45 protein-coding genes and 1 pseudogene (1 of these 46 running past the window's edge) are annotated in these 48,861 nt (G+C 71.0%); 17 read left to right on the forward strand and 29 right to left on the reverse strand.

Annotation, left to right across the window (positions count from 1 at the left end):
* Together ACZ4FV_RS18380 and ACZ4FV_RS18385 are read left to right on the forward strand one after the other, a co-directional pair.
* A protein-coding gene (locus ACZ4FV_RS18380; RefSeq protein WP_395862061.1) for an ABC transporter ATP-binding protein crosses the window boundary here: on the forward strand, window positions 1–214 show its end. Its footprint begins 536 nt before the window's first position; the window shows 214 of its 750 coding nt (coding positions 537–750); the start codon falls outside the window, past its left edge; it ends in the stop codon at window positions 212–214.
* Window positions 215–218: 4 nt separating this feature from the next.
* Window positions 219–1,484 carry a hypothetical protein gene (locus ACZ4FV_RS18385; RefSeq protein WP_395862059.1) on the forward strand — a complete coding sequence of 422 codons (1,266 nt, stop codon included), beginning with the start codon at window positions 219–221 and terminating at the stop codon, window positions 1,482–1,484.
* A gap of 584 nt (window positions 1,485–2,068) precedes the next feature.
* On the opposite strand, the gene rlmN is transcribed toward ACZ4FV_RS18385, so the two are convergent.
* The 6 genes from rlmN to rpsB all read right to left on the reverse strand — a co-directional run bounded on the left by rlmN (window position 2,069) and on the right by rpsB (window position 7,972).
* On the reverse strand, window positions 2,069–3,175 hold the full coding sequence (gene rlmN / locus ACZ4FV_RS18390) for a dual-specificity RNA methyltransferase RlmN (protein ID WP_395862057.1): 1,107 nt from the start codon (window positions 3,173–3,175) through the stop codon (window positions 2,069–2,071).
* A 96-nt stretch (window positions 3,176–3,271) separates the two neighbouring features.
* A complete protein-coding gene (locus tag ACZ4FV_RS18395) occupies window positions 3,272–4,537 on the reverse strand; it encodes a phosphatidate cytidylyltransferase (RefSeq protein ID WP_395862055.1) in 1,266 nt (421 codons plus the stop codon).
* Window positions 4,537–5,094, reverse strand: a complete 558-nt coding sequence (frr, locus tag ACZ4FV_RS18400; RefSeq protein WP_360304662.1) for a ribosome recycling factor — start codon at window positions 5,092–5,094, stop codon at window positions 4,537–4,539. Before frr ends, ACZ4FV_RS18395 begins: the two co-directional genes overlap by 1 nt.
* A 32-nt stretch (window positions 5,095–5,126) precedes the next feature.
* Window positions 5,127–5,936 carry a UMP kinase gene (pyrH, locus tag ACZ4FV_RS18405; RefSeq protein WP_395862053.1) on the reverse strand — a complete coding sequence of 270 codons (810 nt, stop codon included), beginning with the start codon at window positions 5,934–5,936 and terminating at the stop codon, window positions 5,127–5,129.
* Window positions 5,937–6,001: 65 nt separating this feature from the next.
* Window positions 6,002–6,835 (reverse strand): translation elongation factor Ts, encoded by an 834-nt coding sequence (gene tsf / locus ACZ4FV_RS18410; RefSeq protein ID WP_395862051.1) that lies wholly within the window; start codon window positions 6,833–6,835, stop codon window positions 6,002–6,004.
* A 207-nt stretch (window positions 6,836–7,042) separates the two neighbouring features.
* Window positions 7,043–7,972, reverse strand: a complete 930-nt coding sequence (gene rpsB, locus ACZ4FV_RS18415) for a 30S ribosomal protein S2 (RefSeq protein WP_402231928.1) — start codon at window positions 7,970–7,972, stop codon at window positions 7,043–7,045.
* Window positions 7,973–8,428: 456 nt separating this feature from the next.
* Here rpsB and ACZ4FV_RS18420 point away from each other — a divergent pair.
* Window positions 8,429–8,866, forward strand: a pseudogene (locus ACZ4FV_RS18420) (peptidoglycan DD-metalloendopeptidase family protein); the annotation flags it as partial.
* 158 nt (window positions 8,867–9,024) lie between these two features.
* On the opposite strand, the gene ACZ4FV_RS18425 reads toward ACZ4FV_RS18420, so the two are convergent.
* A complete protein-coding gene (locus tag ACZ4FV_RS18425) occupies window positions 9,025–9,630 on the reverse strand; it encodes a TetR/AcrR family transcriptional regulator (RefSeq protein ID WP_395862047.1) in 606 nt (201 codons plus the stop codon).
* 113 nt (window positions 9,631–9,743) lie between these two features.
* Complete coding sequence (dusB, locus tag ACZ4FV_RS18430) at window positions 9,744–10,940, reverse strand: tRNA dihydrouridine synthase DusB (protein WP_465322908.1); 1,197 nt, start codon at window positions 10,938–10,940, stop codon at window positions 9,744–9,746.
* A 100-nt stretch (window positions 10,941–11,040) separates the two neighbouring features.
* Here dusB and ACZ4FV_RS18435 point away from each other — a divergent pair, with 100 nt between their 5' ends.
* Together ACZ4FV_RS18435 and ACZ4FV_RS18440 are read left to right on the forward strand one after the other, a co-directional pair.
* Complete coding sequence (locus ACZ4FV_RS18435) at window positions 11,041–11,706, forward strand: NADAR family protein (RefSeq protein WP_395862044.1); 666 nt, start codon at window positions 11,041–11,043, stop codon at window positions 11,704–11,706.
* A 15-nt stretch (window positions 11,707–11,721) separates the two neighbouring features.
* Entirely contained in the window at window positions 11,722–12,708 is a 987-nt protein-coding gene (locus ACZ4FV_RS18440) for a flagellar basal body-associated FliL family protein (protein ID WP_395862042.1), read from the forward strand.
* A gap of 144 nt (window positions 12,709–12,852) precedes the next feature.
* Here the strand turns inward: ACZ4FV_RS18440 and ACZ4FV_RS18445 are convergent, their stop codons facing one another.
* The gene (locus tag ACZ4FV_RS18445) at window positions 12,853–14,235 is read right to left on the reverse strand and encodes a glycine--tRNA ligase (RefSeq protein ID WP_402231933.1); all 1,383 of its coding nucleotides are present in this window, start codon (window positions 14,233–14,235) and stop codon (window positions 12,853–12,855) included.
* Between the two features lie 163 nt (window positions 14,236–14,398).
* On the opposite strand from ACZ4FV_RS18445, the gene ACZ4FV_RS18450 reads away from it, so the two are divergent.
* The 4 genes from ACZ4FV_RS18450 (at window position 14,399) to ACZ4FV_RS18465 (ending at window position 17,529) form a co-directional block, all read left to right on the forward strand.
* On the forward strand, window positions 14,399–15,361 hold the full coding sequence (locus ACZ4FV_RS18450; RefSeq protein ID WP_395862038.1) for a metal ABC transporter substrate-binding protein: 963 nt from the start codon (window positions 14,399–14,401) through the stop codon (window positions 15,359–15,361).
* Window positions 15,358–16,134: a metal ABC transporter ATP-binding protein gene (locus tag ACZ4FV_RS18455; protein ID WP_465322909.1), complete on the forward strand. Its 777-nt coding sequence runs from the start codon at window positions 15,358–15,360 to the stop codon at window positions 16,132–16,134. Before ACZ4FV_RS18450 ends, ACZ4FV_RS18455 begins: the two co-directional genes overlap by 4 nt.
* A complete protein-coding gene (locus tag ACZ4FV_RS18460) occupies window positions 16,131–17,048 on the forward strand; it encodes a metal ABC transporter permease (RefSeq protein WP_395862034.1) in 918 nt (305 codons plus the stop codon). The genes ACZ4FV_RS18455 and ACZ4FV_RS18460 overlap by 4 nt, the downstream gene beginning before the upstream one ends.
* 61 nt (window positions 17,049–17,109) lie before the next feature.
* Complete coding sequence (locus tag ACZ4FV_RS18465; protein ID WP_395862032.1) at window positions 17,110–17,529, forward strand: Fur family transcriptional regulator; 420 nt, start codon at window positions 17,110–17,112, stop codon at window positions 17,527–17,529.
* A gap of 15 nt (window positions 17,530–17,544) precedes the next feature.
* Here ACZ4FV_RS18465 and ACZ4FV_RS18470 read toward each other — a convergent pair whose 3' ends face one another.
* The 7 genes from ACZ4FV_RS18470 to leuA all read right to left on the reverse strand — a co-directional run bounded on the left by ACZ4FV_RS18470 (window position 17,545) and on the right by leuA (window position 24,599).
* On the reverse strand, window positions 17,545–18,081 hold the full coding sequence (locus ACZ4FV_RS18470; RefSeq protein WP_395862030.1) for a hypothetical protein: 537 nt from the start codon (window positions 18,079–18,081) through the stop codon (window positions 17,545–17,547).
* Between the two features lie 158 nt (window positions 18,082–18,239).
* The gene (locus ACZ4FV_RS18475) at window positions 18,240–19,022 is read right to left on the reverse strand and encodes a TIGR03943 family putative permease subunit (protein WP_402231936.1); all 783 of its coding nucleotides are present in this window, start codon (window positions 19,020–19,022) and stop codon (window positions 18,240–18,242) included.
* A complete protein-coding gene (locus ACZ4FV_RS18480; protein WP_402231938.1) occupies window positions 19,019–20,107 on the reverse strand; it encodes a permease in 1,089 nt (362 codons plus the stop codon). Before ACZ4FV_RS18480 ends, ACZ4FV_RS18475 begins: the two co-directional genes overlap by 4 nt.
* A 167-nt stretch (window positions 20,108–20,274) precedes the next feature.
* Window positions 20,275–21,153, reverse strand: a complete 879-nt coding sequence (locus ACZ4FV_RS18485; RefSeq protein WP_402231996.1) for an isoprenyl transferase — start codon at window positions 21,151–21,153, stop codon at window positions 20,275–20,277.
* A 23-nt stretch (window positions 21,154–21,176) separates the two neighbouring features.
* On the reverse strand, window positions 21,177–21,929 hold the full coding sequence (recO, locus tag ACZ4FV_RS18490) for a DNA repair protein RecO (RefSeq protein ID WP_465322910.1): 753 nt from the start codon (window positions 21,927–21,929) through the stop codon (window positions 21,177–21,179).
* Between the two features lie 49 nt (window positions 21,930–21,978).
* Window positions 21,979–22,587: a TerB family tellurite resistance protein gene (locus tag ACZ4FV_RS18495; protein ID WP_402231941.1), complete on the reverse strand. Its 609-nt coding sequence runs from the start codon at window positions 22,585–22,587 to the stop codon at window positions 21,979–21,981.
* A gap of 254 nt (window positions 22,588–22,841) precedes the next feature.
* The gene (gene leuA, locus ACZ4FV_RS18500; protein WP_395862019.1) at window positions 22,842–24,599 is read right to left on the reverse strand and encodes a 2-isopropylmalate synthase; all 1,758 of its coding nucleotides are present in this window, start codon (window positions 24,597–24,599) and stop codon (window positions 22,842–22,844) included.
* A gap of 309 nt (window positions 24,600–24,908) precedes the next feature.
* Here leuA and ACZ4FV_RS18505 point away from each other — a divergent pair, with 309 nt between their 5' ends.
* The gene (locus ACZ4FV_RS18505; RefSeq protein ID WP_395862017.1) at window positions 24,909–25,649 is read left to right on the forward strand and encodes a hypothetical protein; all 741 of its coding nucleotides are present in this window, start codon (window positions 24,909–24,911) and stop codon (window positions 25,647–25,649) included.
* Window positions 25,650–25,664: 15 nt separating this feature from the next.
* On the opposite strand, the gene era is transcribed toward ACZ4FV_RS18505, so the two are convergent.
* The 11 genes from era to hrcA all read right to left on the reverse strand — a co-directional run bounded on the left by era (window position 25,665) and on the right by hrcA (window position 35,692).
* A complete protein-coding gene (gene era / locus ACZ4FV_RS18510; RefSeq protein ID WP_395862015.1) occupies window positions 25,665–26,615 on the reverse strand; it encodes a GTPase Era in 951 nt (316 codons plus the stop codon).
* A gap of 104 nt (window positions 26,616–26,719) precedes the next feature.
* The gene (locus tag ACZ4FV_RS18515) at window positions 26,720–27,079 is read right to left on the reverse strand and encodes a cytidine deaminase (RefSeq protein WP_395862014.1); all 360 of its coding nucleotides are present in this window, start codon (window positions 27,077–27,079) and stop codon (window positions 26,720–26,722) included.
* A gap of 39 nt (window positions 27,080–27,118) precedes the next feature.
* Entirely contained in the window at window positions 27,119–28,384 is a 1,266-nt protein-coding gene (locus ACZ4FV_RS18520; protein ID WP_395862784.1) for a hemolysin family protein, read from the reverse strand.
* A 69-nt stretch (window positions 28,385–28,453) separates the two neighbouring features.
* Window positions 28,454–28,927 (reverse strand): rRNA maturation RNase YbeY, encoded by a 474-nt coding sequence (gene ybeY, locus ACZ4FV_RS18525; protein WP_360304623.1) that lies wholly within the window; start codon window positions 28,925–28,927, stop codon window positions 28,454–28,456.
* A 5-nt stretch (window positions 28,928–28,932) separates the two neighbouring features.
* Window positions 28,933–29,973: a PhoH family protein gene (locus tag ACZ4FV_RS18530; RefSeq protein ID WP_395862782.1), complete on the reverse strand. Its 1,041-nt coding sequence runs from the start codon at window positions 29,971–29,973 to the stop codon at window positions 28,933–28,935.
* Window positions 29,974–30,187: 214 nt separating this feature from the next.
* A complete protein-coding gene (locus ACZ4FV_RS18535; protein ID WP_395862012.1) occupies window positions 30,188–31,099 on the reverse strand; it encodes a ribonuclease Z in 912 nt (303 codons plus the stop codon).
* A 6-nt stretch (window positions 31,100–31,105) separates the two neighbouring features.
* Window positions 31,106–31,468: a histidine triad nucleotide-binding protein gene (locus ACZ4FV_RS18540; protein WP_395862010.1), complete on the reverse strand. Its 363-nt coding sequence runs from the start codon at window positions 31,466–31,468 to the stop codon at window positions 31,106–31,108.
* 73 nt (window positions 31,469–31,541) lie between these two features.
* Entirely contained in the window at window positions 31,542–32,282 is a 741-nt protein-coding gene (locus tag ACZ4FV_RS18545) for a 16S rRNA (uracil(1498)-N(3))-methyltransferase (protein WP_402231950.1), read from the reverse strand.
* On the reverse strand, window positions 32,279–33,346 hold the full coding sequence (locus tag ACZ4FV_RS18550; RefSeq protein WP_402231952.1) for an NAD(P)H-dependent flavin oxidoreductase: 1,068 nt from the start codon (window positions 33,344–33,346) through the stop codon (window positions 32,279–32,281). Before ACZ4FV_RS18550 ends, ACZ4FV_RS18545 begins: the two co-directional genes overlap by 4 nt.
* Window positions 33,347–33,542: 196 nt before the next feature.
* Window positions 33,543–34,673, reverse strand: a complete 1,131-nt coding sequence (gene dnaJ, locus ACZ4FV_RS18555) for a molecular chaperone DnaJ (RefSeq protein WP_395862004.1) — start codon at window positions 34,671–34,673, stop codon at window positions 33,543–33,545.
* Between the two features lie 2 nt (window positions 34,674–34,675).
* Window positions 34,676–35,692: a heat-inducible transcriptional repressor HrcA gene (hrcA, locus tag ACZ4FV_RS18560; RefSeq protein ID WP_026218791.1), complete on the reverse strand. Its 1,017-nt coding sequence runs from the start codon at window positions 35,690–35,692 to the stop codon at window positions 34,676–34,678.
* A 148-nt stretch (window positions 35,693–35,840) separates the two neighbouring features.
* On the opposite strand from hrcA, the gene ACZ4FV_RS18565 reads away from it, so the two are divergent.
* Genes ACZ4FV_RS18565 through ACZ4FV_RS18575 form a run of 3 tightly spaced genes read left to right on the forward strand, consistent with a single transcriptional unit; the run spans window position 35,841 to window position 38,689 of the window.
* On the forward strand, window positions 35,841–36,596 hold the full coding sequence (locus tag ACZ4FV_RS18565; protein ID WP_402231955.1) for an MBL fold metallo-hydrolase: 756 nt from the start codon (window positions 35,841–35,843) through the stop codon (window positions 36,594–36,596).
* A 29-nt stretch (window positions 36,597–36,625) separates the two neighbouring features.
* Window positions 36,626–37,456: a DUF3097 domain-containing protein gene (locus tag ACZ4FV_RS18570; RefSeq protein ID WP_395862001.1), complete on the forward strand. Its 831-nt coding sequence runs from the start codon at window positions 36,626–36,628 to the stop codon at window positions 37,454–37,456.
* 27 nt (window positions 37,457–37,483) lie between these two features.
* Window positions 37,484–38,689: a WD40 repeat domain-containing protein gene (locus ACZ4FV_RS18575; protein ID WP_465322911.1), complete on the forward strand. Its 1,206-nt coding sequence runs from the start codon at window positions 37,484–37,486 to the stop codon at window positions 38,687–38,689.
* A gap of 1 nt (window position 38,690) precedes the next feature.
* Here ACZ4FV_RS18575 and ACZ4FV_RS18580 read toward each other — a convergent pair whose 3' ends face one another.
* Together ACZ4FV_RS18580 and ACZ4FV_RS18585 are read right to left on the reverse strand one after the other, a co-directional pair.
* Window positions 38,691–39,089 carry a Uma2 family endonuclease gene (locus ACZ4FV_RS18580; RefSeq protein ID WP_465322912.1) on the reverse strand — a complete coding sequence of 133 codons (399 nt, stop codon included), beginning with the start codon at window positions 39,087–39,089 and terminating at the stop codon, window positions 38,691–38,693.
* A gap of 279 nt (window positions 39,090–39,368) precedes the next feature.
* Entirely contained in the window at window positions 39,369–40,262 is an 894-nt protein-coding gene (locus ACZ4FV_RS18585; protein WP_395861995.1) for a phenylalanine 4-monooxygenase, read from the reverse strand.
* Window positions 40,263–40,574: 312 nt separating this feature from the next.
* On the opposite strand from ACZ4FV_RS18585, the gene ACZ4FV_RS18590 reads away from it, so the two are divergent.
* The 4 genes from ACZ4FV_RS18590 to ACZ4FV_RS18605 are packed head-to-tail and all read left to right on the forward strand — an operon-like array spanning window position 40,575 to window position 48,522.
* Complete coding sequence (locus ACZ4FV_RS18590; RefSeq protein ID WP_465322913.1) at window positions 40,575–42,602, forward strand: dynamin family protein; 2,028 nt, start codon at window positions 40,575–40,577, stop codon at window positions 42,600–42,602.
* Window positions 42,599–43,726 carry a cysteine peptidase family C39 domain-containing protein gene (locus ACZ4FV_RS18595; RefSeq protein WP_395861991.1) on the forward strand — a complete coding sequence of 376 codons (1,128 nt, stop codon included), beginning with the start codon at window positions 42,599–42,601 and terminating at the stop codon, window positions 43,724–43,726. The genes ACZ4FV_RS18590 and ACZ4FV_RS18595 overlap by 4 nt, the downstream gene beginning before the upstream one ends.
* Before the next feature lie 43 nt (window positions 43,727–43,769).
* The gene (locus ACZ4FV_RS18600; RefSeq protein ID WP_465322914.1) at window positions 43,770–46,520 is read left to right on the forward strand and encodes a dynamin family protein; all 2,751 of its coding nucleotides are present in this window, start codon (window positions 43,770–43,772) and stop codon (window positions 46,518–46,520) included.
* A 28-nt stretch (window positions 46,521–46,548) separates the two neighbouring features.
* Complete coding sequence (locus tag ACZ4FV_RS18605; RefSeq protein ID WP_395861987.1) at window positions 46,549–48,522, forward strand: dynamin family protein; 1,974 nt, start codon at window positions 46,549–46,551, stop codon at window positions 48,520–48,522.
* The last annotated feature ends 339 nt before the right edge of the window (window positions 48,523–48,861 follow it).

Below are 48,861 nucleotides of genomic sequence, written 5' to 3' on the forward strand. Positions count from 1 at the left end.
GGTCACCCGGCCGGCCGTGGTGTTCGCCGACGAACCGGCGCACGGCCTGCTCGGCACCGAGCTCGACCACCTGATGCGCATTTTGGTCTCCGCCGTGCGCTCGCACGGGATCACCCTGGTGCTGGCCACCGCCGACCCGCGGGTCTCGGCGCACGCGGACCACTGTCTGGCCCTGCGCGACGGTCGCCCGGACCCGCGCGCGGACGGGTGGTAGAGCGATGTCCGGGGCCGACCCGAGCCCACTGCGCGAAGCGTTGCGCGACGCGTCCCGGGTCGACGCCGCGCGCGTGCTGGCCGGCGCCGCGGTGGCGGGTACGGCCACCATCGTCCTGCTGAGCCTGCTGGCGTGGGCGCGACCGGCCGGGCGTCCCGGGCCCGCGCTGATCGGTCCGGTGCTCGCCGCGGTGCCGGTGCTGGCCGCGGTGGCGGTGCTGACCGCGGTCGCCAACCGGCTGGCCGAGCTGTACCGGATCGACCGGGCCGGCCGCGCGCTGCCGGTGCGGATGGCGGCCGATCGCGGTCGGGGCCTGGTCGCGACCGAGGCGGCCACCACCGCCCTGGCCGGCGCGATCGCCGGGGTGCAGGCACACCTGGTGTCGCGCTCGGTGTTGGGTTCGGCGCCACCCGGGATCCGCCATCTGCTCGCGATCGGCGCCACCGTGCCCTGGACGGCCTCGGTCACGCTGCTCGTCGCGGTACCCGCGATCGCGGCCCTCGCCGCCGCGTGCGCGACGCGCGGACCCTCGACCCGGTCGTTGCCGCTCGTTCCGCCCTATGTCGGGCCGCTGCTGGTGCTGGCCGGGCTGCTCGGGCAGTACCTGATCGCCGACCCGGGTCGGCCGGAGCGGTTGTCGCACGGCACGTTGCCGGCCGCCGTGCTCGGCTACGGCGCGGTGCTGGTGGGCGCGGCACTCACCATGCCGTGGTTGGTGACCTGGCTCGGAGCGGGCTGGGCCGCCCGGGCCGGACGGGTGTGGACGTTGTGCGCGGCCCGTCGGATCGAGGCGAGCGCGCGCGGCCTGGCACTGCCCCTGGGGCTGACCACGATCGCCTTGGCGGTGGTCACCACCAGCCGACTCGCGGGCGACCACACCCCGGTGCGGATGGCCGACGCCCCGCTGTTCCTGACCGTCGCGGCGGTGTCGCTGTGCGCCGCCGCGATGTTGTTCACCGTGGTCGTGGAATACGGCTCCGCGCGCCGGGAGACCTCGCGCACGCTGCATTCGATCGGCGCCGGCACACCGGTCGATCGCCGTGCGGCACTGGTCGCCCTCACGGTGCCGGTGCTGGTGTGTGTATTGACCTCGGTCGCGGTCGGCGCGCTGACCGCGTGGCCCGCACAGGGTGACGCCAACCCGTTCCCGACGGTGTCCACGCGCACCGCGGCCCTGGGCACCGCGTGGGCGGTCGGCCTGCTGGTGACCGCGCTGATCGCGGCGGCGGTGGTGATCGTGCGGGGCGAACGGCCGAGGCGGCGGGCCTGAGAGCCCGACCCCGACACGCCCGTTCCCGGGCCCGGGCCGAAACACCGGAAAACCGCTCCGGACATGGGAAAACACTTCGAGCCCGGCGCGGCGTCCCCTTCCGCGACGGGCTCGAAGTGCTTATCGTCTCGGGGGCCACGCGACCCCGAGCCGTGCGCCGGATCGTGTCCCTTCGACCGGCGGCTTGGGCGTGCCGCCGTCGGATCATTCGAACGGGGGGATCAAAGGATCCGACGGCTTGGCACTGAGATCAGTCTGCCCTGGAGCGCCTAAGGATCCGATAAGGATTCGTTACCCGTTCTATATCGCCGCGCCGCGCACCCGTGACCTGCCCCGGATGTCCGAATATCGACCGAAGCCGGCCCGGCGACCGCCGGAAGGGGGTGCCTTCGGACCTAGGCCCTGTCCGGCGGATCTTGATGGATCGGGCCGCGTCGTGAGCGCAGCGAGGAGCCCGAAGGGCGGATGCCGTGCATCGGCGTGCCGGAGAAGCAGCCGCATAGTGGTTCCATTCGGCTGCTTCTCCGGTGCGGCGATGCACGGTGCCAGGCGGCGCGGACCCACCAGGATCCGCCGGACAGGGCCTAGACCTCGGCGGCCGCGAGCTGGCCGCAGGCGCCGTCGATGTCGCGACCGCGGGTGTCCCGGACGGTGACCGGCACGCCGTGCTTGGTCAGCAGGCGAACGAACTCCTCCTGGCGTTCGGCCGTCGACGCGGTCCACTTCGACCCCGGCGTGGGGTTGAGCGGGATCAGGTTGACGTGTGCGTTGTGGTTCTTGAGCCGGCGCCCGAGCAGGTCGGCCCGCCAGCCGTGGTCGTTGATGTCCTTGATCAGCGCGTACTCGATGGACACCCGTCGACCGGTGACGCCCTCGTAGTGCCACGCGGCGTCCAGCACCTCGCGCACGTCCCAGCGCGTGTTGACCGGCACGAGGGTGTTGCGCAGGTCGTCGTCCGGCGCGTGCAGGGACAGCGCGAGGGTGACCGGGACGCGCTCGTCGGCGAGCTTGTACATCGCCGGGACCAGGCCGACCGTCGACATGGTCACCGAGCGGGCGGAGACGCCCAGCCCGTCGGGGCTCGGGTCGGTCAGTCGGCGGACCGCGCCGACCACGGCCTTGTAGTTGGCGAGCGGCTCGCCCATGCCCATGAAGACGATGTTGCTGACCCGGCCCGGGCCACCGGGCACCTCGCCGCGGGCGAGCGCCCGCGCGCCCGCGAGCACCTGCTCGACGATCTCGCCGGTGGACAGGTTGCGGGTCAGACCGGCCTGGCCGGTGGCGCAGAACGGGCAGTTCATCCCGCAGCCCGCCTGCGAGGACACGCACATGGTGACCCGGTCGGGGTAGCGCATCAGGACGGCCTCGACGAGCGTGCCGTCGAAGAGCTTCCACAGCGACTTGCGGGTCGCGCCGTCGTCGCACGAGATGTCCCGCACGGAGGTCATCAGCTCGGGCAACAGCGCCTCGGCGAGCTTGGCCCGCGACGCGGCGGGCATGTCGGTCCACTGCTCGGGGTCGTCCGAGAGGTGGCCGAAGTAGTGCTTGGACAATTGAGCCGCGCGAAACGGCTTCTCCCCCAACTCGGCGACGGCCTCGCGGCGCTCGGTGGGGGTGAGGTCGGCAAGGTGGCGCGGCGGCTTCGAACGACGCGGCGGCGCGGTGAAGGTGAGTTCTCCTGGTTTGGGCATGGCTCGTCCAGTGTCGCAGGTGTACGGGCGGGGCCGGTTCGGCCCCGCTCTCGTGCACACGCGGCCTGTCCGGTTTCTTGCCGGATCAGGTCCGGGTCATACGAATACGGCGAGCAGCAGCCACACCACGGGAGCCGCGGCGAGCAGCGAGTCGAGTCGGTCCATCACGCCACCGTGACCGGGCAACAGGTTGCCCATGTCCTTGACCTTCAGGTCCCGCTTGATCATCGATTCGGCCAGGTCCCCGAGCGCGGACACCGCGGCGGCGGCGACGCCCACCACGGCGCCCTGCCACCACGCGCCGTCGAGCATGGTCGTCACGCAGACCGCACCCGCGACGGCGGCCAGGAACACCCCGCCGGCGAAGCCTTCCCAGCTCTTCCCGGGACTGATCCTGGGCGCCATCTTGTGCGGGCCGCCGGAGGTCACGCCGGCCGCGTAGGCGCCGGTGTCCGCGCAGACCACCAGGATGATGAAGGTCAACACCCGCTGCGCGCCGTCGTCGTCGCCGAGCATCAGGACCGCGAACCCGGCCAGGAACGGCAGGTAGAAGACGGTGAACACGCCGGCGGTCATGTCCCGGAGGAAGTCCTCTGGCCCCTCGGTCATCCGCCAGATCATCACCGCCACGGCGGTCAACGCGGTGGCGATCGCGAGCCCCTCCGCACCGCGCGCGTAGCCGGCGACGAGCATCGCCGCCGAGCCGACCGCGAGCGGTACCACCGGGATCCGGATGCCGCGTCCGACGGTGGCGCCCTGCGCGGTCCGACCGGACGCGTCGGCGACCGCCTCGGCACGACCGAACGCGCCCGCCAGTTCCCACAGTCCGACCAGCACCGCAAGCAGCACGACGCCGACGAACAGCACCGGCAGGGTGAGCAGCGAGGCGATGATGATCCCGCCCAGCCCGGCACCGACTCCGATCGCCTGCGGCAGGTTCCGGCCGGCCTTGCCTACGGGTTTCGCGGGTGGCTCCTCGGTCACCGCGAGCCCCTCACGCCCGGGGTCGATCCGAGCCGCGTCCGTCCGGGCGGGCTCGTCCCGAAACGCGGAACCCGAGTGCGGCTCCGGTTCGTCGCCCGGGTCGTGACCCGCGATCGGTGACAGCACCTGCGTGTGGTCATCCTGTGTCTGTACCCCGACGCCGGCGGGAAAGTGCTGCTGCGCCCGAGTGGCGCCATCCCCGTAACCACCGGACCGGGCCGCGTCGTAGTGGGCCGCGTCCTGACCCGTCGGGGCGTCCGGGACCTGCTCCGGCCACGCGCCGTACGACCCGTACGGGTCGTGGCCGGGCGGCAGATCGGGGTGCGCTCCCGCAGGCGGATCGGCCGGCGGCGTACCGCCCCAGGTCGAGTCGTTCATCAGACTTCGAGCAGCTCGGCTTCCTTGTGCTTCAGCAACTCGTCGATCTGCGCGACGTACTTGTGGGTCGTGTCGTCGAGTTCCTTCTCGGCGCGACGCACCTCGTCCTCGCCGCTCTCGCCGTCCTTGACCAGCTTGTCGAGCGTTTCCTTCGCCTTGCGGCGGATCGCCCGCAACGAGATCTTCGCGTCCTCGCCCTTGCCCCGCGCCAGCTTGATGAACTCCTTGCGGCGTTCCTCGGTGAGCTGCGGGAAGACGACGCGGATGAGCTTGCCGTCGTCGGTCGGGTTGACCCCGAGGTCGGAGTCCCGGATCGCCTTGACGATCGCGTTGGTCGAACCGCGGTCGAACGGGGTCACGATGACCATGCGCGGCTCGGGCGTGGTGAACGACGCGAGCTGGTTCACCGGCGTGGGCGAGCCGTAGTAGTCCACGAGGATCTTGTTGAACATCGCCGGAGTGGCCCGGCCCGTGCGGATCGCCGCGAAGTCGTCCTTGGCGACCACGACGGCCTTCTCCATCTTTTCCTCGGCTTCGAGGAGAATCTCGTCGATCATGTCGGCTCCTGTCCCGGTCCTGTCGCCGTCGATCAGCCGTCGGTACGGCTGACCAGGGTGCCGATCTTCTCACCCCGCACGGCGCGGGCGATGTTGCCCTCGACGAGCAGGTTGAAGACGACGATCGGCAGTTCGTTGTCCATGCACAGGCTGATCGCGGTGGCGTCCGCGACCTTGAGCCCGCGGGCGAGCACCTCGGCGTGGTCCAGGTGATCGAACATGACCGCGTCCGGGTTGGCCTTCGGGTCGCAGTCGTACACGCCGTCGACACCCTTGGCCATGAGCAGCGCGACCGCGTCGATCTCCAACGCGCGTTGGGCGGCCGTGGTGTCGGTGGAGAAGTAGGGCATGCCCATGCCCGCGCCGAAGATGACCACGCGACCCTTCTCCAGGTGTCGCACCGCCCGGCGCGGGATGTACGGCTCGGCGACCTGGCCCATCGTGATGGCGGTCTGCACGCGGGTGTCGATGCCCTGCTTCTCCAGGAAGTCCTGCAGCGCCAGGCAGTTCATCACGGTGCCGAGCATGCCCATGTAGTCCGAGCGCGCGCGGTCCATGCCGCGGATCTGCAATTCGGCGCCGCGGAAGAAGTTGCCACCGCCGATGACGATGGCGACCTCGGTGCCCCGGCGGACCACGTCGGCGATCTGGAGCGCGATGGTCTGCACGGTGTCGGGATCGACGCCCAGGGCGCCACCGCCCGCGAACGCCTCGCCGGAGAGCTTGAGCAGCACCCGGCGGGCGTAGGGGTTCGGCTCGTCGCCCTCGGCGGACGACGAGGAGGCCGCCTTCGTTTCGGTTTCCTGCACGGTTCCCTCCACGCCTTGCGGCCTCCTCGCCATACTGCTTCCACTTGCGTTCATGCCTACTGCATGCCCCGAATCGGGGCGGTGGTGCGAGGGGCGGATCAGACGCCGACGCGGAAGCGGGTGAACCGCTTGACCTTGACGCCGGCCTCGTCCAGGACCTTGCCCACGGACTTCTTGCTGTCCTTGGCGAACGCCTGGTCGAGCAGCACGTTCTCCTTGAAGAAGCCGGTCACCCGGCCCTCGACGATCTTGGCGAGGGCGGCCTCGGGCTTGCCCTCCTCGCGCGCGGTGGCCTCGGCCACGCGGCGCTCGTTCTCGACCGTCTCGGCCGGCACGTCCTCGCGGTTCAGCACCGTCGGCGAGAACGCGGCGATGTGCTGCGCGACGTCCTTGGCGACCTCGGCGTTGGCGCCGTCCAGCTCGATCAGCACGCCGATCTGCGCGGGCAGGTCGGGGCTGGTCTTGTGCAGGTAGGCCGCGACGAAGCCGTCGGCGTACTGCGCGAAGCGGTCGAGCACGATCTTCTCGCCGAGCGTGACGTTGGCGTCGTCGACGTACTGCTGGACGGTCTTGCCGGCCTCGATCTCGCTCGCGAGCAGCGCGGCGATGTCGGCGGGCGAGCTCTTGGCGACGTGCGCGGCGATCGCCTCGGCGGCCTCGATGAACTTCGGGCTCTTGGCCACGAAGTCGGTCTCGCACTTGAGCTCGACCAGGACGCCGGACGCGTTGCCGTCGAGCAGCGCGACGACGGCACCGTTGGAGGCCGAGCGGCCCTCGCGCTTGGTGACGCCCTTCTGGCCCTTGACGCGAAGGATCTCGACAGCCTTGTCGACGTCACCTTCGGCCTCTTCGAGGGCCTTCTTGCAGTCCATCATGCCTGCGGCGGTGAGCTCACGGAGCTTCTTCACGTCCGCGGCGGAGAAGTTCGCCATGTCCTGATTCTCTCGTCTCTCGGGTCAGCGGCCCGGTTGCGCCGAGCGACTGCGGGTGAGGTTGTCGCCCCACCCGATGAAGGTCAAGGGGCTGTGCGGGTATTCCGACACATACGGGGACGTACCCAGGTACGCACGCACCGTGATCGGGGCCCGGCACAGGGCGAGGGGTACGCCGGCTGGGCCGTCGTACCCCTCGATCCAGGGTCAGACCTGCGGGTCGGCCTCGGTGGCCGGCGCCTCGGTTGCCGGCGCCTCGGCGGCGGCCTCGGTGGCCTCGGCCTCGACATCGGCCTCGGTGACCGAGCCGGACTCGACGATCTCCTCGGCGGCGGGGGCGGCTTCGGCCGGAGCGGCCTCTTCCTTCTTGCCGGCCTCGAGCAGCTCGCGCTCCCAGTCGGCGAGGGGCTCGCCGGCGGTGGCCTTGGTGTCGGCGGCGGCGCCACCGGCACGCGACATGAGACCGTCGGCGACGGCGTCGGCGATCACGCGGGTGAGCAGCGTGACCGAGCGGATCGCGTCGTCGTTGCCCGGGATCTTGTAGTCGACCTCGTCGGGGTCACAGTTGGTGTCGAGGATCGCGACGACCGGGATGTGCAGCTTCCGGGCCTCGCCGACGCCGATGTGCTCCTTCTTGGTGTCCACGATCCACACGGCCGAAGGCACGCGCTGCATGTCGCGGATACCGCCGAGGGTCTTCGCCAGCTTGTCCTTCTCGCGCTTGAGGACGAGCAGTTCCTTCTTCGTCATGCCCGAGCCGGCCACGTCGTCGAAGTCGAGCTGCTCGAGCTCCTTCAGGCGCTGGAGGCGCTTGTAGACGGTCGAGAAGTTGGTCAGCATGCCGCCGAGCCAGCGCTGGTTGACGTAGGGCATGCCCACGCGCGTTGCCTGCTCGGCGATCGCTTCCTGCGCCTGCTTCTTGGTGCCGACGAAGAGGATCGTGCCACCGTGGGCGACGGTCTCCTTGACGAACTCGTAGGCGCGGTCGATGTACGACAGCGACTGGAGCAGGTCGATGATGTAGATGCCGTTGCGCTCCGTGAAGATGAAGCGCTTCATCTTCGGGTTCCAGCGGCGGGTCTGGTGACCGAAGTGGACGCCGCTTTCCAGCAGCTCCCGCATCGTGACGACGGCCATGGCCGTACGCTCCTTGGGCTCTCGTCCCGGCGATCGTGCCCGGGACTCTCGGTTGTGCCGTGGCGACGGGTCGCCGCCACGCCTGACGCCCGCGACACCACGCCGAGGTCCTTGCGGATTCCCGGACCGAGAGGTGTCCCCATCGAGTCCCGCTCGGTGGCGTCTCGCCATGCGGGACGTCGGCGGCTCGAAGGTGGGCGCGCGAAGTCGACCCGGAAGGCCGGGCCGCTCCGGGAAGTGTACGGGAACCGCGCGCGGCCGAGCGACTCGCCTTCCGGCCACCCTTTTGCGACGCCTCGTCAGTCTGTATGCGGCCTTTTCGAGCCGTATCGGTCTTCGACGATCGCCGTCCGGTTATGCACAGAAGAAGTTGTCTACACGCAGTGAGCCGCTTTTTGTCCACAGTGCGCGTCGCGTCGGCCGGGGTACGGCTCGACGCGGACGAGTCTGGTCCGCATGAACGCGTCGAAACCCGGCCGAGGGCCGATCGTGCTGTGTCTCGTTTTGCTCACGGCCGTGTTGTCCACGGCCGGACCGCCGGCCGCGACCGGCACGGTGCGACCCGCGCCGGCGGTCCGGCGCTGGGTGTGGCCGCTGGATCCCCGGCCCGAGGTGCTGCGCGGGTTCGAGGCGCCCGAGGCGGCGTGGTCGGCGGGGCATCGTGGGGTGGATCTCGCCGCGCGGGTCGGACAACCGGTGCTCGCGGCGGGCGCGGGGGTGGTGGTGTTCGCGGGGTCGGTGGCCGGGCGCGGGGTGGTCAGCGTGCGGCACGGGGACGTGCGCACGACCTACGAGCCGGTGCTCGCGTCGGTGCCGGTCGGGCGCGCGGTCGCCGCGGGCGAGCCGTTGGGGGTGCTCGCGCCGGGACCGTTCCATCTGGCCGAGCCGTGCCTGCACTGGGGACTGCTGGTGCCCGGGTACCGCGATCCGCTGACCCTGCTGCGGCGGGTGCGGGTGCGGTTGTACCCGAACCGTCCGGGTCCGGGCTCCGCTTCCTCCGGCTCTGCCTCTTCGGGTTCCGCTATTTCGGGCTCCGCTGCTTCGGGCTCCGCTTATTCGGACTCTGCCCGATCGGGTTCGGCGACCCGGGCGACGCCACCGAGGACGAGTGCCAGCGTGGCCGCCTCGACCGCGCCGGGGTCGGCGCCGCATTCGATCCGCCGGACCGCGGCGTCGACCATGCCCTGGACCAGCGTCGCGACCAGCATCGGGTCCCGGTGGCCCAGCGCGGCGAGCGCGTCCACCACCAGTTCGACGATCCGCCCGTGGGCGGCCCGGATGCGTTCGCGCGCGTTCGTGTCCAGCTCGCCGGTGGAGATCGCGACGACCACCCGATGACGGCGATCACCGACCAGTTCCAACTGGCGGGCCACGTAGGCCGCGATCTTGTGCGCCGGGTCCTCGGTCGCGCCCATCGCGTCCTCGACCTCGGCCACCCACGCGGGCAGGTCCACCGCGCAGAGCTCCTCGACCACGGCCGCGCGCGAGGCGAAGTACTCGTAGAGCGAGGAGCGGGCCAGACCGGTGCGCTCGGCGAGCGCGGGGAAGGTCAGTGCGGCGAAACCGCCCTCGTCGAGCAGGCTCCGCGCGGCGTCGAGCAGCGCGGCGTGCTGCATCGCGCGGTGTTCGGCGACGGAGGACGCTCGAATCTTGGGCATCCACTCACTGTACGACGTCACTGTGCGTGCCATCGGGGAGCTTGCGCAATTGCCGAATCCCGCCCACGCCGCGACCCGCGACCGCATGCCGGCCGCCGGCGGTCGGCCGGGGGTCAGCCGCCGGAGTGGTCCAACTCGGCGTCGATCGGGGGCAGCGCGCACTCGGGGTCGTCGAGCCAGCCCTCGGGCAGGATCACCCGCTTGCCGCCGGCGGTCCGGCCGCGCGGGCCGTCCGCGCCGATCGGCCAGGGCTGGTCCAGGTCCAGTCGCCCGAACCAGTCGTCGAGTTCGGCCAGGCTGCTCGCGGTGGCCAGACCGCGCCGGATGGTCCCGCCGACCGAGAAGCCCTTCATGTACCACGCGACGTGCTTGCGCAGATCGGTCACGCCGTGCGTCTCGTCGCCGATCCACTCGGCGAGCAGCACCGCGTGCCGGCGCATGATCGCGGTGGCCTCGCCCAAGGTCGGGCGGGATCGTTCGGCACTGCCCTCGAACGCGGACACCAGGTCGCGGAACAACCACGGGCGGCCCAGGCAGCCGCGACCGACCACGACACCGTCGCAGCCGGTCTCACGCATCATCCGCAACGCGTCCTCGGCGTCCCAGATGTCGCCGTTGCCGAGCACCGGGATGTCGGTGACGACCTCCTTCAGCCGCGCGATGGCGGACCAGTCGGCGGTGCCGCCGTAGTGCTGCTCGGCGGTGCGGCCGTGCAGGGCGACCCAGGTGATGCCCTCGTCCACGGCGATCCGGCCCGCGTCCAGGTAGGTCAGGTGGTCGTCGTCGATGCCCTTGCGCATCTTGATGGTGACCGGCACGCCGCGCGCGTTCTTGACCGCCGAGCGCAGGATGTCGCGCAGCAGATTGCGCTTGTAGGGCAGCGCCGAGCCGCCGCCCTTGCGGGTGACTTTGGGCACCGGGCAGCCGAAGTTGAGGTCGATGTGGTCGGCCAGGCCCTCGTCCACGATCATCGCCACCGCGCGGCCGACGATGTGCGGGTCGACGCCGTAGAGCTGGATGCTGCGCGGGCGCTCGGTCTCGGCGAAGCGGATCAGGCGCAGCGTCTTGGCGTCCCGCTCGACCAACGCGCGGGTGGTGATCATCTCGCTGACGTACAGCCCGGCGGGCCGTGCGGTGGTCGCCGCCTCCGCCTGTTCCTGGCACAACGTGCGGAACGGCGCGTTGGTGATGCCGGCCATCGGGGCCAGCACGACCGGCGGCCAGATCCGCGCGCCGCCCTCGGCGCCCAGGCGCAACGGCGCCCACGGGCTGCCGGTCGCGTCGGGGGTGGGTGCGTCGGCGGGTGCCATGGACGATGCTCCAGAAGGGTGCGGGGATGGATCCGATCCATTGTCCCCCACCGGGAAAAGCTGTTTCCGGGTGTCCGTCGGTGCTGACACGATCGTCGCCATGAGCATGGATTCCGGGGATTCCCGCACGGCGACCGACGAGCCCGGTGAGGCGTCCGGTGACCGGCGCGCCGTCGAACCTCGCGATGTCGCGTCCCTCGTCCTGCGGGCGCGGCGTGGTCCTCGGCTGAAGTACGTCTTCTTCTGGGGCCATCGGGAGCCGCGCGAGGGTGTGGACTCGGGTTGTCTGAGCCAGTGGTATCCGTCGCCGTTCACGGTGGACGGGGTGAGCTATCGCACCGCGGAGCACTGGATGATGGCGGGCAAGGCGCGGATGTTCGGCGACGCGGACGCGGAGCGGCGGGTGCTGGCGGCGGGCCACCCGAAAACCGCCAAAACGATCGGTCGGCAGGTGCGCGGCTTCGACGAGCGGCGCTGGGTGGACGAGCGGTTCGAGCTGATCGTGGCGGGCAACGTGGCCAAGTTCGGGCAGCACCCCGCGATGGCCGCGTTCCTGCTGGGCACCGGGCAGCGGGTGCTGGTGGAGGCCAGTCCGCTGGACCGGATCTGGGGCATCGGGCTGGCCGCCGACGACGAGCGGGCCGCCGACCCCGAGCGCTGGCGCGGGCTGAACCTGTTGGGGTTCGCGTTGATGGAGGCCCGGGCCCGGCTGGCCGGCTCGACCGACCACGCTTCGGAATCCGGCCCTGACCCGTCGTCCCGATGAACTAATCTCCGCAACATGAGTGCCTACCCGCCCCCGCAGCCCCCGAACGGGCCCGGCTACGGCCACGGGCAACAGCCGTACGGCCAACCGAACAACGGTCAACAGCCCTACGGCGGCCAACCGTATGGGCAACCCGGCTACGCACAACAGCCGTACGGTCAGCCGTATCCGCAGCAGCAGTACGGCCAGGGGTACGGTCAGCCGCCGCCCCCGCCGCCGAGCCGGCGGAAGTGGCTGATGCCGGTGGCCGCGGTGGTCGCGCTCGGCGTGATCGGCGGCGGGGCCTTCTTCTTCCTGTCCAAGGACGACGGCGAAGACAAGAAGCCGGCCGCGAACTCGTCGCCGAACCCGGCGAGCAACGGCGGCGCGCTGCCCGCGCCGCAGGGTTCGGCCGGTGCGCCCACCGACGAGCCCAAGGGCTTCCAGTCCGCGCCGCCGCCGAACACGTCCAACATCGACGCGGTCTCCACCGACAAGCTGCCCTTCACCACGGACTACTTCTTCAAGGACCCGGCCGAGTTCGACGGTCGCAGCGGCGGCAAGTACCGGCAACTGTCCGCCGACGGCAGCGCTGCCGCGGACTGTTCGAAGGTGGTCACCGCGACCGGCACCGCGATCACGCAGAACGGCTGTGTGGGTGTGCTGCGCGGGTCGTACAAGGACTCCGCAGGCAAGTACGTGGCGACGTTGTCGGTGGTCTCGGTGCCGGACAAGGCCAAGGCGCAGGCGTTGAAGCAGGCGCTGGAGAAGATTCCGTTCGCCACGTCGCCGACGGCCTGGCTCGCACCGCCCGCGTCGAGCGGGGTCGCCTTCAAGGACGGCTCCGAGCACATCGCGGTCGCCACCACGACCGGGCACTACGTGCTGGTGATGGACATCGGCCGGGCCGACGGGGGTCCGCTCAAGGGCCAGGGCGAGGAAGCCTCGAAGGCGGCGAGCGCCGTCTACAGCGATCTGACCTACCGGATGACGGACCGCATCATGGCCGGCATCTTCAAGTGAGCCGGTCGGTCCGCGACTGAGCGGGCTCGTCCGCGACGCGACGTCGGCTCGCCGATCGGTGCGCGACGAACAACGAGGGGCGCCGTCCGCGACGGCGCCCCTCGTGTCGTCCCCCGTGCTCCGCGGCCTACGGCCGGGTTCGGGTCAGCAGCCCGGCAGCCGCGCCGAGAGATAGCCCACGACCTGGTCGAGCGAGACCCGCTCCTGCTGCATCGTGTCGCGCGAGCGCACGGTCACCGCGTTGTCCTCGAGCGTGTCGAAGTCGACGGTGATGCAGAACGGCGTGCCGATCTCGTCCTGGCGGCGGTAACGACGGCCGATCGCACCGGCGTCGTCGAAGTCGCAGTTCCAGTACTGGCGCAGGTCCGCGGCCAGCCCACGGGCCTTGGGCGAGAGGTCGGTGTTGCGCGACAGCGGCAGGATGGCGGCCTTGACCGGCGCCAGGCGCGGGTCCAGACGCAGTACGGTGCGCTTCTCCAGCTTGCCCTTGGCGTTGGGCGCCTCGTCCTCGAAGTACGCGTCGAGCAGGAACGCGAGCATCGCCCGGTTCAGGCCCGCGGCGGGCTCGATGACGTACGGGAACCAGCGCTCGCCGGCGTCCTGGTCGAAGTACGACAGGTCGGTGCCGGACTTCTCCGAGTGGGTGCGCAGGTCGTAGTCCGTGCGGTTGGCGATGCCCTCCAGCTCGGAGAACTCGGTGCCACCGAAGTTGAAGCGGTACTCGATGTCGACCGTGCGCTTGGAGTAGTGCGACAACTTCTCCTTCGGGTGCTCGAAGAAGCGCATGTTGTCGGGGCTGAGGCCGAGACCGACGTACCAGTCCCAGCGCTGCTGCATCCAGTACTCCTGCCAGGTCTCGTCCTCACCCGGCTTGACGAAGAACTCCATCTCCATCTGTTCGAACTCGCGCGTGCGGAAGATGAAGTTTCCGGGCGTGATCTCGTTGCGGAAGCTCTTGCCGGTCTGGGCGATGCCGAACGGCGGCTTCTTGCGCGAGGTCTGCTCGACGGCCTTGTAGTTGACGAAGATGCCCTGGGCGGTCTCCGGGCGCAGGTACGCGCGGCCGGACTCGTCCTGGGTGGGGCCCAGGAAGGTCTGGAGCAGACCGTTGAACATCTTGGGCTCGGTGAAGGTGCCCTTGTTCCCGCAGTTGGGACAGGAGATGTCGGCGAGGCCGTTCTCCGGCAGCCGGCCGCGCTTGGCCTCGTAGGCCTCTTCGAGGTGGTCGGCGCGGTAGCGCTTGTGGCAGGAGGTGCACTCGGTCAGTGGGTCGACGAACGCCTCGACGTGACCGGACGCCTCCCACACCTCGCGGGCGAGGATGACCGAGGAGTCCAGACCGACGATGTCGTCACGCGAGGTGACCATCGTGCGCCACCACTGGCGCTTGATGTTCTCCTTGAGCTCCACGCCGAGGGGACCGTAGTCCCAGGCGGCCCTCTGGCCGCCGTAGATCTCACTACAGGGGTAAACGAAGCCTCGGCGCTTGCTCAGGCTGACGATGGTGTCGATCTTGTCGGCGGCCACAATGCTCTCTTCGGTGCGACGATGCGGGCAGTGACAGTGTCGGCACAGGCTACCGGCGCGCTGGTCGACCCGGTAAATCCTTATGCCCGAGGCCCGCTCCGCCACGGTTGGCCCAATCCGCTATTATTGACAACGATTGTCATTCTAGTTGAGAATCATTGTCATGAAGATACGTCGCACCGCTCCGGCCGCACTGCTCGCGACCGCCGCCGCGTCCGCCCTGTTGCTCTCCGGATGCGCCGGTACCGACGACGCGAAGGCGGACACCGGGGCGGGTGCGAAGCTGCGCGTGATCGCGGCCTTCTATCCGATGAAATTCGTCGCCCAGCAGGTCGGCGGGCCGCACGTGAAGGTGACGAACCTGACCAAGGCCGGGGCCGAGCCGCACGACCTGGAGCTGACCCCCAAGCAGGTCGGCGCAATCTCGCAGGCCGATCTGGTGGTCTACCTCAAGGGTCTGCAACCCGCGGTGGACAAGGCGATCCAGCAGAACAAGCCCAAGCACACCGCGGAGGCGAGCAGATTCGCACCGCTGGAGGAACACGGCACCGAGGTGCACGGCGCCGAGGAGGACGGGCACGAGGGCCACGACCACGCGGACGCCGAACACGGCGACCCGCACGTGTGGCTCGACCCGACCCGCCTCGCCGCGATCGCCGGCGGCGTGGGCGAATCGCTCGCCGCCGCCGACCCGGCCAACGCGCAGGACTACCGCGCCCGCGCCGCCGACCTGACCGCGCGCCTGAACGGGCTCGACGGCGAGTTCACCGCCGGCCTGGCGACCTGCGCGCGCAAGGACGTGGTGACCAGTCACGCCGCCTTCGGCTACCTCGCGGAGCGTTACCACCTGAACCAGATCGCGGTGAACGGCGTCAATCCCGAGTCCGAGCCCTCCCCAGCCCGCCGGGCCGACATCCAGAAGCTGGCCCGGGAGCGCGGCGTGACCACGATCTTCTTCGAGACCCTGGCCGAGCCCAAGACCGCCAGGACGCTCGCCCAGGACCTGAAGGTGCAGACCGGCGTCCTGGATCCGCTCGAGGGCATAGAGAACGAGGCCGAGAACGATTACTTCTCGGTGATGCGCGCCAACCTGGACGCGCTGCGGAAGGGACTCGGCTGCTCATGACGGAACTTCACGAGCCGGTCGCCCGGTTGATCGGCGGCACCGCGTCCCTGGGCGGGCGCCCGGTCCTGCGCGGGGTGGACCTGAACGTGCGCCCCGGCGAGGTGGTCGCGCTGCTGGGCGCCAACGGCTCGGGCAAGTCCACGCTGGTCCGCACACTGGTCGGCCTGGTCCCGTTGACCGGCGGCACGATCGAGCTGTTCGGCACGCCGTTCGCGCGCTTTCGCGACTGGTCCCGGATCGGCTACGTGCCGCAGCGCACCACGGCCGTCGCCGGGGTGCCGGCCAGTGTGCGCGAGGTGGTCACCTCCGGCCTGCTCAACGGCCGCCGCGTGCTGGGACCGGGCCGGGACGGCCGGGCCGCGGTGGACGAGGCGCTCGCGGCGGTCGGCATGCTCGACCGCGCGCGCGACGGCATCGCGCACCTGTCCGGCGGCCAGCAGCAGCGGGTGCTGATCGCCCGCGCCCTGGCCCGCCGCCCCGACCTGCTGATCATGGACGAGCCGATGGCGGGCGTGGACCTGCGCAGCCAGGAGGTGCTCGCGGGCACCCTGCGAGCGCAGCAGGAGCAGGGCCGGGCGGTCCTGCTCGTGCTGCACGAACTCGGCCCGCTGGAGCCGCTGATCGACCGCGCGGTGGTCCTGCGCGAGGGCTGCGTGTGCCACGACGGGCCGCCGCCCCAAGCGGTCGGCCAGCACGCGCTGCCGGGCCACGACCACGTACACCCGCACGACGATCACACCGCGCACCGCGCCGGGATGGGACTTCTCTCGTGACGATCCTGGACTTCCCCTTCATGCAGCGCGCGCTGCTGGCGGCCCTGCTCGTGGGCATGACCGCGCCCGCCGTGGGCGTCTACCTGGTGCAACGCCGCCAGGCGTTCATGGGCGACGGCATCGGACACGTCGCGCTCACCGGCGTGGGCCTGGGCTTTTTGCTCAGCACCTCCCCCGTACTGACCGCGGTGCTCACCGCGTCGGTGGGCGCGGTGCTGATCGAGCTGATCCGCGAGCGCAACAAGGTCAGCGGCGACGTCGCGCTGTCGGTGCTCTTCTACGGCGGCATCGCGGGCGGCGTGATGCTGATCAACCTCGCCCCGGAGGGGTCCAACGCCAATCTCCAGTCGTACCTGTTCGGCTCGCTGACCTCGGTCTCGCCGGAGGACGTCAAGATCATCACGATCCTGGCCGTCGCGGTGCTCGCGGTCACCCTCGGGCTGCGCCGCGCGCTGTTCACGGTCTGCCAGGACGAGGACTTCGCCCGGGTGACCGGGTTGCCCGTACGCACGCTGAACCTGCTGCTCGCGGTCACCGCCGCGGTCACCGTGACGGTCGCGATGCGGGTGGTGGGGCTGCTCCTGGTGAGCGCGCTGATGGTGGTCCCGGTCGCGGTCGCCCAGCAGCTCTCGCGCACCTTCGCGATGACCGCCGCGATCTCGATCGTGGTCGGCGTGCTGGTCTCGGTCTCCGGTACGACGCTGACGTACTACGTGGACGCGCCGCCCGGGGCCACCATCGTGCTGCTCGCGATCGCGCTGTTCGTCGTGGTGGGGGTGCTCGCGACACCGCTGAACCGGCGCCGGGCCCGGCGCGCGGAGGCCGCCGCCGCCGAGGCGGATCAGCCTCGGGTGGACGACGTACATGTGGACGCGGGGGTACCGGACGCCGGCACAATGGCGACTCGGACATAGACACAGGGCGCCGGTACGGAAACGGCGCCGTCCGACCCGCAGCGATCGAGGAGGCACCCAGGTGACCACCGCCCACGGCACGAGCCCGGTTCGGGGTCGGTCCACCCGGCAGCGTGCCGCCGTCTCGGCCCTCCTCGACGAGATCGAGGACTTTCGCAGCGCGCAGGACCTACACGACCTGCTCAAGCAGCGCGGCGAGGCGGTCGGGCTGACCACCGTCTACCGCACGCTCCAAGCCCTCGCCGACGCGGACGAGGTGGACGTGCTGCGCACCCAGGACGGCGAGTCGGTCTACCGCCGGTGCAGCCGCGGGCACCACCACCACCTCGTCTGCCGCTCCTGCGGACGCACCGTCGAGGTCGAGGGCCCGGCGGTGGAGCGCTGGGCGAACCGGATCGCCGCCGAACACGGCTTCGGCGACGTCTCGCACGAACTGGAGATCTTCGGTACGTGTGCGCAGTGCGCGAAGGCGACCGACTGACGCCGGCCCGATCGACTACCAGGTGCCGCCTGCGGTCGTACCGGCCGTGCCACCCCACGTCCCGCCCTCGACGCACGTACCGGTGGGCCGCACCGTGGCCGAGCCGACCCGGTTCGGCTTCAGCACGTTGAGCTGCCCGGCCGCGATCGAACCGCCGGAGAGGAACTCCGAGTAGGCGAACGTCTTGGTGATCGACTTCTTCCCCGCGGGCACGTCGATCTCCTCCTGCTTCATGCTGCCGGAGGATCCGCCGTAGGAGACGGTGATCCGACCGCCCTTGTGCCCGTCGGCGAAGGTGATCGTGCCGATGAAGGTCTCCATGAACGCGGTCCTGCACCGAACGCCGGCCAGCGTGCCGGGCGTGACGGTCAGGAACACGCCCTTGACCTCGAGCTCGCCGTCGCCGGCCGGGCCGTCCCGGTCCGAGCTCTTCGGCGCCTCGGTGCTCGCCTCACCCTTGCGGTCGGCGTCCGCTCCCTTGTCCTTTTGGCACGCGGTCGCGCCCGACCCGAGTACGCCCACGACGACCGCCGCGACGACGGCACGACGCATTCCCCACCCCATGCTGATTCCCCCCGATAGACCGGCGGATCGTCCTCCCCAGGCGATCCGTCCGTGAACCCACGGTAGGAGAAGACACCTCGCGTCACCGCCGCGCTCGCAGGACGCGAACACGGCGGTGACCGGACGGTGACATCGTCACGACGTGCCTATTCGTACGGCTCGCGCGGGGCCGGGATCGAGACGACGGTGGTGGCGGTCAGGGCGGGCATCGCGTCGTCCGCCTGGGTTTGGCCGTTGGGCAACCAGCGGCCGGTGACCGTCACCCACGAGTCGGTCGGGGGCGCCGCGACGCCGTGTACCTCGATCTTGCGAGCGAAGGCGTCGGCGGCACAACAACTGATCACCATCCGGGTGATGTACCACGTGCCCGGGGCCTTGCCGGGCGTGACGAAGCCGGTGAGCTGGACGTTGCGGTCCTTGAGCGGCGCCGTGGTGTCCCAGACCGAGCGGATCAGGAAGTCCGCCAGGCTCATCGGCAGCGGGTCGCCCGCCGGCAGCGGGGGAAAGCCCGCGTCGTTCGAGGCGGCGGCCGGCTTGGCCACCACATTGTCCGATCGCGCGGCGGTGTACGAGCCGAGCGCGGGCGGCGCGATCAGGAACAGCGCGAGCACCGGCAGACACAGCAGCCAGGCCGCCCGCGGGCCGGTGGAGTGGTCGTGGCCGCCCGCCTCCGCCGGCTCGCCGACCGGCTCGTCGGCGCCCTCGGCCGGGTGCGCGTGCGCGGGCTCCGCCGCCGATTCCGGCGCCCGGCGCTGTATCCCGTCCCGCACCGCCGAGATCAGGCCGACCGCGAGCAGGATCGCGCCCGCCGCGAGCAGCGCGGGACGCAGGCCGTCCTTGACGTAGCGCAGGTACATGTCGGTCAGCGAGATCCGCAGCAGCGCGCCGCCGATCAGGATCAACAGCACCGCCTGGACGTCCCGCCTCACAACAACCACCATCCGACGAGGTAACTTGCGACGATCGCGACCACGAACGTCGCCGAGGAGAACCGGGCCGCGAAGCCGCGCCCGAAGGTGCCCGACTGGAGCGCGATCAGCTTCACGTCCACCATCGGGCCGACCACCATGAAGGCCAGTTTCGCGGTCGGCGAGAAACCGATCAGGCTCGCCGCCACGAACGCGTCCGCCTCCGAGCAGACCGCGAGCACCACGGCGAGGAAGGCCAGCGCGAGCACCGCGAACCACGGCGAGTCGGAGACCGCGTCGATCACGTGCTTGGGCACCGTGACGTTCAACGTCGCGGCGGTCAGCGCGCCGATCACCAGGAAGCCGCCCGCGTGCAGGAAGTCGTGCTGGAGCGCGAGCCGGAAGTTCTCCCACTTGCCGCTGCCGCCGTGATCGTGCGGACGGCGCATCACCTTGATCCACTCGGGCCGGCCGAACCGCGCCCACAACCAGCCCATCAGCACCGCCGTGCCGAGCGAGGCGAGGAACCGGGCGAGCACCATCTCGGGCTGCTTGGGGAAGGCGACCGCGGTCGCGGTCAGCACGATCGGGTTGATCGCGGGCGAGGAGAGCAGGAACGCCAGCGCCGCGGCGGGCGCGACCCCGCGCGCCATCAACCCACTGGCCACCGGCACCGACGCGCACTCGCAACCCGGCAGGATCGCCCCGGCCGCGCCCGCGACCGGCACTGCCAGGGACTGCCGCTTGGGCAACACCTTGGTGAACACCGACGGCGGCACGAACGCGGTGATCGCGGCCGACAACAGCGTGCCGAGCACCAGGAACGGCAGCGCTTGGACGGAGATCGCGACGAACACGGTGGCCCAGGTCTGCACCGAGCGCGCGCCGAGCCGATCCACGATCCACGGCTGCGCGAACAGCAGCACGACCAACGCCAGGACGAAGAACTCGAGTTGACCCGGCCGCCAGCGCTCGGCGGGCGGGCCGACGGGCGACCCGGGCCCGGCGGTCGCGGGCGACGACTCGGCGCCACGGGGCGGCGATGGCGCCGGCCGTGTGGCGGTGGCGGGGCGCGACGGCGCGCTCTTTTCGAACATGATGGTCATGTTCGCATTGATCGTGGGGCCGCCGCTCGACGCACACCGCGCTTTGCGAACCTTTCACCCGCCCGTTCGCGTCCGCCGGTTCCCATCCACCGGTTCCGGCCCGAACGCCTCCCGGCACCCAGGCGGTCGAGTCCGCCGGTCGGCGACCGGCGGCCACACGCGGGCGATCAGGCTCCGGAGGCCGCCGTGGAGCCCGAGGAGACCGGCTGCGGCGCGGTGACCGCGTTGGGCAGCGCCCCGCCGTAGCGGCGATCGCGCGACGCGTACGTCTCGCACGCCTGCCACATGTGCCGCCGATCGAAGTCCGGCCACAACACGTCGAGGAAGACCATCTCGGCGTAGGCGGACTGCCACAGCAGGAAGTTGGAGGTGCGCTGTTCACCGGAGGACCTGATGAACAGGTCGACGTCGGGCATGTCCGGCTCGTCGAGGTACTTGGCGAACAACTTCTCGTCGACCTTCTTCGGGTCGAGCCGGCCCGCCTTGACGTCCTCGGCGATCAGCGCCGCCGCGTCCGCGATCTCGGCCCGGCCGCCGTAGTTGATGCACATCGCCAGCGTGAGGTTGGTGTTGTTCTTGGTCCGCTCCTCGGCGATCTCCAACTCCTTGATCACGCTCGCCCACAACCGGGGCCGCCGACCGCACCAGCGGATCCGCACGCCGAGTTCGTCCATCTCGTCGATCCGCCGGTGGATCGTGTCGATGTTGAAGCCCATCAGGAAGCGCACCTCCTCGGGCGAGCGCTTCCAGTTCTCGGTGGAGAACGCGTACGCGGAGACGTACTTGACGCCGATCTGGGCCGCGCCCTCGACCACGTCGAACAGCGACGCCTCGCCCGCGGTGTGTCCGTCGGTACGGGCCAGGCCGCGCTCCTTGGCCCAGCGGCCGTTGCCGTCCATCACCAGCGCCACGTGCCGGGGCACCAGGTCGGCCGGGATCTCCGGCGGCAGCGCGCCCTCGGCGTGCGGCTTGGGGTCGCGGTAGTGCCGCTGCTCCCGAGCGGCCCGGGCGGGCGCCGACTCGGCCCGCCGACGGCGGGGGAACAGGCCGAAGCGGCCACGCGACTGACTCACGATCTCTCCACCAATCTCAACGAGCGGATGCCCCGCTCCAGGTGCCATTGCAGATACGCGGCCACCAGGCCGCTGCCCTCGCGCCGGTGCCGCGGCTCGCTCGCGTCGGCTCGGCCCCAGTCGCCGGTCAACAGCGCACCGAGCAGGGAAAGGGTCTCGGGTGAGGGTACGACGGATCCGGCGGGACGACAGTCCCCGCAGACCGTCCCGCCGCCCTGGACGGAGAAGAACCGGTTCGGTCCGTCCAGGCCGCAACGCGCGCAGTCGGCGAAGCTCGGCGCGTAGCCCGCCACCGCGAGCGAGCGCAACAGGAACGCGTCCAGCACCAGGCCGGGCTCGTGGGCACCTCCCGCGAGCGTGCGCAGGGCACCGATCAACAGCAGGTACTGCTGGAGCGCCGGTTGGCCGCGCTCGTGGTCGGTGAGCCGCTCGGCGGTCTCCAGGATCGCCGTGCCGGACGTGTACGCGGCGTAGTCCGACGCGAGTCGGCCGCCGTACGCGCCCAGGGTCTCGGCCTGCGTGATGATCGGCAGGCCGCGCCCGGGGAACTCGCTGCCCCGGGTGAAGAACTGGACGTCGACGTGCGCGAACGGCTCGACCCGGGCACCGAACTTCGACTTCGTCTTGCGCACCCCGCGCGCGACCGCGCGCACTATCCCGTGGTCGCGGGTCAGGAGGGTGATGATGCGGTCGGCCTCACCCAACTTCTGGGCGCGCAGGACGACACCCTCGTCACGGAGGAGGCTCATGCTCCCATTGTGCCGCGCCCGGCCGACGCGCCGCGTGGCCCGTCGCGGTTCACGGGCCCGCGAGCACGTGGTCGACCCGGGCCCGTCCGAGCCCGAGCCGGTCGCCCGCGTGGTACAGGATCACCCGGTGCGCCGGGTCGTACCCCCCGCAGGCCAGCGCGACCCGGGCCGCGACGCCGACCAGGTGCTCGCGCCCGGCGACCGCGAGGTGCGGGGCGATCTCGGCGAGCGCCCACGCGGTGTCCTGCGCATGGTGCGCCCCCACGTCGACGGCGAGCGCGCACGCGTCGTAGCTCGGCGTGCCCGCGGCCCGGACCGCCTCGACCGCCGCCGCGCGCACCGCGTCCGCCGCGTGCGGCTCGTCGTCCACGGCCGCGACGACGGCCACCACGAGCGCGCGCACCGCCTCGCGCAGCATCAGGGTGAGCGCACGAGCGGTCGGCGTCTCCAGTACCGAGACTTCGTGCCGGGTGCAGCACACCGCGCACTCGATCCCCGATCCGGCCCGCCCGAGCGGGATCAACGCCACCCCGAACAGCACGAGTCGGCGCCGGCCCCCGCCCTTGCGGAAGCGTCGATCGCCTCCGCACGCCGGACAGTGGAACTCGCCGTCCCCGATCGCCGATCGGATGGTCCGGATGCCCACGACGAAAAACATGGTGCAGCCCCCTGCGTCCCGCGCGGCGGAAAGCGATATTTCCGCCTGTTCCGATGCTGCCACGGATTTCACGAAGCGTCATCGAAAGCGGACAGATGGTTACTTTTGTTCGCGCGGGGCAGGTCGATACGGGCCGGCAGGACGGGACGGGACGGGGCGCTCACGCGCCACGTGACGTCGGCGTCGGGAAGTCGGGACAAAAAACGGCGGCTCCCGGTCGAACCGGGGGCCGCCGTTCGGTCACGCCGTCGCGGTCACCCGCGCGCGGCGCGGTTGACCGCGCTCACGATCGCCTTGAGCGACGCGCGCACGATGTTCTCGTCCACGCCCACACCCCACAGCACCCGGCCGTCGACCGCGCACTCGACGTAGGCCGCGGCGCGCGCGTCCTCGCCGCCGCTCATCGCGTGCTCGCTGTAGTCCAGCACCCGGGTGTCGAAGCCCAGACCGCCCAGGGACCGGACGAACGCGTCGATCGGGCCGTTGCCGATCGCCTCCAGCGTCTGCACCTCGCCGTCCACGCTCATCTCGACGGTCAGCACGTCCTTGCCGTCCGTACCGGAGAGCGTGCGGTGGCCGCGCAGTTCCAGCCGACCCCACGGAGCGTCCGGGGTGGGCAGGTACTCGTCCCGGAAGGTGTCCCAGATCTGCGCCGGCGTCACCTCGCCGCCCTCGGCGTCGGTCTTGGTCTGGATGATCCGGGAGAACTCGATCTGCGCGCGCCGCGGCAGGTCCATCTTGTGGTCGGCCTTGAGCACGTACGCGACGCCGCCCTTGCCGGACTGGCTGTTGACCCGGATCACCGCTTCGTAGGTGCGGCCCACGTCCTTGGGGTCGATCGGCAGGTACGGCACCGCCCAGTCCAGTTCCTCGACCGGCTTGCCCACCTGGGCCGCGTCCCGCTCCAGCGCCTCCAGGCCCTTCTTGATCGCGTCCTGGTGCGAGCCGGAGAACGCGGTGTAGACCAGGTCGCCCGCGTACGGGTGGCGCGGGTGCACCGGCAGTTGCGTGCAGTACTCGACGGTGCGCCGGATCTCGTCGATCTCGGAGAAGTCGATCATCGGGTCCACGCCCTGGCTGAACAGGTTCATCCCCAGCGTGACCAGGTCCACGTTGCCGGTCCGCTCGCCGTGCCCGAACAGGCAGCCCTCGACCCGGTCGGCACCGGCCATCACGGCCAGCTCGGTCGCCGCCACCGCCGCGCCCCGGTCGTTGTGCGGGTGCACGGACAGCGCGATGAACTCGCGGCGGGTCAGGTTGCGGCTCATCCACTCGATCTGGTCCGCGTACACGTTCGGCGTCGAGCGCTCGATGGTCGCGGGCAGGTTCAGCACGATCTCGCGGCCGGCCTCGGGCTGCCACACGTCCATCACCGCCTCGCAGACCTCCAGCCCGAAGTCCAGCTCGGTGTCGATGAAGATCTCGGGCGAGTACTCGTAGCCGAACGCGGTCTCGTCGCCCAGGTGCTTGTCCGCGAAGCGCATCACGTGCTCGGTGCCGGACACCGCGATCGCCTTGCACTGCTCGCGGTCGACGTTGAAGACGACCCGGCGGAAGGCGGGCGCGGTCGCGTTGTACAGGTGCACCGTGGCCTTGGGCGCGCCGATCAGCGACTCGACGGTGCGCTCGATCAGTTCCTCGCGGGCCTGGGTCAGCACCGAGATGGTGACGTCCTCCGGTACCGCGCCCTCTTCGATGATCGAGCGGATGAAGTCGAAGTCGGTCTGCGACGCGGCCGGGAAGCCGACCTCGATCTCCTTGTATCCCATCCGTACCAGCAGGTCGAACATGGTCCGCTTGCGGGCCGGGCTCATCGGGTCGATCAGCGCCTGGTTGCCGTCCCGCAGGTCGGTGGACAGCCAGCGGGGCGCGACCGTGATCGTCTTCGACGGCCAGGTGCGGTCCGGCAGGTCGACGCCCTGGAATGGCTTGTACTTGTGGATCGGCATCCCGGACGGCTGCTGCGTCACGGACGAGGCGGTGATCGGCGTGACGCGATTCACGGAAGGCATGCGGCTGGTCTCCTGGTATGCGAGGAACGGGCTGCAACGGCAGGTAGGCCGGCGACGGGAGGAGAAACATCCCGGAGGCTCCGACGTGCGGACATGCCTCTATCCCCGCGACGGGGGAGCCGGTCTGACCTCTGTCAGAGGGATGAGCCCCCGGCGCGGCGGCTAAGGAGAAGCAGCCACTGACGCATGATTTTGCAACCATACCCGACCGATCGCAGCGGTCGGGCCGGCATCCGGCATACGAACACATGCGATCTTTTCGGCCCCGACCCTCCCCCGAAGGCCGGGTTGCTCCTACGCTGCCTGACCATGAGCTACGACAACCAGGGCCCATACGGACCACAGCCGGGTCAGGGCCAGCCCGGCGGATACCCCCAGCAGGGCGGCTCGGGCTACGGACAACAACCTCAGCAGGGCGGCTACGGTCAGCAGCCGCCTCCGCAGTACGGGCAGCAGCCCCCGCAGTACGGCCAGCAGCCGCCGCCCGGGTACGGACAGCAGCCGTACGGCCAGCAGCAGGGCTACGGGCAGCAGCCCGGTGGATATCCGCCGCCCACGCCGAGCGGAGGCGGCATGGGCGGCGGTCTCCCGCCGTTCGCGCCGGCCGCGATCGCCGGCGTGATCGCGTCGGTGATCGTGGCGATCGGCTCGTGCCTGGCCTGGATCGGCGCCGATGGCAAGGGTGACCCGATCAAGGGCCTCGAAGGCGACGGCAAGTGGACGCTGGCCGCGGGCCTGATCGCCGTGGTGCTGTTCGGCGTCGGCGTCGCGATGCGCAAGGCCCAGATCGCCGCGGGCGCGGGGGTCGCGGGCATCGTGGCGCTCGGCTTCGCGATCTGGAACATCGCCGACAAGACCCGGCTGCCGATCCAGGAGGCGGACCTCTCCGGCGCCCGGGCCGATCAGGCCAAGAAGATCCTGGAGAAGGTGGACCTCACAGCCGAATTCGGCCTCTGGATGGTCCTGATCGGCGCCGTCCTCGCGATCGGCGCCGCCGTGTTCATCCTGATGTCCGCGAACCGCACCCAGAGCGGCCCCTACGGCCGCTGACCCACCCGTTCGATCTCAGAATCCGAGTTTGCGGAGCTGCTTGGGGTCGCGCTGCCAGTCCTTGGCCACCTTCACGTGAAGGTCCAGGTAGACGGGCGTCCCAAGCAGCGCCTCGATCTGCTTGCGGGCCCGCGTGCCCACGTCCTTCAGCCGTGAACCCTTGTGCCCGATGACGATCGCCTTCTGGCTCGGTCGTTCGACGTAGAGGTTCGCGTGCACGTCGAGCAGTGGCTTGTCCGCGGGGCGGTCCTCGCGCGGGATCATCTCCTCGATGACCACCGCGAGGGAGTGCGGGAGTTCGTCCCGGACGCCTTCCAGGGCCGCCTCACGGATCAGCTCGGCCGCCATCACCATCTCCGGCTCGTCGGTGAGCTCGCCGTCCGGGTACAGCGGCGGGCCCGCCGGCAGCAGTGGCATCAACAGGTCGGCGACCAGGGTCACCTGACTGTCGCCGACCGCGGAGACCGGGATGATCTCGGCCCACTCGATGCCGACGTCCTCGCCCATCTTCTGCACCGCGAGCAACTGCTGGACCAGCGTCTGCTGGTCCACCAGGTCGGTCTTGGTCACGATCGCGACCTTGGGCGTGCGCTTGGCCTCGGCCAACTCGGCCGCGATGAACTTGTCACCGGGCCCCACCTTCTGGTCGGCCGGGATGCAGAAGCCGATCACGTCGACCTCCGCCCACGTGGCCCGGACCAGGTCGTTCAGCCGCTGGCCGAGCAGCGTGCGCGGCTTGTGCAGGCCGGGGGTGTCCACCAGGACGAGTTGGCCGTCGGGACGGTGCACGATGCCGCGCACCGTGTGGCGGGTGGTCTGGGGGCGGCCCGACGTGATCGCCACCTTCGTGCCCACCAGCGCGTTCGTCAGGGTGGACTTGCCGGCGTTGGGGCGGCCCACGAAACACGCGAAGCCCGAGCGGTGGACGGGCGCGGAGGGGTTAGGGCGATCACTCATGCGTGACATTGTCGCTCAAGATACGAGCGTTCCTTGCGCCGCGGGTGCGCCGGCCGCCCCCGAAGCCGACCTCGGACGGGTGTCGGCCGTCCTCGGACGCTCCGAAGCGAACCTCAGACGGTCACGATCGCGCGCACGACCGCGTCCGGTCCGGCCGACAGGATCGGCGTACCCGCGCCGCCCAGATCGCGCACGGCGTCCCGGTCGGCCTCGGTGACCGTGTCGGTCTCCCCGACGATCGCCGCCGCCTCCAGACCACGCGCGCCGCCCGCGACCGCCATCGCGACGGCCGTGCGCAGTGCGGACAGCTCCAACGACGGCAGCGCGACCGTGGACGCCGTATAGGTGCGTCCGGTCTCGTCGCGCACGGCGGCGCCCTCGCTCGCCCCGTTGCGGGCCCGGGTGGCCCGGGCCAGGGTGACGATCTTGGCGTCCTCGGGTTCGACGGTGAACTCGGGCGTCTCGGCGCTCACGGGGCCTCCTGCTCGGCGCGGTACGGGTGCCGGCACACCCTAGCCTGCGTCCCGGTCGACCCGGCTCACCACGATCGTGCCGACCCGGTTGCGCCGGCCCGACGGGCTCTCCGCAATCAGCCGCAGACCCTCGACCACGGCCGCGGCGCCCGGGATCGGCACCCGGCCGAGCGCCTTGGCGAGCAGTCCGCCGACCGTCTCCACGTCCTCGTCGTCGAGTTCGAGGCCGAAGAGTTCGCCCAACTCGTCCACGGGCAGCCGGGCGGTGACCCGGAAGGCGCCGTCCGGGAGTTGCTCGACCGGCGCGCTCTCGGTGTCGTACTCGTCGGTGATCTCGCCGACGATCTCCTCCAGGATGTCCTCGATGGTGACCAGCCCGGCGGTGCCGCCGTACTCGTCCACCACCACGACCATGTGCGTGCGATCGGCCTGCATCTCGCGCAGCAGGTCGTCGGCCGGCTTGCTGTCCGGCACGAAGGTCGCCGGGCGCATGATCGAGTCGACGTCCTCCTTGGCCCAGCCGGGATCGCCCATCGTGCTGCGCCGGGCCAGGTCCTTGAGGAAGACGATGCCCACCACGTCGTCCTCGTTCTCGCCGATCACCGGGATCCGTGAGTAGCCGCTGCGCAGCGCCAGCGACATCGCCTGGCGCAGCGTCTTGTGCCGCTCGATGAAGACCATGTCCGGGCGGGGCACCATCACCTCGCGCACGATGGTGTCGCCCAGTTGCAGCACCGAGTGCAACATCTCGCGCTCGTCGTCCTCGATCAGCGAGTCCTTCTCGGCCAGGTCCACGAACGCGCGCAGTTCGGCCTCGGACGCGAACGGGCCCTCGCGAAAGCCCTTGCCGGGGGTGAGCGCGTTTCCCAGCAGGATCAGCAGCTTGGGCAGCGGACCGAGCACGCGGGCGAGCCCGAACAGCACGGGCGCGCCCATCGTGGCCACGGTGACCGGGTGCTGGCGGCCCACGGTGCGCGGGGACACGCCGACCGCGACGTAGGACACCACGACCATGATCCCGATCGTGACCAGCACCGCCTGCCAGGTCTCGGCGAAGTCGTCCATGCACACGACGGTGACCAGGACGGCCGCGGACAGCTCGCACGCGACCCGCACCAGCAGGGCCAGGTTGAGATAGCGGGCGGGGTCCTGAACCACCGTCAGGAGGCGTTTGGCGCCCCGGCGTTCCTCGCGGACCAGTTCCTCGGCGCGGACCCGGGAGATACGCGCGAGGGCGGTCTCCAGGCACGCGAAGAGACCGGCCACGACCACCAGGACGACCGCGCCGCCCACGAGTTGCAGCATGCTGTCAGCGGGCACTGCCGCCGCCCCCGGTCCGATGCCGGCCGGGGGCGGATGTATCCGCCGGCGGGGTCATCCGCGGTCTCCCGCGGCGCGACGGGCCTCCCGCCAGGATTCGAGCAGTTCCTTCTGCAGCGCGAACATCTCGCGCTCCTCGTCCGGTTCCGCGTGGTCGTAGCCCAGCAGGTGCAGCACGCCGTGCACGGTGAGCAGGTGCAGCTCGTCGTCCATGGAGTGGCCGGCCGCCGCGCCCTGGCGCTGCGCGACGGTCGGGCACAACACGACGTCGCCGAGGAGCCCCTGCGGGGGGTCCTCGTCGGCCTTGCCGGGACGCAGCTCGTCCATCGGGAAGGACATCACGTCGGTCGGACCGGGCAGGTCCATCCACTGGATGTGCAGTTGTTCCATCGCGGGTTCGTCCACGATGACCACGGACAGTTCCGCCAGTGGATGGATGCGCATACGGTCCAGCGTCCACCGGGCGACGTCCACGATCGCGTGTTCGTCCACCCCCGTGCCGGACTCGTTGGCGATGTCGATGGACATGGCCTTCAGTTCACTTCCCGTTCCACTGTTTGCATGTTCACTGTGTGCTTGCCCCGACCGTTCTTGTCGACCGGCCGCCGGCCGCGCGACCTGGGCAGATCCCCGTTGCCGTTCGCGTGACCGTCGGCCTCGACCTGGATGTCGTAGCGCGCGTACGCGTCCACGATCCGGCCGACCAGCTTGTGTCGGACCACATCCTCGCTGGTGAGGTTGCAGAACGCGATGTCGTCCACGCCACGCAGGATCTCCTGCACCACGCGCAGCCCCGACTGGGTGCCACCGGGCAGGTCGACCTGCGTGGTGTCCCCGGTGACCACGATCCGCGACCCGAACCCGAGCCGGGTCAGGAACATCTTCATCTGCTCGGCCGAGGTGTTCTGCGCCTCGTCCAGGATGATGAACGCGTCGTTGAGCGTGCGACCGCGCATGTACGCGAGGGGGGCGACCTCGATGGTGCCGGCGGCCATCAGCCGCGGGATCGAGTCGGGGTCGATCATGTCGTGCAGCGCGTCGTAGAGCGGGCGCAGGTACGGGTCGATCTTCTCGTAGAGCGTGCCGGGCAGGAAGCCGAGCCGCTCGCCCGCCTCGACCGCCGGGCGGGTCAGGATGATCCGGGTGACCTGCTTGGACTGCAGGGCCTGGACCGCCTTGGCCATCGCCAGGTAGGTCTTGCCGGTGCCCGCCGGGCCGAGACCGAACACGATGGTGTGTTCGTCGATCGCGTCCACATAGCTCTTCTGGTTGAGCGTCTTGGGGCGGATCGTGCGGCCTCGGTTGGACAGGATGTTGAGCGTCATCACCTCGGCGGGACCGTGTCCGTCGTTCGAGCGGACCATCGCCACCGAGCGCTCGACCGCCTCCTCGTTGAGCGGCTGGCCGGTGCGCACGATGACCAGGAGTTCGTCGAAGAGCCGGCGGACCAAGGCCACGTCGGCCTCGGTACCGGAGACGGTGACCTCGTTGCCTCTGACGTGGATGTCGGCCTCGGGGAACCCCTGCTCGACCACTCGCAGGAACGAGTCGCCGGAACCGAGGAGCGCCACCATGGGGTGCTTGGCGGGGATCGTGATCTTCGCCTGGGCCTGCGCGGTCGGAGTTTCGCGCCGGGTGTCTCGCGCGGTGTTCTCGGAGCTCGCGCCTCGCGCGTTCGTCGTGGGAGCCATGGGCGGCCTTGGCGGCCTGATCACGCCTCATTTCCGTGCTCGGGAAGCGGTTCGATGTTGCTCAATGGTAACTCTCCGGGCGTGGCGGACCCGGAGATTATTCCGGTACCGGACGCCGCCTGGGGACTTCGATCCGATCCAGGTCGTGCGCCGCGACGGTGTCCGGGAAAACCTCGCGGGCCTGCTCCAGGAGCGGCCCCACGTCGGTGTAGCGCTGGGAGAAGTGGGTCAGCACCAGCCGGCGGGCGCCCGCCTCGGCGGCGATCCCCGCCGCCTCGCGCGCGGTGAGGTGGCCGACCTCGCGCGCGAGGTCGGCGTCGGCGTCGGCGAAGGTGGACTCGCACACGAGCAGGTCCACGTCGCGCGCGAGCTCGACCGCGGCCGGGCACAGCCGCGTGTCCATCACGAAGGCGAACTTCTGCCCGGGTCGAGGCGCGCTCACCTGCTCCAGGGTCACCGCGCCGACCCGGCCCTCGCGCTGGATCCGGCCCACGTCCGGGCCGGATATGCCCAGTGCGGCGAGCCGCTCGGGCAACATCCGACGGCCGTCCGGCTCGACCACGCGGTAGCCGTACGACTCGACCGGGTGCGACAGCCGGCGGGCGTGCAGGGTGAAGGGCCCGGCGGGGAGTTCGACGTGTTCTCCCGCCAACGGGTGTTCGATCAGCACGGCGGTCTCGTGGAACGCGGTCGCGTGGTGCAGGCGATCGAACCACTGTTGCCCACTGGCCGGGTAGTGCGCGGTCACCGGATGCGGCACACGATCCAGCGACATGCGCTGGATCACGCCGGGGAGGCCGAGACAGTGGTCACCGTGGAAGTGCGTGACGCAGATCCGGGTGATGTCGTGCGCGGCCACCCCGGCGTGCAACATCTGCCGCTGGGTGCCCTCACCGGGGTCGAACAACAACCCCTCGCCGTCCCAACGCAGCAGGTAGCCGTTGTGGTTGCGCTGCCGTGTCGGAGCCTGGCTCGCGGTGCCGAGGACGACGAATTCCCTGGTGGACACGTTCGACTAGCCGGGAGGCCAGCTCAGCCCGCGGCCGCCGAGCAGGTGCGCGTGCACGTGGAACACGGTCTGGCCGGCACCGGCGCCGGTGTTGAAGACGATCCGGTAGCCGGACCCGGCGATGTCCTCGGCGGCGGCGACTACCGCCGCCTCGGCGAGCAGCGTGCCCGCCAGTTCGGGTGCCTCGGCGCCCAGTTCGCCCGCGCTGGCGTAGTGCGCGCGCGGGATGACCAGGACGTGCGTGGGCGCCTGCGGGTTGATGTCCCGGAAGGCCACCACGTCCTTGGTCTCGTGGACGATCGTGGCCGGGACGTCGCCGGCGAGGATCTTGCAGAACAGGCAGTCGGCCTGGGGTTCCCCCGCAGCCATGGGTGCCTCCATCGGGTCCGAGTCGATCACGGGCGGTCGCCCCCGATCGTAGTCACGTCCCGCGCCCGGCGCTTCAGGCCCAGCGGCCGGAGCGGGCCAGCAGGACGGACGCGGCCGAGACGCCGGCCGTGGAGGTGCGCAGCACGGTCGGGCCGAGCCGGTAGGCGGTCGCGCCGGCGGTGGCGAACGCGGCCAGTTCCTCCGGGGACACCCCGCCCTCGGGACCGACCACCAGGACCAGATCGCCCTCGGTCGGCGTCGCGGCGGTCGCCAGCGGTTCGGTCGCCGCCTCGTGCAGGACGCCCGCGAACGCGGCGGCGCCGAGCAGGGCGGTGACCCGGCGCGTGCTCATCTGCTCGGTCACCTCGGGCAGGTGCGGCCGGCGGGCCTGCTTGCCCGCCTCGCGGGCGGTCGAGCGCCACTTGGCCAGGGCCTTCGCCCCACGCTCACCCTTCCACTGGGTGATGCAGCGGGAGGCGGCCCACGGCACGATCACGTCGACGCCGACCTCGGTCATCGTCTCCACCGCGAGTTCGCCGCGGTCGCCCTTGGGCAGCGCCTGGACCACCACGATCCGGGGCGTGGGGGCGGGTTCCTCGGTGCGCGAGTCGACGTCGACGTACAGCCTGTCCTTGCCCTCGGTGCGGTTGACCGTGCCGTACACGGCCAGTCCGGCGCCGTCCGCCAGGACGACCGGCTCACCGGCGACGAGCCGGCGCACCGTGACGGCGTGCCGGCCCTCGGCGCCGTCGAGGACGACCTGCCGGCCGTGCCGGATGGCGTCGCCGGGGGCGAGGAAGACGGGGGCGCTCAAGCGCATGCCTTTCGGGCGGCGGCCATCTCGTCGACGAGCCGGCTGATCACCTCTGCGGCCGGCTCCTCGCGGGCGAGGCGCCAGCCCTGACCGGCCCACAGGGCCAGGCCGTCGGCCTCGCCCCGGGCGGCGGCGGCCTTGCGGATCGGCGAGACCAGGTGGTGGACGAAGGGGTAGACCCCGGGAGCCTCGGCCTCGTGGCGGGCCACGAAGCCGTTGCGCAGTCCCCTGGCCCAGCGGCCGGAGAACGCGCGGGTGAGCACGCTGCGCTCGAACGCCGGGTCGGCGAGCGCGGCTTTGTGCGCGGCGGGCGCGCTGCCCTCCGGGCAGCGCAGGAAGGCGGTACCCAGTTGGGCCGCGCTCGCGCCGGCGAGCCGCACCGCCTCGATCTGTCGGCCGGTCATCAGGCCGCCCGCGGCGATCAGCGGCAGCTCGGTCTCGGCGGCGATCAGCGTGAGCAGGGTGAGCAGGCCGTACGGGGCGGGCGCGTCGGGGTTGGCGAATCCGCCCTGGTGGCCGCCGGCCTCGGCGCCCTGCACGCACAGCGCGTCGACCCCGGCGTCGGCGGCGGCGCGGGCCTCCTCGGGCGTGGTGACGGTGGCCACGGTCAGCGTGCCCGCGGCCCGCAGCGCGGTGATCGCCTCGGTGTCGGGCAGGCCGAAGGTGAAGCTCACGACCGGGACCGGGTGGGCGAGCAGCAGTGCGAGCTTGGCGTCCCAGTCGTCGCGTTCGCAGCCGGGGGCGGGCGTGCCGACGGTGCCGCCGTAGTGGGCGGCGGCCCGGGTGAGCGAGGCCGCGTAGCGCCGGGTCAGCTCGTCCTGGGCGCGGGTGGGCGTGGGGTGCGGCATGAACGCGTTGACCCCGAAGGGGGCGTCGCCGACCAGCGTGCGCAGTTCGTCGATCTCGGCGGCCAGCTCGTCGGCCGAGCGATACCCGGCGGCCAGGAAGCCGAGCCCACCCGCGCGGACCACCGCCGCCGCGAGCGCGGGTCCGGCGGCGCCGGCCATCGGCGCCTGCACGATCGGCAGTGCGGTGAGCCGGGTGGGGTCGGTATTCGTCGGCATCATGCTCCCCGTTCGCTCGGTGGGCTCGGCTCGGCTCGTGTCGCCCGGCCCAGCCTAGGGAGTGTCCGGCCGCGGACGGAGCCGCCGTCCCCTCGCCGACGCGCCGCGGGTGCCGAAGCGGCCGAAAATCGGCCCGTCCGACACCCGCGACCACGAAACCGCGCGCGGCGCGCCCTCGGGCGCGCCGCGCATCGTCTCAGCGTCCGTTGAACGCGTCCTTGAGCCGGGAGAACAGGCCCTGCTGCCCCGGCGTGAACTGACCCGAGGGGCGTTCCTCGCCGCGCAGCTTGGCCAGCCGGCGCAGCAGTTCCTCCTGCTCGGGGTCGAGCTTGCTCGGCGTCTGCACCTCGACGTGCACGATCAGGTCGCCCCGGCCGCCGCCGCGCAGGTGGGTGATGCCGCGCCCGTGCAGCGGGATCGACTGGCCCGACTGGGTGCCGGGGCGAATGTCGATCTCCTCGGTGCCGTCCAGCGTCTGCAACGGCACCTTGGTACCCAGCGACGCCGCCGTCATCGGGATGGTGACCGTGCAGTGCAGGTCGTCGCCGCGCCGCTGGAAGGTGGTGTGCGGGACCTCGACGATCTCCACGTACAGGTCGCCGGCCGGGCCCCCGCCGGGGCCGACCTCGCCCTCGCCCGCGAGCTGGATCCGGGTGCCGCTGTCCACGCCCGCCGGGATCTTGACGGTGAGCGTGCGCCGCGCGCGAATCCGGCCGTCGCCCGCGCACTCGGGGCACGGGTGCGGGACCACGGTGCCGAAGCCCTGACACTGCGGACACGGCCGCGACGTCATGACCTGGCCCAGGAAGGACTTGGTGACCTGGCTGACCTCGCCGCGACCGCGACACATGTCGCAGGTCTGCGCCGTGGTGCCGGGCGCCGCGCCCTCGCCGTTGCACGTGTTGCACGTGACGGCGGTGTCCACCTGGATCTCGCGGGTGGTGCCGAACGCGGCCTCTTCGAGGGTGATCTCGATCCGGATCATCGCGTCCTGGCCGCGGCGCGTGCGCGAGCGCGGACCGCGCTGGCTGGCCTGGCCGAAGAACGCGTCCATGATGTCGCTGAAGCCGAAGCCGGCTTGGCCGAAGCCGCCGCCCGCGCCGCCCCCGGAGGACAGCGGGTCGCCGCCGAGGTCGTACATCTGCCGCTTCTGCGGGTCCGAGAGGACCTCGTAGGCGTTGTTGATCTCCTTGAACCGGTCCTGCGTCTTCGGGTCCGGATTGACGTCCGGGTGCAGCTCCCGAGCCAGCCGGCGGAAGGCCTTCTTGATTTCCTCCGGGGTGGCGTCCCGCCGCACCCCGAGGACCTCGTAGTAATCGGTAGCCAACTCTACGACTCCGCGAGGATCTGTCCGACGTACCGTGCCACGGCGCGCACCGCTCCCATCGTTCCGGGGTAGTCCATTCGGGTCGGCCCGAGCACCCCGAGCTTCGCCAGCGTTTCCTGCCCACTGCCGTATCCGACGGCGACCACCGAGGTCGCGGCCAGTCCTTCGTGCATGTTCTCGTGTCCGATCCGCACGACCATGCCCGGGTCGGTCGCCTCGCCCAACAGGCGCAGCAACACGACGTGTTCCTCCAGTGCCTCCAGGACCGGGCGGATCGTGTTCGGGAAGTCCATACCGAAGCGGGTCAGGTTGGCCGTCCCGGCCAGGACGACCTTCTCTTCCTTGTGTTCGACCAGGGTGTCGAGCAGCGTGGCCAGGATGCCCGCCACGATCGGCCGTTCCTCGGCGGTGAACGGCTCGGCGAGGTCCTGGACCAGCAACGGCACATCGGCGAACCGCTTGCCGGTGATCCGGCTGTTCAGTCGCGCGCGCACGTCGGCGAGCAGGTTCTCGCCGACCGGGCCGGGGGTGTCCATCACCCGTTGCTCGACTCGGCCGGTGCTGGTGATCAGCACGAGCATGACGCGCGTCGGCGCGAGGGTGAGCAGCTCGACGTGCCGGATCGTCGAGCGGGTCAGCGAGGGGTACTGCACGACGGCCACCTGATGGGTGAGCTGCGCGAGCAGCCGCACCGTCCGGCCCACCACGTCGTCCAGGTCCACCGCGCCGGCCAGGAACGTCTGGATCGCCCGGCGCTCGGCGCCCGACAGCGGCTTGACACCCGCGAGCCGGTCGACGAACAGCCGGTAGCCCTTGTCCGTGGGCACGCGGCCGGCGCTGGTGTGGGGCTGCGTGATGTAGCCCTCCTCCTCCAGCGCGGCCATGTCGTTGCGAATGGTGGCCGGGGAGACCCCGAGGTTGTGTCGGTCCGCGAGCGCCTTGGAGCCGACCGGCTCCTGGGTCGCCACATAGTCCTGCACGATGGCGCGCAGCACGTCCTGCTTGCGATCGTCGAGCATGGTGCGCACCTCCTGACCCGTTGTTCCGCCCGTTGCCTGTCCCGTTCGCGGCGGTTCGTCACGCTGGTTGGCACTCCGTCCCGCCGAGTGCCAGTGTACGGGTCACCCGATCCGGACCGTACCCCTGAGTCCGTGCCAAGGTTGACGCATGGTACGCGCCGAACAGCCGAAACACGCCACCTGGGAGCCGATCGGACCGGGCGTCCTGCGCCGTCGGCTGCCCGGCCTGGAGCTGAATGTGGCGGTCGTCACGGGACGCGACGGGATCCTGCTCGTGGACACCGGATCGCACGACCACGAGGCCGCGAATCTGCTGGCCTCGCTGGCTCGTGAGCTGCCCGCGCACGACCTGCCCGACCGGGTGGTCGCGGTGGTGAACACGCACGGTCACTTCGACCACTGCTTCGGCAACGACGAGGTGCTGCGCGCCTTCCCCGACGCCGAGGTCTGGGGCCACGCGGACCTGCCGGACTATCTGGAGCGGTACGCCGAGGCCGGTCGCGCGAGCGGCATCTCGCACGGCTTCGACCCGGATCTGATGAACGCCGCGCGGATCGTGCCGCCGACCCGGCTGGTGGCCCGCGAGCAGCCGGTGACCGTGGACCTCGGTGGGCGCGAGGTGGTGTTGTACGCGCCGGGCCGCGGACACACCGATCACGACCTGGTCGTGCACGTGCCCGACTGCGGTGTGCTGATCGCCGGCGACATCGTCGAGGAGAGCGGACCGCCGCTGTTCGGCTCGGACGCGTTCGCCGCCGAGTGGAGCGATTCGCTGGCCCGGGTGCGCGCGCTGGACGCGAGTGTCTGGCTGCCCGGACACGGCGCGGTGGTCGACACGGAGTTCGTGATCCGGCAGAACCGGTGGCTGGCCGACGTCGCCGCCGGGCGCGTCGTACCGGACTGACGGACCGTCACCCGGCTAGCGTCACCGTCATGCGCAGTTACGGACCCGAGTCGCTGATCCCGGGATGGAAGAAGGACAAGCCCGTCCCGGAGGTCGCGGCCGATCGCGATCTGGTGGTGGAGGAGGCGTCCACCGGCTTCTGTGGCGCGGTGGTCCGGGTGGAGAAGACCCCTGAGGGGTTCACCGTCACGCTGGAGGACCGGCACGGGCGGCTGCGGGTCTTCCCGATGGATCCGCGCGGGTTCCTGATCGACGGCGAGGTGGTCACCCTGGTCCGGCCGCGGGCGCCGGGGCCCGCGCGTGCCCCCGGGCGGACCGCGTCGGGTTCGGTCGCGGTGGCGGGTGTCCGGGCCAAGGTCGCGCGGGCGGGCCGGATCTACGTGGAGGGCCGACACGACGCCGAGTTGGTCGAGCGGGTCTGGGGCGACGACCTGCGGATCGAGGGCGTGGTCGTGGAATACCTCGAAGGCATCGACGATCTCCCGTCGCTGGTACGCGAGTTCGGGCCGGGTCCGGATCGACGGCTGGGCGTCCTGGTGGACCACCTGGTGCCGGGCTCGAAGGAGAGCCGGATCGCCGCGCGAGTGACCGGCGACCATGTGCTCGTGGTGGGACACCCCTATATCGACGTGTGGCAGGCGGTCCGGCCGGCGTCGGTGGGCATCGCGGCTTGGCCGGACGTACCGCGCGGAGTCCCGTGGAAGGAAGGGGTCTGCGCGGCGCTCGGCTGGCCGGTCGACCCGCCGCGGGCGTGGCGTCGGATTCTCGCGGCGGTGGATTCGTACCGCGACCTGGAGCCGGCGCTGCTGGGACGGGTGGAGGAGCTGATCGACTTCGTGACGGCGCCGTCCGAGGTGTGAGTCCCGGGCCGGCGCTAGCGTGCTCGGATGCGACAGGAACAGGTCACGCTCGTGCTGCCGGGCTCGGCCGGCCCCAAGTATCGAATGTTCGCCGTGCACGGCACCGAGTTCGTCCGTTCCGCCTGGTCGGGCAACGGGACGCCCCGGGACACCCGCCGGGATTTCACCGATGCCGGAGCGGCGCTGCTCGCGCTGCGGCGGGAGGCGGATAAGGCGATGCGGGCCGGCTTCGTCCGGCTGGGCGGGGCCGAGGACGAGGTGGTGTTGGAGTTCCTGCCGCCCGGCAAGACCTCGTCGCGGGGGCTGGACCTGCACCCGGACGGGCACACCGTGGTGGTCGGCTACGACGGCGCGATCCGACTGGTGGACGTGGCCACGGGGGAGCGGCGCACGGTGCACGCCGTGCCGGCGGCCGAGCGGCTGACCAATATCGGCGGCGTGTTGTTCGACGCCGGCGGAACGGCCGTGGTCTACACGATCGGCGGCGCGACCCGCCGGTTCGACCTCGACACGGGACGCGAGGAACAACTGGCCTGCTACCGGCAGTTCGAGGACGCGCTGTTCAATCCGTACGTGGTGCAGCCGTCCTGGGACACGGCCCGCGAGCGGCTCGTGGTCTTCGACGCGGGCGACCTGGTGCGGGTGTTGGACGGCGCGGGCAAGCCGGTGTGCGAGGTGTCGACGGCGTCGCCGACCACCGAGTGCCGCGGCGCGGCGCTGTCCGCGTCGGGCCGGCTGTTGGCGGTGTGGCGGGTGAGTCGCGGCGTGGTCTACGGGCATCGGGACGCGACGGAGGATCCGACCAACGAGGTCGAGGTGTGGGACGTGGCGGCCGGCCGGTTGACCGCGCGGGTGCCGCTCGCGTGGGAGATCGGCGAACTGGGCTTCGACCCGAGCGAGACGCTGCTCGTGGTCAACCGGGGCCGGGTGCACGGACCGTTCGCGATCTCGATCGAAACGGGCGAGCCGGCCTGGCAGTTCGACAATCCGCACCACCCGAACGGCTGGGGCACCTGCTACGCGTGGGCCTACTCCCCCGACGGCCGTCGGCTCGCGGTGGGCGGCCATCGCACGAGTGCGCTGCACATCTACGACGCGGACCTGCGCCAGGCCGACGCGCGGGCCCTGCCCGGCTACGACGACCAACGCGTGCGCCGCCTCGTCTTCTCCGCCGACGGCACCCTCCTGGCCACCGGCGGCGACTTCGGCCGAGTCTTCGTACGGCGGGTGTGAGTCAGCCGAACCCGTTGGTGCTCAGCGCCATCGCGAACGGCGCGGGCAGATCGAGCGGGCGACCGAACGGTCTGACCTGGATCCTCGTGTAGTCGCCGTCCTCGGGGTCCGAGAACAGCGAGCTCCGGTGCGCATCGCGATCGACCAGCAGGTAGAAGGGAATGTCACCCCGCGCATAGCAGCGCCGCTTTTGCTCCCGATCCAACTCCGGCCGTCGATCGGTGACCTCGAGAACGAGGAGCACCTTCGAGCACGGCATCCAGGCGGCGGCGCCACGGAATACGTCCAATGCCGCAGGCACGAAAACCCCGTCCGGAATGACGTGGTTGGGGGGGAAATGTACCGATGCTCGGCGCAACCAGGCCCTTGTTGCCGGAGAATTGCAGGTCGATGGCCGCATCTGCGTGAATACGGCGGATCACCGATGAGATCACGTGTTCATGGCTGCCGGGCGGCGTCACCCGCACCACGACTTCCCCGTCGACCAATTCGGGCCGCAGATCGGATGGGGTGTCCAGTTCGTGGAACACTTCCAGGAGGATGGCCGCCTGGGTATCGAGCTCTTGGGTCATCACGCGTCTCCCGGGTGTCGACGCGAGAGTATGAGCAGGTCGTACGGGTGAACGGAGAGTTGGTCTCCGATCACCCGCACGAGTGAACGACTACAACGAGTGGGGTGCTACGGCGTCTTCGCCGAGGCCGTCAGGGCGGCGATCGAGTCGTCGGTGCAGGTCGCCCAGAAGGTGCCGACGACGTCCTCCAGGTGGGTCATCGAGCGGGCCGCGTACAGGATGTCCTGGTAGTGGGTGATGTCGTACTGCATCGTGCCCATCGCGACCAGGTCCAGGTCGCGGATGTCGACGGTGCGGAACTCGCGGATCTCGCCGTAGGAGGACAGGATCCCCGCGCCGTAGGCCTTGAGCGCGCCGGCCTCGTGCATGACGCCGAATTCCAGGGTGAACCAGAAGACCTTCGAGACGAACTCCAGGGCCTCGCGGCTCTCCACCCGGCGGGCGGCCTCGCCGGCAACCCGGTACAGCGCCGCGAAGCGGTCCGAGGCGAGCATGTTGGCGTGGCCGATCACCTCGTGGACGACGTCCGGCTCGGGCGTGTACAGCGGCACGCTGTGGTGCCGGATGTACTGCGTCGAGTGGAAGTACGAGTCGGCCAGCGACCCGTAGAAGTCACGCAGCGGGACCAGGCCGGCCGCGGGCAGGTAGCGGAAGCCGGTGAGCGGCTGAAGCGCACCGCTGACCTCCTCCAACTGGGGGATCCGGTCCGTCGGCAGCTTCAGCCGCGCGGTGCCCTCCAGGTAGTCCGCGACCGCGTACTCCGCGTGCGATACGGACAGCTCGTGCGAGACGAGGCGCCAGACCTCGTGCTCCTCCTCGGTGTACTCCACCTCCGGGATGGGCTCCCCACGCCGGTGGTCCAGGGCCAGTTCCGCGATCCGGTTTCGGCGCTCGCGGTATACCGCGTCCGCGAATCCCGGGTGACTGCGGGACAGCTCGACCTCGACTCCGCCGTCGGCCCTACGGGTGACCGGGGCCAGATACTGGGCCTCCTCGAACATGCCATCTCCTGATCGCATCGGAATCGACTCGCCGGACGAGCCGAGACACCCACGCGACCATTATGCGCCGCTTACATACCATTTCGACCGGTCAGGCCGACTGGGTGACGACGTGGAGCAGGTGCGAGGGATCGCCTCGGCGCCCTCATCGCATCATCCGGACGGCCGTCACACAAGAGGCACAGCCGTTCCGTCGCCCGGCCCGAATCCGCTTTCGATCCATCGAGACGGGATTCGGGCCCGCGTGACAGGATCGCCCGTACATCGGGGAGGGCACCGTCGGGAGGGGGCGCGGTGGTGGATTCTCGCGGCATGGCCGGGGATCGTGCACAACGACGCGATGTGGTCGAGGCGCTCACCGAGACCTCCGATCACCTGGATTTCGCGCTCGCGATGGTCCGTCGCATCGTCGGCGACCAGGAGCGCCTGGCACAACTGACGGCACGGATCCGCGAGATCGAGACCCGGCTGCGGGACGACCGTTACTACCTCGCCGTGATCGGCGAGTTCTCGGCCGGCAAGAGCACCTTCATCAACGCGCTGCTGGGCGAGGACCTGCTGCCCACGTCGGCGCTGCCCACCACCGGCGCCGCGACCAGGATCACGCACGGCGACGAGTTCGCCGTCGAGGTGCGCTTCAGCGGCCACGGGATCCGCTACGTGTATCCCTCCGGGCGATACACCGGCGCGGCCAGCCCGCTCGGCGGCATGCTCGCCGACCTCGCGCCGCATGTGATCGTGCCCGAGGACACGGCCGGCGTCCTGCGCCTGCTCACCGCCGACGAGGCGATCGCGCCGCACGTACAGAGCCTGGAGGTGCGCCACCCCGCCGCCGCGCTGCGCGACGGGCTGGTGATCATCGACACACCCGGCACCAACGCCCGGGCCGGGCACACCGAGATCACCCGCGCCGTGATGCGCGACATCGCCGACGTCGCGGCGGTGCTGACCGCGTCCACATCGCCGTCGCCGGTGTCGTTGGCCGAGTTCCTCACCGACGCGCTCGATCCCGGACAACTGCGCCGCTGCATCATTTTGGTCACCAAGATGGACCACATCGACGAGGACGAGCGGGACGACCTGCTCGCCCACGTCCGCGGGCGGTTCGCCCGGATGTTGGGCGTGGCCGATCCGGTCGTCGAGCCGGTTGCCGCCGAGCCTGTGGTCCGGCTGGCCGGCAACCGACCGCTGCGGGGCCCCGAGCAGGCCTACTGGGCCGAGGAGTTCCCGCGCACACTGGCCCGACTCCGGGACCTGATGCAGCGTCAACGCATCGTCGCGGTGTCCGACCACCTGCTGCGGTTGCTGGAGGACCTGCTCGACGAGTTGCGCCGCGAGGTGACCCTCGCCGAACAGCGGCTCGACGCCGAGGAGAGCGAACTCGCCGGTGCCCGGATCGCCGACATGGCCGCCTTCGTCCGGGCCCAACACGGCGAGACCGCGCGCCTGCTCGGCGCCGGTGCCCAGCGCGCCCAGCAGGCCGTCGGCGGCATGGCGCCGCAGTGGTGGCGCTACACCCGCGCCGAGATCGACCACGCCCTGGACGGCGCGGAGACCCCGGACGAACTGCGCGCGGTGATCGGCGTCCGCGCGCCCGAGCTGATCCGGCAGGGCCTGCCCCGGATCGGCGACATCGTGCAGCAGGCGGTCACCGGCGCGCTGGCGACCGCGGCCGAGAGCGCGCGGGCCGCCGCGGACACCGCGTTCGAGGCGGCCTATCGCAAGCTCGGCGCGATCGCCCGAGCCGACGGCCCGGACCGGGTCACCGTGCTGACCGGGCATCAGCTCGCGGACGCGGCGATGCGCGCCTACCAGGACTCGGTCACCGGCGTGACCCAGCAGATCCGCGCCGTGCGCCTGGATCCGACCGCCCCCAGGACGCCCGGCGCGCGGATCGGCGGCGCCCTGGACCAGTGGTTCGGCGGCGGCCGGAACGGCGATCCGGGAGCCCCGTCGGGCCGAGCCGGATTCGGCGGTTTCATGGCCAAAGTGGCCGATTCACTCGCATCCACCGACATGACGGCCCTGCGGAACCACGCACGCGCCGAAATGCATCAGACACTGCGAACCGTCGCCGACGGTTTGTCCCGACAGATCGACGAGGCCGTCGGGGCGGCGACGACGCACTACTCGCTGGACGTCTCTCGCCACGTGGACCGCTATCGGGCCAGGTACGAGGCGGCGGTCGCCGAGATGGTGGCCGAGCATCACCGCCGTGAGGATATTCTCGCGGCTCGCAGAAGCCTGTTGCAGGACGCGGACAGGCAGACGGAACGGCGCCGCGGCACGGTGAACAGCCAACGCGAGCGCCTCACACGCCGGGGGGAATTCGGCAGATGAGCGACTACACGCACGACGACGACCTGTTCGCGATGGTCTCCGACGACACCATCGACACGCTGGACACCGCCGACGGGGGCACTGTCGGGGCGGCACCACTGTGGGAGACCGACGCGGGCGGCGAGTCCAACGGCGCCTACCCCAACTCCACTCTGCCGTATACCGACCCGAACTTCGATCCGCTGCACGACCCGAACTACGACCCGTTCCACGCGGACAGCGACGGCGACGGCAAGATCGACATGTACGACCCGCAGATGTTCGACCCGAACGACGGCAACGTGCCCCCGGCCACGCCCAGTCAGCAGTGGCGCGACGACCAGCTCGCCAACGACCCTTACGCGAACGACCCGTACGCCGATCCCTACGGCGATCCCTACGCCGACCCGTACGGCGACCCCTACGGCAGCGACCCCTACGGCGGCTCCGACCCGTACGCCGACCCGGCCGGCTACGACCCCGGGCCCGCCGCGGACCACGGCCAGGGCGTCAGCCCGCAGTGGGGCGCCGTCGACGACGGAAGCGGCAACTGGGAGTACCACGCGCCGGACAACTGGACACCGGCCCAGTTCGACGGTTTCGGCGACCCGGTGGGCGACGCGCAGTACTGGCAGCAGCAGACCAGCCCGACGAGCTGCGCGGTGGTCTCCCAAGGGATGATCCTGGAGAAGCTCACCGGCGTGCCGCTGGACGAGAACGCGCTGATGACCGAGGCCCAGCAGGCCGGCATCTACGACCCCGAGACCGGCACCAGGACCGACGACATCGGCAAGCTGCTGGAAATGCACGGTGTGGACACGGACATGGTTCCGGGCGCCGACATGCGCCAGATGCTCGACGCGCTGGAGAAGGGCGACCAGGTCATCGTCGCCCTGGACGCGCAGGAGATCTGGTCCCCCGTGCACGACCCGAACACCGGGGCGCCGCTGGAGCAGGACCCGACGATGGGGCACGCCGTGTGGGTCACCGGCATCGACACCCAGCCCGACGGATCCGTCTACGTCCTGCTCAACGACTCCGGCGCGCCGTTCGGCCAGACCGAGCCGATCCCGCTGGCCGACTTCGTCAACGCGTGGCAGGACCGGGACACCACGATGATCGTGGCCCACCCGACGCACGCCTGATCGTTCGACATCACAACGGATTCGATGGGAGTAGGGACCACACATGTCGTTCGATCGTGAACACGTGCTGCGCCAGGCCGCGCAGGTACAGCCGCGCCGACGCCCCGGCGTCGCGGGCCTGTTGAGCGGGATCCACCGCAGCGACGAGCTGCGCGGCTGGGTCACCATGGAGTCGGTGGCGCTGCCGCCGGTGCCCGAGCGCACCGCGGCCGGCTGGACGTTGTGGAGCCTGATCGGGGTCGGCAAGGCCACCCCCGGGCGCCGCGAACTGCCGATCCACCCGGTGTGGGGTGCGGTCCAGTGGGCCTGGCCGTCCGAGGACGTGCTGCGGCACGTGAAGCTGACCGAGTTGCCCGAGGTCGCGAAGTCGGTCGAGAGCACGATCGGGGACGAGGCCGCCTGGGCGCTGTCGATGCGGCCGGAGGGGCTGGCCGAGCGGGCCCGCTTCTTCCAGTCGCTCGGCCGCTTCCTGGCCGACCCCGAGGCGGACGCGAAGGGCGGACCGAAGATCCTCGCCGGGCTGTACGCGCGGGTGATGCCCTCCGGCGCGGTGGCCGCGTACCACCAGCTCGTGCCGAGCACCGCCTCGTGGCTGCGCGCGGGTGCGCCGCGTGAGGCGGCGCCGCGTCGCGACTCGGGCGACTCGCCCACCGGCCGACCCGGCCCGTCGGGGCAGACGGCGGACCGGAGGCAGGCCCCGGCTCCGGGTCCGCGCCCGGCGGGCGATGCCTCGACCGTTCCGGGGCCGAATCCGGACTGGGCGGGCCGCCTCGCGGGCGGCCCGTCCGGCGCGGGTGGCCCGGGTGGATCCGGCGGGTCGGGTGCGTCGGGTGGGCCGACGCCGGTCGCCTCGCCGCCGGCCGCACGAATGCCGCAGGCCGCACCGGCCGCGCAGGTCGTCGCGCCCGCGCCGCCGGCACCGCGTACGCCCGTCACCCCGCACGGCACCCCGGCCGACGCGCCGGCCGTACCCGCGTCCGCGCCGCCCCCGCCCGGATCGGTGACCAGCCTGGTCAAGCAGGCGCCGTCGGCGACCACGCTCGGCCGGCGGATCAACGACGCGCACAAGATCGCCGACGATTTCGGCCTGGACGCGATCGCCGGTGAACTGGACCGACTGCGGGCGCGGATGCGCCGGCCGGGACTGCGCGTCGCGGTGGTCGGCGAATTCGGCCGCGGCAAGACCTCGCTGATCAACCGACTGCTCGGCGCCCCGGTGTTGCCCGAGGGTCGACACACGCCCGTGCCTCTGGTGATCGCCTCCGGACCGGAGCCGCGCCTGGAGTTGCAGTTCGCCGACGGGCGGGCCGAGCCGCGGCCGGCGGTGTCCGCGTCCTGGGACGAGGTGCACCGGCTGAGTGAGCGTCGGGACTCGGACGCGGCCCGGCTGATCGGCGTCCGGGTGCTCGTCGCCGAACCCGAACTGGCCCGCCTGGACATCGAGTTGGTGGACACCCCGGGCATCAACGCCGGGCGCGGCAAGGGCGAGGACGCCGAGGAGCACGACCGCCGGACCGAGGACCTGGTCCGGCGCACGGTCTCGGCGAGCGACGCGGTGCTGATGGTGGTCTCCGCGAGTGCACCGCTCGGCCTGTCCGAGACCGCGTTCCTGGAGGAAGAGGTGATCGCCCGGCACGTGCCGCGGATCACCGTGGTGGTGTCCAAGCTGGACACCGTCGACGAGGACGAGCGCGAGGACATCGTCGACTACCTCGGCGGCCGGGTGCGCCGCATCTCGCCGATCCTCCAGGTGCTGGCCGGTCCGCATCGCGAGGACCTCTCGCCGGTGGCCGGCGTGCTGGAGCGGATCACCGAGTACTCCACCTCCGGCGGCCGGCGCAGCATGCGCTCGCGGCAGACCGCCGGCCAACTACTCGCGCTGCTGGGCGAGATGGCCCAGGTGGGCCGGGACGGCCTGGCCGCGGCCGAGCTCGGCGCGGCCGAACGGCAGCGCGCCGCCGAGCGGTCCGAGGTGGAGATCGACCGGATGTCCTCCGAGTGGGGCAAGGTCCGGGTCGAACTCCAGCAGCGGCGCACGCAGACCGCGGAGAAGTTCCGCGAGCACCTCCAGCTCTCCCGCGGCGACCTGCTGGACACGATGCGCTACGAGATGGAGCGCGCGCCGGACCCCCGGACCTGGTGGGAACGCGACCTGCCGTTCCGCCTGCGTCGTGAACTGACCGCGCTGGCCAAGAAGTTCGAGGCCCAGTTGCATTCCAGCGTGCAGGCCGACGTGCAGTGGTTGGACGCGAAGATGAAGCTGCACTTCGGGCGCGGCAGCGGATACCGGCTGGAGAAGGTCGAGCAGCTCTCCACCGAGTTCGAACTCGGCGAGGCGGAGTCGCTGGGTCTGAAGGACCTCAAGAGCCGCAAGCTCGCCTGGCGGATCGGCCCGACCGGCCTCGCCGTCCTCGGCGCGCTGCTGATCCCGCTCACCGGTGGCGTCTCCGCGCTGCCGATGGGCGCGAGCATGGCCGCCTCGGCGGGCGGCATGGTGCTCGGCGAGGTCAAGTCGACGTCGCTGACCGAGGCACAGCGCGCCCAGGCGATGAAGGCGCTGGAGCCGATGGTCGAGGACGTGCTCGGCGGCTTCTCCGAGGAGGTCTCCAAGCGCCTGCACACGCTGTACGCCGGGGTGATGGACGAGGCGGTGCGGGGCCAGAAGGCGTGGCGGACGGATCGCCGGACCGCGCTGGCCAAGGTCGGCACCGATGGACCCGCATGGCAGGATCTGGTCTCGCGCAGCGAGCAGCTCGGGGTTCAGCTCGACACCATGCTGGGCGCCAGAGGCTGAGACGCCGTCGAGGAGGGGAGCGTTCAGGGTGGACAAGGGTCACGGGGCGGCCGATGGGGCCTACGCGGGTTACGGCGCGTGGCGGGCACGGCAGGAGACCCTGGTCGGCCTGATCGACCGGCTCACGCCGATCGTGGCCGGGTTGCGGATCGGCGCGGGCGTCAAGAAGTTGGACTCGTTGAAGCAGCGGGCCGCGTCCGAGGCGTTCAAGGTGATGATCGTCGGCGAGTTCAAGCGCGGCAAGAGCACGGTGATCAACTCGATGCTGGGCGAGAAGGTGCTGCCCTCGTTCGCCCGGCCGTGCACCGCGATCATCAACGAGGTCACGTGGGGTGACACCCGCTCCGCGCTGATCTATCCGCTGGAGGCGGATGGTACGGCGGGCGAACCGCTGACCGTCGGCGTGGACGAGATCGCCGACTACGTCACCATCGGCGCGGACGACGACAACACCCCGAACCCGTACGAGCGGGCGGTGGTGCGCTGGCCGCTGGAACTGTGCCGCAACGGCGTCGTGGTGGTCGACTCGCCGGGTCTCAACGAGGCCCCGGAACGCGAGAAGGTCACCCTGAACTACCTCGAACAGGCCGACGTGCTGGTGTTCGTGGTGGACTGCCAGGCCGCGATGTCGCGCAGCGAGCAGCTCTTCCTGGACGTACACGTCAAGGCCCGCGGCCACGAGGACGTCTTCTACGTCGGCAACAAGATCAACCTGGTCGAGGAGGAGGAGCGCGAGGACGTACAGCGGGAGATCCGCAAGCGTCTCTCCCCCTATCTCTCCCGCCCCGACCGGGTGTTCTTCGTGAACGCCCGGGCCGCGCTGACCGGCCGGCAGAAGGGCGACCCGGACCTGCTGGCCGGCTCCGGGATGCCCGAACTGGAGCGCGGTCTGGAGGAGTTCCTGACCCGGGAGCGCGGTCGGGCGAAGATCCTGTCTCCCGCGCGCGAGCTCAAGTACCTGCTGATCGAGGCGCGCGAGCAGATCGACCGCAAGGAGGCGCTGCTGACCCAGGACGTCGAGGAGCTGCGGGCCACCTACGAACGGGTCCAGGGCCCGCTGACCCGGCTGGAGCAGAACCGGCGGGTGATCGTCGCGCAGATGGAGGAGCACCTGCGCGAGACCCGCGGCGAGGTGGAGGCCGCGACCCGGCGGTTCATGGACCGGGTCGCCGCGAACATCCCGAACTGGGCGCAGGAGTACGACCCGAGCAACACCATCGGCGCCAATCCGTTCAACGCGCGCGAGAAAATGGAGGCGGCGGTCAAGGAGATCACCGACCATCTCTCCGGGCGGGTCCAGGTCGAGTTCGCGCAGTGGCAGGAGAACGAGCTCAAGCCGCTCGTCTCTCGTCGCGTCGAGGATATGGAGCGGATGATCGACGACGACGTGAAGCAGTTCGTCACGCGCATCGACGAGATCCGCGCGTCGCTCACGTCGGGGCCGGTCGGCACGGACGAGGACGGCAAGCCCTCGACACCGATCGAGCGGCTGCTCGCGGACGCGGTCAGTTTCGTGCTCGACCCGGCGACGGCGGTCTCCGGCGGCAAGTTCAACCTCCGGTCGATGCTCACCGCACTGCTGCCGCAGATCGCGGTCGGCACGGCGGCGTTCCTGGTCGGTCTGGGCCCGTTCGTGATCCTCGGCGCGGTGCTCGGCTCGACCGTGTTCAAGGGCGCGCTGCAACTGAACAAGGCCAACCGCCGCCTCAAGGAACAGGTCGCCGAACAGGTCCAGTTGGAACTGCGCAAGCAGGCCGACACCGATGTCACCAACCTGGGCGAAGAGGTCGTCAAACAACTCCGCAAGATGCGCGACGCGATCGCCCAGGGCCTGGACGCGGAGATCAAGTCGATCCGCGACGAGGTCGGCGCGGCCCTCCGCACCAAGGAACAAGGCGAGTCCGATGCAAAGCGCGAGAGCGGCGAAATGCGCCGCTACGCCCAGGAACTCAACCGCGTCGACGAGTCCCTGGCAGACCTGATCATGGACGTGGCGATGTAGGCACCACCCACAAACGCCGGCCGGGCAACCACAACCCGACCCAACAGCCCCGCCGGCGTTTGAGGCCAATCAGCCCGGCCGGCGCATGAGGCCACCCAGCCCCGCCGGCGCTTGAGGCGAAACAGCGCGGCCGGCGTTTAAGGCCACCCAGCCCCGCCGGCGCTTGAGGCGAAACAGCCCGGCCGGCGTTTAAGGCCACCCAGCCCCGCCGGCGCTTGAGGCGAAACAGCCCCGCCGGCGCATGAGGCCACCCAGCCCCGCCGGCGCTTGAGGCGAAACAGCCCCGCCGGCGCATGAGGCCACCCAGCCCCGCCGGCGCTTGAGGCGAAACAGCCCCGC

Source organism: Embleya sp. NPDC025285, from assembly GCF_055558835.1.

Bases quoted from the DNA above. Each gene is read 5' to 3' on its own strand.
- ACZ4FV_RS18385 (WP_395862059.1), top strand. From the start codon at position 219: ATGTCCGGGGCCGACCCGAGCCCACTGCGCGAAGCGTTGCGCGACGCG.
- rlmN (WP_395862057.1), bottom strand. From the start codon at position 3,175: ATGCCCAAACCAGGAGAACTCACCTTCACCGCGCCGCCGCGTCGTTCG.
- ACZ4FV_RS18395 (WP_395862055.1), bottom strand. From the start codon at position 4,537: ATGAACGACTCGACCTGGGGCGGTACGCCGCCGGCCGATCCGCCTGCG.
- frr (WP_360304662.1), bottom strand. From the start codon at position 5,094: ATGATCGACGAGATTCTCCTCGAAGCCGAGGAAAAGATGGAGAAGGCC.
- pyrH (WP_395862053.1), bottom strand. From the start codon at position 5,936: ATGGCGAGGAGGCCGCAAGGCGTGGAGGGAACCGTGCAGGAAACCGAA.
- tsf (WP_395862051.1), bottom strand. From the start codon at position 6,835: ATGGCGAACTTCTCCGCCGCGGACGTGAAGAAGCTCCGTGAGCTCACC.
- rpsB (WP_402231928.1), bottom strand. From the start codon at position 7,972: ATGGCCGTCGTCACGATGCGGGAGCTGCTGGAAAGCGGCGTCCACTTC.
- ACZ4FV_RS18425 (WP_395862047.1), bottom strand. From the start codon at position 9,630: ATGCCCAAGATTCGAGCGTCCTCCGTCGCCGAACACCGCGCGATGCAG.
- dusB (WP_465322908.1), bottom strand. From the start codon at position 10,940: ATGGCACCCGCCGACGCACCCACCCCCGACGCGACCGGCAGCCCGTGG.
- ACZ4FV_RS18435 (WP_395862044.1), top strand. From the start codon at position 11,041: ATGAGCATGGATTCCGGGGATTCCCGCACGGCGACCGACGAGCCCGGT.
- ACZ4FV_RS18440 (WP_395862042.1), top strand. From the start codon at position 11,722: ATGAGTGCCTACCCGCCCCCGCAGCCCCCGAACGGGCCCGGCTACGGC.
- ACZ4FV_RS18450 (WP_395862038.1), top strand. From the start codon at position 14,399: ATGAAGATACGTCGCACCGCTCCGGCCGCACTGCTCGCGACCGCCGCC.
- ACZ4FV_RS18455 (WP_465322909.1), top strand. From the start codon at position 15,358: ATGACGGAACTTCACGAGCCGGTCGCCCGGTTGATCGGCGGCACCGCG.
- ACZ4FV_RS18470 (WP_395862030.1), bottom strand. From the start codon at position 18,081: ATGCGTCGTGCCGTCGTCGCGGCGGTCGTCGTGGGCGTACTCGGGTCG.
- ACZ4FV_RS18480 (WP_402231938.1), bottom strand. From the start codon at position 20,107: ATGACCATCATGTTCGAAAAGAGCGCGCCGTCGCGCCCCGCCACCGCC.
- recO (WP_465322910.1), bottom strand. From the start codon at position 21,929: ATGAGCCTCCTCCGTGACGAGGGTGTCGTCCTGCGCGCCCAGAAGTTG.
- ACZ4FV_RS18495 (WP_402231941.1), bottom strand. From the start codon at position 22,587: ATGTTTTTCGTCGTGGGCATCCGGACCATCCGATCGGCGATCGGGGAC.
- leuA (WP_395862019.1), bottom strand. From the start codon at position 24,599: ATGCCTTCCGTGAATCGCGTCACGCCGATCACCGCCTCGTCCGTGACG.
- ACZ4FV_RS18505 (WP_395862017.1), top strand. From the start codon at position 24,909: ATGAGCTACGACAACCAGGGCCCATACGGACCACAGCCGGGTCAGGGC.
- era (WP_395862015.1), bottom strand. From the start codon at position 26,615: ATGTCACGCATGAGTGATCGCCCTAACCCCTCCGCGCCCGTCCACCGC.
- ACZ4FV_RS18520 (WP_395862784.1), bottom strand. From the start codon at position 28,384: ATGCTGCAACTCGTGGGCGGCGCGGTCGTCCTGGTGGTCGTGGCCGGT.
- ybeY (WP_360304623.1), bottom strand. From the start codon at position 28,927: ATGTCCATCGACATCGCCAACGAGTCCGGCACGGGGGTGGACGAACAC.
- ACZ4FV_RS18530 (WP_395862782.1), bottom strand. From the start codon at position 29,973: ATGGTGGCGCTCCTCGGTTCCGGCGACTCGTTCCTGCGAGTGGTCGAG.
- ACZ4FV_RS18540 (WP_395862010.1), bottom strand. From the start codon at position 31,468: ATGGCTGCGGGGGAACCCCAGGCCGACTGCCTGTTCTGCAAGATCCTC.
- ACZ4FV_RS18550 (WP_402231952.1), bottom strand. From the start codon at position 33,346: ATGCCGACGAATACCGACCCCACCCGGCTCACCGCACTGCCGATCGTG.
- hrcA (WP_026218791.1), bottom strand. From the start codon at position 35,692: ATGCTCGACGATCGCAAGCAGGACGTGCTGCGCGCCATCGTGCAGGAC.
- ACZ4FV_RS18565 (WP_402231955.1), top strand. From the start codon at position 35,841: ATGGTACGCGCCGAACAGCCGAAACACGCCACCTGGGAGCCGATCGGA.
- ACZ4FV_RS18570 (WP_395862001.1), top strand. From the start codon at position 36,626: ATGCGCAGTTACGGACCCGAGTCGCTGATCCCGGGATGGAAGAAGGAC.
- ACZ4FV_RS18575 (WP_465322911.1), top strand. From the start codon at position 37,484: ATGCGACAGGAACAGGTCACGCTCGTGCTGCCGGGCTCGGCCGGCCCC.
- ACZ4FV_RS18580 (WP_465322912.1), bottom strand. From the start codon at position 39,089: ATGCGGCCATCGACCTGCAATTCTCCGGCAACAAGGGCCTGGTTGCGC.
- ACZ4FV_RS18585 (WP_395861995.1), bottom strand. From the start codon at position 40,262: ATGTTCGAGGAGGCCCAGTATCTGGCCCCGGTCACCCGTAGGGCCGAC.
- ACZ4FV_RS18590 (WP_465322913.1), top strand. From the start codon at position 40,575: ATGGCCGGGGATCGTGCACAACGACGCGATGTGGTCGAGGCGCTCACC.
- ACZ4FV_RS18595 (WP_395861991.1), top strand. From the start codon at position 42,599: ATGAGCGACTACACGCACGACGACGACCTGTTCGCGATGGTCTCCGAC.
- ACZ4FV_RS18600 (WP_465322914.1), top strand. From the start codon at position 43,770: ATGTCGTTCGATCGTGAACACGTGCTGCGCCAGGCCGCGCAGGTACAG.